Source organism: Thermodesulfobacterium sp. (genome assembly GCF_030445475.1).
GTDB lineage: Bacteria > Desulfobacterota > Thermodesulfobacteria > Thermodesulfobacteriales > Thermodesulfobacteriaceae > Thermodesulfobacterium > Thermodesulfobacterium commune.
The window spans coordinates 1-57,671 of record NZ_JASUTP010000004.1 but is presented as its reverse complement, the minus strand read 5'-3'; the positions used below and the strand labels follow the sequence as shown (position 1 = coordinate 57,671).

The window sequence follows — 57,671 nt, the reverse complement described above, 5'->3', positions numbered from 1 at the left end:
AAAAAATATGATGTGGTGATTGTTGGAGCTGGACCGGCAGGGATTTTTACGGCTTTAGAGCTTTCAAAAAACGAAAATCTAAAGATCCTTATCATAGAAAAAGGAAAAAGTATAGAAAAAAGAAAGTGCCCTACCCTTAAAGTAGGAAAATGTGCAAAGTGTATCCCTTGTAACATTATAAGCGGATGGGGAGGAGCCGGGGCTTTTAGTGATGGAAAACTTAATCTTTCGAGAGAAATAGGCGGATTTCTAAACGAATATTTAGACCCTAATGAACTTTCAGCCTTGATAGATTATGTAGACAAAATCTATCTTAGTTTTGGTGCACCTGAAACACTTTATGCTCCTGATGAGATAACCATCAAAAAAATTACTACTGAGGCTACCAAAAATGGGCTTCTTTTTATCCCTTCTAAAATAAGACATATAGGTACTGAAAAATGTAGAGAGGTGTTAACTCACCTACAAAACTACCTAAAAGATAAAGTAGAGCTTCTTTTTGAAACTGAGGTGGAAGAAATTCTTGTTTCTAAAAACCAGGTAAATGGGGTAAGATTAAAAGACGGAAAAGAGATTCTCGCTTCTTTTGTGGTTATAGCTCCTGGTAGGTCTGGTAATGAATGGGTGCAAAAGGAATGTAAAAGACTTAAACTATCTACAACTATCAATCCTGTAGATATTGGAGTAAGGGTAGAAGTTCCTGCTGCTATAATGGAAGACCTTACGTCCAAAGTTTATGAGCCTAAGTTTGTCTATTTCTCAAAAACTTTTGATGATAAAGTAAGAACTTTTTGTGTAAATCCTTATGGGGAAGTGGTTATGGAAAATATAGACGGTATATGGACGGTAAACGGACATAGTTATGCTAATCAAAAAACAGAAAACACCAACTTTGCTATCCTTTGCAGCACATATTTTACCGAACCTTTTAAAGAACCTGTCTTATATGGAAAAAACATCGCTAAATTGGCCAATTTTTTAGGGAATGGGGTCTTGGTCCAGCGATTAGGAGATATAAAAAGAGGTAGAAGGTCAAACGAAAAAAGGATAGCTAAAAACTTAGTACAACCTAGCTTAAAAAGCGCAACCCCTGGAGACTTAAGTTTTGTACTGCCTTATCGATATCTGGTAAATATTTTAGAAATGTTAGAAGCACTTGATCAAGTTATACCAGGTATAGCCTCTCCCTATACGCTGCTTTACGGAGTAGAAGTTAAGTTTTATAGCCTAAGGATAAATCTAAGCCCTGTTTTAGAAACAGAGATTAGAAATCTCTTTGCTGCAGGGGATGGAGCAGGAATCACCAGAGGGTTAATTCAAGCTTCAGTATCAGGAGTGATAGTAGCAAGAGAAATCTTAAAACGTTTTTCTTAAACAACTGCAAATCACTAAATTTATGTTATAATAAGACCAAACTGGTAGCAGGGGGCATATATGCAGGCGAAAATAGATACCTCCAGGTTAGAAAAAGTCCTTAAAAACATAGAAAAAGTATCAGATAAAAAGGCTTCAATGGCAGTACTTTCTATGGTTTTAATAGAACCAAACTTAGAAGAAAGCACCCTTTATTTTACGGCTACTGACCTTGAGATAGGGTATAAAGGTAAAGTTTTTGCTGAAATAGAAGGGGTTTCAGCTCCCTTCTGTGTTTCTGCTAAAAAATTATACGAAATAGTGAAAAATTTTCCGGAAGACACCCTTTACTTTATAAAAGATGAAAACAAACTGGTTATAAAAGATGAAGAAGAAAAAATTTTATACAATCTTAGCATCATGGATGGGGAAGACTTTCCAAGTTTACCAGAGTTTGGAGAAGAACACTCAGTAGAGATCCCTGGAAAAACCTTAGCAGAACTTATCGACACTACAGCTTTCTGTACTTCTAAAGAGGATACGCGGTTTGTTTTAGCTGGAATTTATTTAGAACCTCTAAAAGAGGAAGGTAAACTTAGGGCTGTATCCTCAGATGGGCACAGATTAGCCCTTTTAGACAGAGAGGTTAGTGGGATAGAAAACTTTCCAGAAGGTTTTATCATAGCCAAAAAGGCAGCTAAACAGATAGAAGAAATTGCCGAAGATGAGCTTTTGATAAGGTTAGGATTTACTAATAATTATGTAGTTATTTGGACCTCAACGGCACTCTTTTTTGCAAGAACCATAGAAGGGCCTTATCCTGATTACCGAATGGTAATACCCTCTGAGTATCAAAACATTTTAAGGATAGACAGAAAACTTTTTATAGATGCGTTAAAAAGGGTTTCTTTGGTGGTAAACGAACGTTTTAAACCTGTAACCTTAGAATTGTTACCTAAGGAGGTTATTCTTACTTCACAAGAAACCGAAATGGGTAAAGCTCAAATAAGGATCCCCGGAGAATATGAAGGAGAACCTATGGTGGTTAACTATAACGCTGACTACCTACTTGATGCCTTACAAATAATGAAGTCCGAAGAAGTAGAGATGAAAATAGGTGTAGGGAAAACCCCTGCTATTTTAACCGGTTATAGAGACGAAGGGTTTTTGTATTTACTAATGCCTATGGTTTTATAGTTTCAACTTAAAAAAAATTATCTAAAGGTGCTGTAGAGGCTATGGAGACAGAGAGAAACATTCAGTATAAAGCTCAAAGTATTAAAGTTTTATCAGGTTTAGAAGGTGTTAGAACAAGACCTGCGATGTATATAGGGTCTACCGATGTTTCAGGATTTCATCATCTGCTTTGGGAAGTCTTAGATAACGCCATAGACGAAGCCTTAGCAGGGTTTGCTACTGAAATCTGGATCAGGATCCATCAGGACGGTTCTGCCAGTGTAGAGGATAACGGAAGAGGCATTCCTGTAGACATTCATCCAGAAGAAAAAGTTTCAGGGTTGGAACTGGTTATGACGAGACTTCATGCAGGAGCAAAATTTGACCACGGAGTTTATAAAGTCTCTGGTGGACTTCATGGAGTAGGAGTTTCAGTAGTAAATGCCCTTTCAGAATGGTTGATAGCTGAGGTTTATCGAGATGGAAAAATCTACAGGCAAACTTATAAAAGAGGGATTCCAGACGGCCCTGTACAAGTAGTAGGAGAAACCAAAAAAAGGGGGACTTTAGTTAGGTTTAAGCCTGATAAAGAAATCTTCGGAGATTTAGAATTTGACTTAGATATAGTAAAAAGAAGGATAAAGGAATTAGCCTATTTAAACCCAGACATAAAACTTTATCTTGTAGATGAAAGAATAGGTTATACAGAAAAGTTTCACTATAAGGGAGGTATCGTAGAGTTAGTCAAGACATTAAACGCTAAAAAAAATCCTGTTCATTCTAAAGTAATATACATTGTAGGAGAAAAAGAAAATATAAAAGTAGAGGTAGCACTCCAATATAATTCAGGCTATACAGAAACCATTTACAGCTATGTAAACAACATCTTTACTAAGGAAGGGGGTACCCATGTTATAGGGTTTAGAACTGCTCTTACCAAAGCTATAAATCGCTATATTTCAGACGATAAAGTTCCCAAGCAGTTTAAGATAAAAATAGAGGGAGAGGATGTAAAAGAAGGGCTTTGTGCAGTAATCTCCCTTAAAGTGCCTGACCCACAGTTTGAAGGACAAACCAAAATGAAACTTGGAAACAGTGAAGTAAAACCTATCGTAGAATCAATAGTTTATGAAGGACTCTTAAAATTTTTCGAAGAAAATCCAGGAGAAACTAAAAAAATCATCCAAAAATTGGTAATAGCTGCCAAGGCGAGAGAGGCATCAAGAAAGGCTAAAGAACTTGTCAGGAAAAAAAGTGAAATAGAAGATTTTATCGTAGCTGGTAAACTGGCTGACTGTTCAGAAAAAGATCCAGAAAAAAGAGAACTTTTTATCGTAGAGGGAGATTCTGCAGGAGGGTCTGCCAAACAGGCAAGAGACAGAAGATTTCAAGCCATCCTTCCTTTAAAAGGAAAAATCCTTAATGTAGAAAAAGCTAACATAGAAAAAATGCTCTCTTCTGAAGAGATAAAAAGTCTAATAGCAGCTTTAGGAACTGGGATAGGTCCTGATAGTTTTAACCCAGATAAATGTAAATATCATAAAATAATCATTATGACGGATGCTGACGTAGATGGAGCACATATAAGAACCCTTTTATTAACCTTTTTTTACCGGCAAATGTTTGAATTGATAGAAAGAGGTTGGATTTTCATAGCTCAACCCCCCCTTTATAGGGTAGTTGATAGTAAAAAAGAGGTTTACTTAAAAAACGACGAAGAATTAGACAAATACATTGTGAATAGATTGGCAGAAAACATAAAAATCTCTTTTACTAAAGACCAACAAACCTTTTTATTAAAGGATTTTAAATCCTTTTTCCTTAATTGTGCTAAACTTGATAGATTGCTTCTTAATTTACTGAAAAAAAACTACCCCCCTCAGGTAGTACTAATTTTAATACAGGCAGGTTTTGATAATCTTACTTATTTTGAAGATCTAAACAAAATAAAACAAATAGCCGCTGACTGTCAAAAAGCAGGATTTAAAGTTTCTAAAATAAAATCCAGTAGTTATAATCCAAAATACTATGAATTTTTCGTGTTTTCTGAAAAAGAAGCGACAGTTTCTTGTTTGGTGGGACCAGAACTAATCTTAGAAAGAGACTACAGGGAAGCTTTAAAAATATTTGCCAACCTGAAACCCAATCTGGGACATACAATTCACATAGAGTATAAAGGAGAAAAAAAGTCTTGGGATAACTGGTTTTTCTCTCTTTCTGAAATCCTTTTTTATCTTAGAGAAGAGGGAAGAAAAGGTCTTTTTGTACAGAGATATAAGGGATTAGGAGAGATGAACTCAAAACAGTTGTGGGAAACAACGATGGACCCCCAAAAAAGGGTTTTAAAACAAGTAACCATCAAAGATGCTGAAAAGGCAGACGAACTTTTTTCTATCCTTATGGGAGAAAACGTAGAACCAAGAAGAGAATTTATCTATAAACACGCCCTAGAATACAGAGAATTAGACATATAACGAGGGACTAACATGGAAAAACCTCAACTAAAACTTGTTATATCTGAAAAAGATATCTTACACAAAATAAAAGAGTTAGCGAATAAAATTGATAATGATTTTAATGAAGAACCGGTAGTATTCATAGGTACGTTGAAAGGAGCTTTTATGTTTCTTTCAGACCTTGTTAAGCACATTAAAAATCCTAATGTAGAGGTTGATTTTGTTCGGGTTAAAAGTTATGGACTTTCTGATAAATCTTCTGGAAATGTTGAATTGGTAAAAGATTTAGAATTACCTGTAGAGGGCAAAAACGTAATTATCGTAGAAGACATTGTTGATACCGGACTTACCTTGAAATTTTTGTATGAAAGGATTAAAGAGTTAAACCCTAAAACCCTTAAAGTGTGTGCTCTCATCAACAAAAAAGAAAGAAGAGAAGTAGATGTGCCGGTAGATTACATCGGTTTTGAAGTAGAAAAAGGGTTTTTAGTAGGATATGGTTTAGACTTTGCTGAACGCTACAGACATCTCTCTGAGGTTTATGAGGTAGTAAAAGATGAATAAAAAGCAATTTATCTGGAATTATCTTAAAAACAGCCCCTGGTATTTATGGGTGATAAGGATATCAGGGGCTGTTTTTCTTGCTTATACCTTGATAAAACTACTAAAGTTAAAATAAACCACCTCAAAGATAATAACGCTTTAACAACTTCTTGGTTTTAACATTCCACCAACTCAAAGTCAACCAAAGACCTAACACAACCAATGAAATTAAAAGAGCCCCTGGATAACCAAAATAATCTGGCAGATAAATGTTTAGATTTTTTAGCCCTTCTTGTAAGAAAGAAAGAGGAATGGTTGAGTTTAAAACTTTATAACAGCTTAGTAAAACTCCTAAAGTAATGAAAGATTTAAGGTCCCCCTCTCCTGATTTTGCAAAGAGACTTGCTCCACAAGAGCCTGCTAACAACATACCTAATCCAAAGATTATCCCCCCGACAAGACCTAAGATTCCAAAATTTGGTAAAACATAGGTATAGGGTTCTAATACCTGGTAAAACTTGAGTCCCCATATACCTAAAACCGCTAATCCTAAGGTTAAAACCACACTTTGGGTATTTATGTTTTTTTCTGAAAAGAAGGGTTCTTTTAGCGTATTCACCATACACCAGTTGCTTTTCTGTAGAACCATTCCTATGGCTGCCCAAAAAACAAAGACCCATGACTTAAAGCACAACCAAACTAAACCCCCAAAGCTTAACAAAGCCAACAGAGGATTTAACTTGGGAAATTTTACTTGTATTGCTTTAACTTGCTGTTTTTTTTCTAACTCTTTTAGCTGATATTTTATACCCATCAACCCTCCTATCCATAAACCAACCAGTACCACCAAAGAACCTGCAGAAAGGTTAATAAAGGGCATTAAAAAAGCGGTAACGTTGTCTCCTGCTGCTAAAAATGCTCCTATACCCATTAAAACACCAGCAATCAGGCTTTTAGTCCATTCTTGATTAGCCGGTATTCTTAAGCCACACTCTTTAAAAAGATTGGCAGAAAAAAAAGCTCCTAACCAGAGAACAAATAAATTAAGAAAAGATTGGTTAGTAATACCCCAAGGAGAACCAAAATACTCTCCCAAAACCAACAAGAGACCTAATAAAATACCTCCTACTCTTACATCCATAAAAAACCTCCCTCTTTCTAAAATTTAGCCACAACCCGTTGATAAAACGCAAATTTTTCTTTAAGTGTTTCAGGTTGAACCTTTAGCCAGTCCTCAAAAAAACCTTGAAAAATTATCTTCTGGTGTTTAACCTCTGTTAAAAAATCAGCCAAAAATACAGCTAAAGGGTTTGTCTCTAAGATAATAAAAGTCATAGGTTTTGCAACCATTTTTTCTATCCACTGATGAAGTCTGTTTATATCTTCTAAATGTAACCCTTCGAAGGGAAACTCTAAAAAAACATATTCCACCTGTTTTTTTTCAGTTAAATTTTTTATTAAAGAAAGCCTACTTTTTTCTCCTCCAGAAAGGGTCTGAACTTCTTGAGAAAGTTTTAGATACCCTAGTCCGATGTCTATTAGATGCATCAACTTTTCTTTTACCTTAGGTAGGTTTGAAAAAACCTGAAAGGCCTCTTCTATGGTAAAATCTAAAAGTTCAAAAATTTTAAAACCTTTGTATTCTAAGTTTAATACCTCTAAACTTAATCTTTTACCCAAACATTCTTCACACAAAACTTCTATCACAGTTTCTTCTTCTTTGTAGATTTTTTTCCCTTTACCCTTACAACCTACACAAACTCCTTCTTTGGAAGTGAAACTAAAATGTTTTTTGCTAAGGCCTTTTACCCTTGCAGAAGGAAGTTGAGCCAAAACTTCTCTTAACGAGTCCCAAAGGTTTAAATACTGGATAACCCAATCCTCTTTTCTTTTAAAAATTGAGAGATCACTAAAAACTACCTGTTTACCCTGATTGACCAAAAATTCAAAAATCTGCTTAAACACTCTTGTTTTACCACTCCCAGGCCTTCCGTAAATGAGATTTATCCGGTTAGAAAGAATCTTAAATCGACCCCAAGGTAAGGAGAGCTCGAGCATTTCTGTTTCTCTTGTTTTTTCTTTCTTAACAATCCTCTTCTTTCCTGAAAAATAACCTGAGGTTAAGGTGAGATTTTTTTCAAAGTATAAAGGATTAAAATCTGCTTCTACCAAGTATCCTCCTTTCTCTCCCCCTCCAAACCCTAACTCTACGATGAAGTCTGCTTCAGAAATAAAATAGGGATCATGTTCTACGACTAACAAAGAGTTTCCTTTTTTGACAAGATTTTTTAAAAATTCTAACACTTTAACCCGCTGTTCTACTTCAAGCCCTAAAGTAGGTTCATCAAGAACAAAAAGACAGTGAGTAAAATCTGCGGTTAAAACCTGTAAAACTTCTATCAGTTTTTTCTCCCCTACAGAAAGCTTAAACACAGGCGTAGAAAGGTTAAGGTAAGCTATTTCTAAAAATTCAGCTTGTTCTAACTTATATAGCAAAGACTTTATGAAAGTTTCTAAACCTTTAATTTTAGAAAATCTTGATAAAAACTCCTTAAAACTTTTAAGGTCTAATCTTAAGATTTCTTCTATACTAAAATCCCCTATCCTGCTTTTTAAAACCTCTTCTCTTAACTTTAAGCCATTACAGGTTTCACAGGCTACTTTTTGTTTATAACCCCTACCTCCACAGGTCCTGCAATAAAACCAACCTATCGGTAGAATGCTGCCGCATTGGAAACAAACAGGCCTTAAACTAAACTGAGCTTGAAGACCTTCGGTAGTTTTTAATAAAAATCTTCCGTTACTAAGGGAAAAACTAATTCTTATGTTTTCAACCAACCTATCTCTGCTTTTCCCTTCTTTAACCATCCTGTCTAAGATTAAAAAGACTTCATTAAAACTTTGAGGCAGCAGTTCTTCTGAAAGGTCTATTTCTTTGTCGTCTATGAGATATTTTACGAAACCTTGAGACACTAAATATTCTATAGCTTTAGGAGTAACCTCTAAAAGTGGAACTAAAAAATAAAATTTGGTTTTTTCTTTTAAGGTTTCATACCAAGAAAGAACCTGTGAGATAGAATGTATCCTGTTAAAAGCCTTACAGGAAGCACAAAAAACCTCTCCTTCATGCAAAAATAAAACCTCTAAAACCTTAATCAATCCTAAAAACTCTCCCACGGTTTTATAGGGAAACCAATTTCTTACACCCTGAGCCAATGCAAAAACAGGAGGCATAGAAGAAGAAAAAGTAGCTTGATAAGAAGTAGTTACGTAAAATTCTTTATCATAATTCAAAATCTTTAAAAGTCGATTTTTTCCTTCTTGGGCGATAGTATCTATAGCAAGAGAACTCTTTCCAGAGCCTGAAGGTCCAGTTATGAGGACTAAAGCGTTTAATGGAATTTTAAGGTCAAACCCTTTGAGATTATGGGTTGAAACTTGTTGTAGCTCAAGGTACTCTCTTTTCACCTATGGTCTTAACCTCTTTAACCAAGATATAAGCTCTGAATAAGAAAGAGTATTTAAAACATGTCTTTTTTCACACCAACCTCTTCTTGCAGTAGCTGTCCCCAGGTGTATATAATCCATCTGATCTATAAAGTGTGCATCAGTACCTATGATAACAGGAACTCCCTTTTCTATGGCTGCTCTTACGTTGACATCATTTAGGTCTAACCTTTTATAATAAGCGTTTATTTCCAAAGCTTTTTGGTATTGAGCAGCTACTTCTATTACTTTGAGAAGGTTTATGGCATAAGGTTCTCTTTCTCCGATGACCCTACCTGTAGGATGGGCTATCGCATGAACTAAAGGATGTTTTAAAGCAGAGATAATCCTTTGGGTAATTATTTCTTCAGATTGCTGAAAACCTGTATGGATAGCAGCAATCACAAAGTCTATCTCTTTCAACACCTCATCAGGATAGTCTAAAGAACCATCTGAAAGTATGTCTACCTCTGCTCCAAAAATCAGTTTAACCTTTTTGGACCTTTTGTTTATTTCTTCTATTTCTCTTTTTTTCTTAAAAAGGTCTTCTACAGGTATACCTCCCGCCACTTTTAATCCTTGAGAATGATCGCAAACTATCACCCATTCAAGCCCCATTGCTTCAGCTTTTTGAACGATTTCTGGTAAGCTTGCCGTGCCGTCACTATATTTTGAATGTACATGTCCATCTCCTTTTATTTCCTGATACTCTACCAACTTAGGCAATCTTCCTTCAAGAGCTGCTTCTATTTCGCCACGATCTTCTCTAAGTTCAGGAGGTATAAAAGGAAGACCTAACACTTGATAAATCTCTTCTTCAGTCTTTCCAGCAATTTTAGTCTCACCTTTATAAACTCCATATTCATTTATTTTTAAACCTTTTTCTAAGGCAAGTTCTCTTATTCTAATATTATGGGCCTTCGAACCTGTAAAATAAGCTAAAGCCGCTCCCCAAGAGTCAGGAGCCACTACCCTTATGTCCATTTGAACACCTATTTTTAACCTAACGCTTGTTTTAGTTTCTCCAAAGGCTATTACCTCTTCCACTAAAGGTAGTTCAGTGACCTTTTTCATTACCTGCTCTGGCTTTTGAGACGTAATAAGCACATCGATGTCTTTGACAGTTTCTTTTCTTCTTCTTATACTTCCGGCTATAGCAATCTGTTCCACAGGACTTATATTTTTAAGAGTTTGGACTATTTCCTCTGCTATAGGTAAAATTTCTCCTAAAGGCCTTCTTCCTCTTTTTTCTTTAAAAAGTTTAATTCCTTTTAGAATATTTTCTTCGGTTTTTATTCCAAAACCAGGAAGTTTAGCCAATCGATGCTCTTTACAGGCTTTTTCCAACTCGTCTAAGCTTAAAATGTTTAACTTTTCATAAAGCACCTTTACTTTCTTTGGCCCAAGTCCTGGGATTTCTAAAAAAGTAAGAAGCACCGGTGGTATTTCTGACTTTAGTTCTTCATAAAGTTTTAAGGTTCCTGTTTGCAAAATCTCTTTGATTTTACCTGCTAAATCTGCACCAATTCCAGGAAGTTTTTCCAACTTATTTTCTTGAGCCAGCACTTCTACATCCTGAGATAAAGACTCTATAACTTGAGCTGCCCTTTGATAAGCCCTAATCCTGTAAGGATTATCCCCCTTTATCTCTAAAAGGGCTGCTACCTTAGATAAGATATCAGCTACTTCTTTGTTTTTCATAATCAGAAACTCCTAAATAGTCGTAATAATATAGTAATTTAGTTAAATAAACCCTGTTTCTTATTAAATTTTAACCATTCTTTGTTTTTTTTAAAGTTTTATCGTTTTTTAATATTTGACTTTTTCGGTTTTTTATGGTAATTTTAGAAAAATCTTAGAAGTTTTGACTATTTTTTTAAATCTTTTAAAATTTTTTAAGTTGTAGCGTTAAATTTAATTAAAAATTTTAAAAAAAGGGAGGAAATAAATGAAAAAAAACATAAAAAAGTTTTTAGTATTGATTTTGTTTTTTTGCTTAATCCTCTTTGGGAAACAAGGATTGGCTGAAGACATAAACAGTTTATCTGAAATAAGTGCCATAACTGCGGTTACTTTAGATGCAACCACAGGAAAAGTCCTTTTTGCCAAAAATCCTAACCTTAAAATACCTCCTGCAAGCACGGTAAAATTAGTTACAGCAATGGTGGTTTTAGATAAGTTATCCTTAAACAAAAAAGTAACCATTTCTAAAACCGCAGCTGAAACTCCGAGTGTGGCTCCTCTGTTAAAAGAAGGGGAAGTTTACACGGTAAAAGACCTTTTGTATTTAATGCTTATGAAATCTTCCAACCAAGCTGCGGTAGCTCTGGCAGAGGAAGTGGCAGGTTCTGAAGAAAACTTTACTTTTTACATGAACCGAAAAGCAAAAGAATTAGGATTAAAGAATTCTCATTTTACTTCTGCTTCCGGATTACCTGCTCCTGGACAGTATACTACTGCCTATGAACTATCCTTGATTCTTTATCATGCTCTTAAGTATCCTTTAATAAAGGAAATCATCCATACACCTACGAAAATCATAGCCTCGGAAAATGGAAGGGTGCTTGTACTTAAAAACACTAACAACCTTTTAGAAGACCCAGAAGTAAAAAATTATGTGTTAGGTGGAAAAACGGGTTTTACCAGAGCTTCTAAACACTGTTTGGTAACAGCTTCTCAGGTTAACAATCATTTAATCATAACCTCTGTGCTTGGAGCTCCTTCAAGAGAAAGCCTTTGGCGTGATTCTAAAGAACTAATTAAGTTTAGCAGATTAGTTTTAGAAAACAAAGCAGAACCTTTATACCTTACCACAGTAGTAACCTCACAAATTCCGATGCATCATGTATCTAAAAGTAAAATTTTCAAAGCAAAATCAGTAGCTAAAAGTTCTAAAAAATCTAATAAATTCGCCAAAAAAACTACCAAGAACAGGAAAAATAAAAAGTTGGCCCTAAAAAAACAAAAACCTTCGAAATTAAAAACAAAGATGGCTAAAACTAAGAAAAAAAATACCAAAATAACGGTTAAGTCTTCTAACACTCAAAAAAAACGTTCATAATTTAAATTACTGACTTAAGAGGTAAAAGATGCACATTACCATCATAGGGACAGGATATGTAGGGTTAGTTTCTGGTGCAGGGTTAGCAGACTTTGGAATGAAAGTATTTTGTGTAGATAAAGACGAAGAAAAAATAAACAAGCTAAAAAATGGGATCATACCTTTTTACGAGCCTGGCTTAGAAGAATTGGTAAAAAAGAACGTAAAGGCAAATCGACTGTTTTTTACTACAAACTTAGAAGAGGCAGTGAAAAATTCCTTGGTAGTCTTTATCTGTGTAGGAACACCTCCTAATCCTGATGGCTCTGCAGACCTTTCCCAAATAAAAGAAGTAGCTCTATCTTTAGCCGAGATCATCGATGAATATAAGGTTATCGTTACCAAAAGTACGGTACCGGTAGGAACCAACAGATGGATCAAAAACTTGATAGATTCAAACAAAAAGACCTCTGTAGCTGTGGATATAATTTCTAATCCTGAATTTTTAAGAGAAGGCTCTGCTGTAGAAGATTTTATGCATCCAGATAGGGTGGTTATCGGAGGGGAAAGTTCCTATGCCATTGCTATCATAAAAGACATTTATCGTCCTTTATATTTAGCAGAAACTCCTTTTATCATAACCAACCTTGAAACAGCTGAGCTTATCAAGTACGCAACCAACGCTTTCTTAGCTACTAAAATTTCTTTTATCAATGAAATCGCCAATTTTTGTGAAAAAGTAGGAGCTGATGTGACTACTGTAGCTAAAGGTATAGGAATAGACCCAAGAATAGGGTCTAAATTTCTAAATCCTGGGCCTGGGTTTGGAGGCTCCTGTCTACCTAAGGATGTAAAATCTCTTATCCATCAAGGAAGAAAAGTAAGTTCACCTTTTAGACTCCTTGAAGCAGTAATAGAAGTTAACGAAAAACAGAAACTAAGAGTAATAGAAAAATTAGAAAAATTTTTAGGAGACTTAAAGGATAAGACTATAGGAGTTTTAGGACTCTCTTTTAAACCTAATACAAGCGATGTCAGAGAAAGCCCTGCTTTATCTATCATTCCCGTACTTTTAGAAAAAGGAGCAAAAGTAAAGGTTTATGACCCTGTAGCTATGGAAGAGTTTAAAATAGCTGCCAAAGGACTTAACATAGAATATGCCTCTGATCCTTTAAACTGTGCTGCTGAAACACATGGATTGGTACTTCTTACTGAATGGAATGAATTCAGGTTTTTAAACCTTTCTCAACTTAAAAAGGTAATGAAGAATCCTTTGATCATAGACATGAGAAATATTTATGAACCTTCGGTGGTAAAATCCTTAGGGTTTAGCTACGAAGGAATAGGTAGGTTATAAAATTTCTTCTAAGAAGGGATTGTTATTCTTTTCCTCTCCTATCGTAGATACAGGTTTAGATCCATAATCATGTCCTGGAAAAATAGAGGTTTCCTCAGGTAGGGTTAAGATCTTTTTTTTGATAGAGTCCATCATCTGAAAAAAATTACCCCCTGGTAAATCTGCCCTCCCCACCCCTTCCACAAACAAAGTATCTCCTGTAAACAAAACCTGTTCTTTTTGATTATAAAAACATATCGACCCAGGAGAATGTCCAGGCGTATGTATGACCTTTATTTTCTCCTTTCCAAAAACAATTTCATCACTTTCTTTTAACCTAAGGTCTGCTTTTGGATTCTCTGGAAAACCCCAGGACCTAAAAAAAGAAAAATTGTTTTTATCTTGAAAAAACCTGTCGTCTTCCTCATGCAACCCAAATGGAACGTTTAAAGCTTCCTTCAAAAAGGAAACACCTACTACATGATCAGGATGTCCGTGGGTACCTAAAATAACTTTTACCTTAATACCCAAAGTCTTAATTAACTCTAAAATTCTTGGGTCTTCTGCCCCAGGGTCTATGATAACTCCTTCTTTGGTGTCTTCACAATAGACGATATAACAGCAAACCTCAAAACTTCCTACAATTAACCTTTCTATCTTCATATAATTTCCCCTACCATATTTTGGTTTTTCAATTGTTTAAGGATTAAATCCAGTATCTCTTTTGGAGACTTTTGCTCGGTATCTATACTTAAGTCTGCAAACTCACGATATAAAGGCTCTCGCAATTTTAAAACTTGAAGAACCTCTGAAGTTAAATCTTCAGAGGTAAGCTTAGGTCTTTCTTTTAGGGTTTTTTCATCTTTAAGCATTCTTTCTATAATGGTTTCAGGTGAGGCTTTAAGCCATACAACCAATGCTTTTGATTTTAAAGCTTTGATTTCTTGTTGATGTAAAATTCCTCCCCCACCTAAAGCAATCACTATTTTTTTTCTATCAACCAACCTCACCAAAACCTCTTTTTCAATCCTCCTAAAAGTCTCCCATCCTTCGGTTTCGACTATCTCTTTTATCGTTTTCCCGGAAATGTTTTGAACCTCTTGGTCTGTGTCTATAAAATCCCAATTTAAAGCTCTACTAAGGAGTCTACCTACGGTAGTTTTGCCTACCGCCCTAAAACCTATTAATAACACCTTATCCATAAAGAGCTTCCAGATATTCCCAAAAATCAGGAAAAGATTTAGTTACACATTCAGGATTTATTATTTTAATCTTTCCGGTCTTTAACCCTAAAAGGGCAAAGGACATAGCTATTCGGTGGTCATCATAAGTTTCTATCTCTGCGGGCTGAAAATCCTGGGTACCTTCTATCACAGCTCCGTCAGGAAGTTCTTGAGCATTAACTCCTATCTTCTGTAATTCAGTCACCATAGCTTTTATACGGTCTGTTTCTTTAAACCTAAGATGTGGAGCCCCTTTAAGGATCGTTTTGCCTTCAGCTACAGCCCCTAAAACACACATCGTAGGAAAAAGGTCTGGGGTATCCTTTAAGTCAAGTTCTACGGCCTTAGGTCTTCCTTTAAAAGCTACCCTTACACCTTTAGGATAAAGAGGTTCTACGCAAGCTCCCATCTTTTTGATAAACTCTATAAACTTAGTATCTCCTTGTTTAGAAAAATAATTATAGTTTTTGACTACTACCTCTCCTTCACCTAAAATCAAAGGTAAACCTAGAAAATATGAAGAACTTGAGGCATCAGCCTCAACTTCATACACCGATGGTTTATACCTACCAGGACTTACCTTAAAATATCTTTCTTCAGCATAAACCTCAACTCCAAACTCTTTCATAACCTCTAAGGTAATCTCTACGTAAGGACGTGAGAAAAATGGTCCTTCTATCAAAATCTCTACACCGTTAGGAAGATAAGGCCCTATTAACAATAACGAAGACACAAACTGACTACTTACATCCCCTGGTAAGACGATGCTTTCAGACCTGAGAACGTTTGATTTTACCCGTATAGGAAAATACCCTTCTTTTTCTAAACATTCGATTTTTGCGTTTAATTTTCTTAAAGCCTCTACCAAATGTTTTACCGGTCTTTCATGAAGCCTTGGCTTTCCGTAAATATCTATAAAACTTCCCTTCCCTAAACAGGCATAACTTAAGAAAAATCTTGAACCTGTACCATTATTCCCTAAATAAACCTTTACACCTGAAAGTAAAGGAGGAAAACTTCCCTTGATCTCCCAAAGTTTTTCTTCCTCAACTACTTTAACCTCTATGTTAGTAGCAACCAAAGCGTCTTTTAAAAGCAAGGTATCTTCACTTATCAAAGGATTTACCAGTTGAGACTTCCCCTCTGCTAAGGAAGCACAAATCAAAGCCCTTTGGGTTAAACTCTTAGAAGAAGGTAATTCTATCTCAATTTTTTTTAAACCTTTTAGAGGAAGTATCGGTTTAACACTTTTCATTAAGCTTGTCTCCTCTGTACTTCGGCATAAAGCTCTTTTTGAATGATAGATAAACTTTCTTGAGATAAACTTTTTTTAGTCCAAAGTCTAAGTTGCTCAATACCTTGATAAAATAACATTTGAAGGCCGTCTATGACCTTACAACCTTTTTCCTCAGCATAGGTCAAAAAAGTGGTTTTGAGGGGTGAATAAACTAAATCCATCGCAACCTTAAACCTTAAAAGTACCTCTGGTCCAACTACACTTTCTTTGGAATTTAATCCTACACTTGTGGTTTGGATGATAATCTCTCCTTCAGCCTTGTTTAACTCATCCCAAGGTTTGGGTACACCACCAAATTTTTGAGCAAGTTCAACCGCCTTTTGATAAGTCCTATTATAAATCACTATTTCTTTTGCACCAGCCTCTTTTACCGCATAAACTACCGCCTTAGCCGCTCCTCCTGCACCAATTACTACCACTTGTTTGCCTTTCAAACTTATCCCATTCTCCTCAAAAGCCTTTAATACCCCTATCCAATCTGTGTTAAAACCTAAAAGCCTCCCTTCTTCTACCACAACCGTATTTACAGCCCCTATTTCAGAAGAAGTTTTATCTATTTCGTCTAAGTATTTCATAATGCGTTCTTTATAAGGAACTGTTACAGATAATCCTTGAATTCCTAAGGCTTTGATTCCTATGACTGCTTGTTCAAAGTTTTCAGGAGAGACTTCAAAAGTGCCGTAAACTGACTTAAGTCCCAAAAGTTTAAACCCTAAGTTATGAATAACCGGAGATAGAGAATGTTTAACAGGATATCCTATTACTCCATATACATCATACATTAGGCTTATCCTCAAGAAGGTTTAGGTAAATGGTCTAAAAGGTTAGAGTATATAGTTTTAGCAGTTAAAAGGTCGATTTGTCCAGGTGCTACTGCCTCTTCCTTAGAAGGTGCTACATAAGTAAAAGGTGATCCAGCAAGTAAACATAACACCCGACTTAACCTCCCGGCCTCTCCCATACCAAAGGTTATAAGTTCTATTCCTAACTCCTTGGCAAATCTTATTACGTCTAAAAGTCTTAAACTGTCTTCAAAAACCTTAGCCATGGTCACAATCTTGGCCTTTTTAACTCCTTTCTCCCCCATCTCACGTAACATCCTCTTTAGATACCCCTTTTCAGGGGTTCGGTTAAAGTTATGATAGGAAACTAAAATTTTATCATATTTATCATAAAAAGAAGTAGTTAAATTAAATTTTTCATAATATCTCTTAAAATAACGCCATTCTACATCTACCAGATAAAAAGGTTGTTGTAAGGCCCATAGAATCCAATCTATATAAGACTGAGGGGAAAGCTGTGCTTTTCCCCCTTCTCGATAAGTTCTTAAAGTAAAGATAAACCTAAAGGGATAGGAAAAAACTTTTAGAATTTCATCTTTTGAAAGATTTTCTAAACTATCAATTCTTATTTCAAAAAGGTCTGTTATTTCTGAAAATTTTTCTATCTGTTCGCAAACTTGACTAATGTTTGGTTTAGCTAAAGAAACGCAAAACATATTTTATACACTAAACCTTGAAAGGTAATCAAGGATGGTTCTATCATAACGACTGGTTAAAGCAAACACCTTCTTAGCAAGCTCAAATCTGGTTTTAAGGGTGGTGTTACCATAAGTTCTTATTTCTTCAAGAACCTTTTCATAATCTTCTGGGTCTACCACTACCGTAACATATTTAAAATTTTTGGCAGAAGCCCTAAGTAAAGTAGGACCTCCTATGTCTATGTTTTCTATAGCCTCTTCTAAGTCTCCTCCTTTTTCTACCACTTTTTCAAAGGCATAAAGGTTTACCACTACCAAGTCTATAGGTTTTATCTGAAGTTTTTTGATAGTTTCTACATGCTCTGGGTTATCTCTTTTAAAAAGAATTCCTCCATGAATATGTGGGTGTAACGTTTTTACTCTCCCTTCTAATATTTCAGGAAAACCTGTAACTTCGCTAATCTCTACCACTTTAACCCCAGCTTCTCTCAAAACCTTGGCTGTACCACCGGTAGAGATGATTTCTATACCTAAGCTTTCAAGCTCTTTAGCTAACTCCACTACTCCCTTTTTATCTGTAACGCTTATCAGAGCTCTTTCTATCTTATTCATAAAGGTCTCCTTCGTAGATTTTTAAGCTATACCTATCTCTTCGTCAGTCAAATAACAAGCTGGGTCAGGGGCCCAAACATCTCCTGTAACGGCCTCTGCCCTCACCCTAAAGTTTCCACCACATACTTCCAAAAACTTGCAAGCAGCACATCTTCCCTTAACATATTTCTTTTTCTCTTTAAGTTTAGCCATCAACGGATCTGAAAGATCTGTCCAAATCTGACTAAAAGGTCTTTTTCTTACGTTACCAAAAGAATAGTGCCTCCAAAACTGGTCTGCATGAACTTCTCCGTCCCAGGAAATACATCCTATACCCACACCACTGTTGTTACCTCCGTTCATCTTAAGAAGTTCATAGACCTCCTCTGCCCTGGGATTTCCTTCTCTTTTCATCCTAAGATATAGATAAGGACCATCGGCATGATTATCTACGGTTAACACTTCTACTTTATGTCCCTTATCATGTAATTCTTTGGTGCGGTCTATGATGTAGTCTACCCAATATCGAGTTTCCTCATGGTCTAAATCCATATCAATCAAAGAGCTACCTCTTCCGGCATATACTAAATGATAAAAACATATTCTTGGAATAGAAAGTTCCTCAACCAAATCAAACACCTTGGGAATTTCCTGGGCATTAAGTTTATTAATTGTAAATCTTAAACCTACTTTTATTCCTTCTTTCTTACAGTTTTCTATAGCAGAAATAACTTTATCAAAACACCCTTTTACTCCTCTAAACCTATCATGTACTTCCTTCCACCCATCAAGGCTAATTCCTACATAAGAAAGCCCTATTTTTTTAAGTTCCTTGGCTAAAGATTCATCTATCAAAACTCCGTTGGTAGAAAGCACAGCCCTCATCCCTAACTCTACAGCCTTTCTTATCAAATCCAAAATATCTGACCTTACCAAAGGCTCTCCTCCAGAAAATAAAACCACAGGCACTCCAAATTGAGCTAAATCTTCCAGCAAAGCCATGCCTTCTTGAGTTGTAAGTTCTTCTGGATGGGGCTTGTTGTCTGCCTTAGCATAACAGTGAATACACCTAAGATTACAAGCCTTGGTTACGTTCCATACTACCACTGGTTTTTTATCTGCTGAAAATTGAAGAAGATGGGATGGAAGGTTTTTCGAGTTCCTTCCATACCTTAACGGGTCTGAAGCCTCTATCGTTCCACAGTAAAGTTTAGAAATTCCTATCATTACTTTTCTACCTCTACTTTTTTATGTACTTTAAAACTTTGTTTAAAAATTCCTCTTCTTTAAAAGGATAAACCAAAATATCATCACAACCACAATCTTTAGCCCTATGTTCTTCTTCTTTTAACGGAACTTTACAAACCCCCACTATAGGTATGGTTTGAGTTTCTGGGTTAGACTTCAAAAGTAAAGTCGTAGCAAATCCATCTAACAAAGGGATATCTTTTTCCAAAATAATTAACTTAGGTTTTTCTTTTTTAGCTAATTTAAGTAGGGTCTCTCCGTCTTCTATTAATTTATATCTAATTTTATGTTTTTCTAAAGCCTCTTTTAACTTCTTAAACAAATCTTCCGAAAGGGCTAAGTAAATCATATAACCATACCCTTTAATTTTTTAGGATTTGTTTATAAAATCTCTCTGGATTTTTAAAAGCAAGTGAGGTTATGGTAATCGCTTCTATATCCCAAAAATCTTTTAAATAAATTAGTTCATCTTTTAAACGAGACATAAGTTTTTCACAAATACTAAAAACACCCGTTTCTTTTTTTATAGCTCTTTCCATGATGAAGTCTATCGCATCATCTGAAAAGCAAATCTTTAAGTTATACCTATTTTCGAAAAATTTTTCATAATTTTTAACTTGTTGCCATACATAACAAAGTTTTTCCCACCCTTTGGTCAGTTCAATAGCCTCGTTTAAGTAAAAATCAAAAAGCAATTCAACCCTTTTAGGCGTTAACTCGAAAGAACTTTCGGATTTAAAAATACCCTTTGAATTCAGATAACGTTTAAACCTTTCTTCTTCCTCTAAAAGACACGCCCTAAAGATTTCTTTCCAACGGTCACTTTTAGGAGAGTTTAACATAGCTTGAAGGACCCCTTCAGGGTCTTTTACCATCTCTTCAGTTACCCCAAGATGTTTAAACCCTTTAGAAGGTAAGAGTCTTTCATATGGGGTTAAAACTCTCTCCAATACCATCACCAAGGCTCTAGCCCCGGTATTTTCTTTAGCACTAACTTTGGCAATTTCTCTTAAAGCCCCATTAGAAAAAGCTAAGGTTATTCCATAAACGTTAAAATCTTTTCTTTTGTTTAAAACCATAGGGTTGTTAGGATTCGCAAGAATTTCAAAAAGATCTTCCTCAGAAAGAGGATCAAATACAACAATAACAGGGAATCTCCCTACAAACTCTCTTTCAAAACCATAAACCACAAGGTCTTCTGGTGAGACAAATTTTAAATAGTTTAATTTTTGTTCTAATCTATCTTCTATTTCAGAAAGAAAACCCATATTTTGTTTTTTTAGCCTTTTTTTTATGATATCTTCTAAACCCTGGAAAGCACCACTCGCTACAAAAAGAACATGCTTAGTGTTTAGAATTATCTTTCTTTTACGAGTTTTATCAAAAATATCTTTACGATCAAACCCAGAACCTGCCTCAGGTGGGAATTTTATCTCTACCGTTGTTTCCTCTAAAGGTTTTAACAAAGCCCTTTGTACTCCTGTACGAGAAACGTCTGGTCCTATAGTTTCTCCGCTAGAGGCTATCTTGTCTATCTCGTCTAAAAAAATCATTCCATAATGGGCTTTCTCAAGATCTCCTTCTGCTTCCCAATAAAGTTCTCTAATTAAATCTTCTATATCACCTCCCACATAACCTGTCTCGCTAAACTTGGTTGCATCCCCTTTTACAAAAGGAACTCCTATTTTCTTGGCTATTAACTTTATCATATAGGTTTTACCAACTCCAGTAGGTCCTATGATAAGAAGGTTGTTTTTCACAAAATCAAAATCCTCATTTCTCTTTAAAACATAATGTTTAATTTTCTGAAAGTGGGTACATATCTTGGTAGCAATGATCGCCTTAGCCTCTCTTTGTCCTACTATATATTCGTCTAAAAAACTTTCCAACTCAAGAGGTTTAAGGTCAAATTGATATACTGAAGAAAACCGCTCAGAAGACAGTTTTTCTATCTTGACCTTTGAAGTTTTTATCATATCAACTTTTATAATATATGTCTTTTTTAAAAAATGTAAACCTTATCTATAGTTTTGGTTTTTATTTTTAAAAAGTTAAAACTTTATCTGCCTCTTTAACAAGCTCATAAAGATCTACCATAAAGGCTACTGGACAAGTGGAAGAAGGCTCAAGCCCATGAGCCTTTAAACATACACCTCAGACATAAAAATCTCCTTGAAAAGTATTTATTTGTTCCATTATGTTAAACTGCTCGTTAGAAAGCTTTTCAAATAAAACAGCTTTTCCTAACATAAAAACCGAAACTTCCTCTCCTTTTTGAGAAGCAACATTTGCTAACCTCATAGCATGGTATATAATTTCAGGATCGCTACTGGTGATAATAATAAGAATTTTCATAGACCTCCTCCGTCAAATTTTCATTGAAAAACTATATACCTAATCTTTTTTACTTATCTTGTTTTTAAATTTTAGACATAACTACCTATGTATATGTTACATTTACTTTATAAAAGGTCTTCTGGGTCTATATCGTAGGTTATTTTTAAACCTTTTACCCTAAACTTACCCAAAAAACTTCTTAAAACTTGGTTAATTTTTTTATAACTCTCTGACTTGATAAGAATATGCCACCGATAAAAACCTTTTAACTTTCTAAAAGGACAAGGAGAGGGGCCTATCACCCAAATCCCTTCTAATCCTTCGTCCTCTATAATTTTTTCTAAAAATTCTTTAGCTTTAATACTTTCTTGCTTTACTATTTCTTCTTTTATACCCTCTACTCTTATAACTGTTAGCCTTACAAAAGGAGGAAACAAAAAAGCCTTCCTTAAGGCTATTTCCTCTTTATAAAAACTTTCGTAATCCTGGGTTAAGGCATACTTTATAACATAGTGTTCCTCTAAAGAGGTTTGGAAAAAAACCTTACCTCTTTCGGTCTTTCTTCCAGCCCGACCTGCTGCCTGGGTAAGGAGATGGAATGTTCTTTCTGCAGCTTTATAAGAAGGAATAAACAAGCCCTCCTCTGCCCTTAAAACTCCTACTAAACTTACCCCTGGAAAGTTGTGCCCATGAACCCCCATTTGGGTACCTACGATAATTTTGGGAATAGGTTGGTAAATTTTTTCCATGATTTTTAAAAACTTTTTTTCTGTATTGATACTATCCCTATCTAATCGTATTATCTCTACTTCTGGAAAAATCTTTCTTAACTCTTCTTCCACCCTTTCTGTTCCTGCACGATAAAACTTTAAGTTAGTCCCTTTACAAACAGGACAGACTAAAGTTTTAGTGAATTCAAAACCACAATAATGACATAAAAGGCTATCTTCTTCTTTATGATAAGTTAAAGGAATACCACAATTAGGACATCCCCAAAGATGATGACAATCTTCGCACCTAACCAAAGGGGCATATCCTCTCCGGTTAAGGTATAAAAATACCGATTTTCCTTTGGCAATTTCCTCATCTATAGCCTTTTTTAAAGATGAAGTAATCAGCTTAAAACCTGGATTTTTTATAAGACGAACCTCTGGAAGTTGTGTATAAGGACGTTCTTTTAGAACCAAAAGGTCATATTTTCCTTCAACAGCCTTGTAAAAAGTTTTTATGCTTGGGGTAGCTGAACCTAAAATTACCGGTATGTTTTCTAAGCTCCCTCTTACCAAAGCAAGGTCTCTCGCATTATATTTACAGGGAAGAGTCTCCTCTTTATAAGAAGGATCATGCTCTTCATCCACTACTATCAATCCCAATCCTTCTATAGGAGCAAAAATAGCAGACCTTGCTCCTACCACGATTTTAACCTCACCCTTAACAATTCTTTGCCACTCTCTAAATCTTTCTCCTGCTGAAAGACCACTATGAAGAACCGCTATCTCTGTTTTGAAATGCTTAAGCAACAACATTTCCATATAAGTGGTTAACGCGATCTCAGGAACCAGAACTAAGACTTTTTTACCCTGATTTAAGACCTCCTTTATAGCCTCTAAATATATTAAAGACTTACCACTCCCTGTAACCCCAAAAAGCAAAATAGGATAAAAACCCCCTTTATCAAGTCTTTCCTTAATGTTTAAAAAAACTCTTCTCTGTAAAGGGGTCAAAACATACTTTTCTGGAACAGACATAAACATAGGAATCTTTCTCATTTTCAAATACTCTACCCGCTCCAAAAACCCTTTCTTGATTAACTTGTTTACCTCTTTAGAAGAAAAAAGATTTTTTAAAATTTTCTCAGGAACTTCTTTTAATCTATTGATATAACGTAATATTTCGTTTTTTTCTATAACTTCTTCTGACAGACTAGGCTTTAATTTAATAAAAACTTCAGTGGGAATTTTTACTTCTGGAAAATAGTACTGAATTTCTATCAATCCTTGTTTTTTCCATTTCTGCAATTCTTTAGAAGAAAGTTTGGTCTTTCTAAGAAAACTCTTAAACTCATATCCTTTTGTTTTTATCAAAGAAAAAACCTCAGGAAGATCTCCTTTTTTCAAAGCCTCTTTTCCTTGTGAGGTAAGAAAAATTCGTTTTTTAGGAAGACTAAAGATCCCAGAGGGAAGGGCAATTTTGTAAACCAAACCTAAAGCACATAGATAATAATTTGCAACCCATTCAAAAAAAGGAAACATCTTTGGAGGGACGATAGGTTCTTTGTCTATTACTTCTTCTACTTCTTTGTAGGTAAAAGGAGAATTTTTGATGAGGTTTTCCTCGGCTAACTCACAGTTTAGAACAATCCCTATTAACCTTGAGTTTCTAAAAGGGACAATACACCTTACCCCAGGAAGGATGAACCTGTCACTTAAGTAAGAAAAAGTTTGATGTAAAGGTAAAGGAAGGACTACCTCAACAAGATACATTTAAGGTTTAAAATTTTTTATCTCAAAAACCGAAGCGTTCTTGGCAAAAACTTCTTAAAACTGCCTCAAGCCTAGGGTCTTTACAGGCGTAATGAAGGATAGTTTGAAAAAAACCCTCTTTGTTTCCTGTATCAAACCTTTTTCCTTTAAATAAATAGGCGTATACCTCGTGTCCTTCATCTATCATAAGCTGAATGGCGTCGGTAAGCTGATATTCTCCATTGACCTTAGGTATTCTTTTAAGATAATCAAACACTATAGGATTTAAAATATAACGTCCTATGATAGCAAGATTAGAAGGAGCCTCTTCTGGTTTAGGTTTTTCTACCACTTTTTTTACCTTTATAAGGTCGGTCCCTACCCTTTCGCCATCAATAATCCCGTACTTAGAAACATTTTCCCAGGTTACCTCTTCAACTCCTATAAGGCTTATTTCAGAACTTTTTGAAAACAAATTTTGATAAACTTCTAACATCTGCTTAATACAGGGGGGATCTGCATCTACCAAGTCATCTCCCAACAAAACAGCAAAGGGTTCTTCACCTACCGCCTTTTCTGCCATCAAAATGGCATGTCCTAATCCCTCAGGCACCTTTTGTCTAACCTCTATAAGATATTTAATCTTTTCTTCTACCTCTTGTACCTTTGCTAAAAGCTCTGTTTTCCCTCTTTCTTTAAGAAAACTCCTTAAGTTTAAATCAATATCAAAGTAATCTATAATCTTGCCCTTACCTTGAGAAATGATAAAAATCAAGGTATTAACTCCAGACTGAATTGCTTCGTCTATCACGTATTCTATCGTAGGTCTTTCTATAACAGGTAAAAGTTCTTTAGGGACTACTTTAGTAATCGGAAGCATCCTTGTCCCAAGTCCTGCTACAGGTAGCACCGCTTTTTTTATCATCATACCCCTCCCTCAATACTTTTTTCAAAAAAATATTTTTGAGTTTTCTTAAAATGTTTATAAAGATCTTCCCAATAGGAAAGACCCTTAGTATAAATGGTTGAAAATTCTGATAAATGCTGAGGGTTTAAAACTAAATTAGCACTCCATAAAAAAGTAGTTTTTGGGTCTAAAGTTTGTACCTGAGGACTTACATATATCACCTCAAGCTCTCTTCTTAGTTCAACAGAGATTTTAAAATCTAAAAATTGTTTGATCTCATAAGCTTCTTCTAAAGAATTAACCCCTATCACTAATACCTTTAAAAGTCTGTTTTTAATCAAAAATATTAAGTCTTCCTTATCTTTAATTTCTCTTACAACATAATCTTTATTAACTTCAAACCACTCTGCTATAGGACTGAAAGAATCGGAAAGTTTCCAAAAAAAACCGACGACTAATTTTTGTAAAAATAAATCTGAAACATCAACCCTCATAAATACCCCTTATTTTACTCCTTTACCTCCAAGTTCTAAGTGAAATGTTTCCTCCTCAACCCTTCTTTTTTTCTTAATAAGATCTATCTGTCTTCCTACAATATCTTTTCTTAATGCATGATAAATGGCTAAATCTTCTTCTATAAGATTTTTTTCATAAAGTTCTATAAGGTGTTGATCAAAAGTTTGCATCCCAAAAGGCTTACCTTGGGTCATAACATCATAAAGAGTTTTACCTTCCGATTCTCCTGTGAGAATAATTTCCTTTGCCCTTAAGTTATTGTAAAGAATATCAAACACGGGAATCCTTCCTCCTCCTATCTTGGGAAGGAGTTTTTGTCCTATAACCCATTTTAATGAGGCTGCTAATCTTTGTCTTATAAAGTTTTCTTCATCGGGAGGGTAAAAACCAATCACCCTGTTTATCGTTTGAGAAGCTCCTATCGTATGCAAAGTAGAAAAAACTAAATGTCCTGTTTCAGCTGCCATAAGGGCAATATCCATTGTTTCTCTATCTCTTATTTCTCCTACTAAAATCACCTGAGGAGCTTCTCTTAGGGCAGCCCTAAGTCCCTCTGCATAGGAGCTAAAATCTGTACCTAATTCTCTCTGATTAATGGTAGCTTTAATTGGTTGATGGATATATTCTACAGGGTCTTCTAAGGTTAAAATATGGACCGGTTGAGTCTTATTTATTTCATGAAGGATAGCAGCTAAGGTAGTGGTTTTCCCCTGACCTGTAGCTCCAGTAACTAGCACAATCCCAAATTTTTCTTTAGCTATTTTATAAAAAACCTCAGGGAGACCTAGCTCATCTATACCTTTAACCCTACTCTCAAGTTTTCTCATAATAATATTATAGGTTTTTTGACGAGAAAAGATGTTTACCCTAAAACGAGTTTCGTCATCTAAAAAATAAGAAAGGTCTGCATATCCATCTTTAAAAAGTTTAAAAAAAAGTCTAGGATTTTCTTTTAAAAGGTTAAAAGCAATGGTCTCGGTTTGGTGAGGGGTTAATTTTTCTACATAAAAATCTTCTAAATATACATTTTTCATCTTTCCATAAACCATAACCTGAAAAGGATAACCTGAAAGGATGAAAATATCAGAAATACCTGGTTCTATATTAGCCAACTTAGAAAATAGCGCTTTTATATCAAAATCTGTTAGCATGGATTTACTAACCCGGCATTTCGGTGAAGTCTAAAATTTCTTTATTTTGGACAAAAGGAATAAACCTACTTTTATCAACTGCCTTAATAAAGGCTTCTTCAGGGCTTATCCACTTGTTGTTAAGATATTCCATAATACAATCATCAAGAGACATCATCCCATATTTTCTACCCATCTGAATCATCGAAGGTATTTGATGGATCTTATTTTCTCTTATCAGATTTCTGATAGCAGGAGTAGCTATCATGATTTCCATAGCCACAATTCTACCAGGTCTGTCTATCCTTTTAAACATCGTTTGAGAAATAACTGCTCTTAAAGCCTCTGATAAAGAAACCCTTATCTGGTCTCTTTCCTCCGGAGGAAAAGCATCCACAATTCTACTCACAGTTTGAGCTGCGCTGATGGTATGAAGGGTAGCAAATACTAAATGTCCGGTTAAAGCTGCTTCAAGAGCTAAAGAAATGGTTTCTAAATCTCTCATTTCACCTATCATGATAATATCAGGGTCTTCTCTCAGAGCAGCCCTAAGGGCATTAGCAAAACTTTTAGTATGGGTACCCACTTCTCTTTGGTTTATTAAGCAATTCTTAGGTTCATGCACAAACTCGATAGGGTCTTCTATGGTAATAATATGGTCATAACGCATTCTGTTGGCATAGTCTATAATAGCAGCTAAGGTTGTAGATTTACCTGACCCTGTAGGACCAGTAACCAAAACTAAGCCTCTTGGTAAAAGAGCTAACCGATTAAGGATAGGAGGAAGACCTAATTCTTCTACAGTTTTTATCTTGTTAGGAATAAGCCTAAAGGCTGCAGCAACCCCTCTTCTTTGACGATAATAGTTCACCCTAAAACGAGCTAAACCAGGAATTTCATAACCCCAGTCAACTTCTCCTTGTTCTTCAAACTTTTTGATAATTTCTTCAGGAGCTATTTCATAGAGCATTTCTCTAAGTTCTTCATCTTCTAAAACTTTATATTTAACCCTTTGAAGGTCGCCGTGGATCCTAAGAAGGGGAGGATTACCTGCAGAAAGGTGCAGGTCAGAAGCTTGGGTGTCAACCATCAATTTAAAAAAAGCGTCTAACTTCGCCATTGTCTAATAATTATGTTAAAATTTTATTTAAAAGTCAATAGACCTCTTTAGGTAAAACTTTCTACCTCACTTTCTACGTGAACCTCCATAGCTTTGGTGATACAAACTGCCACACAAAACTCACAAGCAGTGCATTTTTCAGGGTTAAACCTTATATAAAAGGTATCTTTTTCTACATAAAGAGCCCCTGTTGGACATGCAGCAGTACAGTTTCCACAATGAATACATTTTTCCTCATTTTTGATGATCTGTTGTTCTAAAGACTTGACTTCAACCCCTACCTCTCTAAGATAGTTTAATCCTTCTCTTAGTTTTTCAGGGGTGCCTTCTAACTCTAAGATCATGATACCTTCTTTACCAGGAGTGATTACCGCCCTAAGAATGTTAAAAACTAAATCATAATCCTTTACCAGCCTATATACTATAGGCTGGTCTACTATCTCTGGGTTAAACTTAAGATATAAACCCTTTTTGTAGACCACCTTTACCCTCCAAGGATTAGTTTTGGTTGTTTAAAAACTTCCCACAATATTCTAATCCCATTTTAGCAACCGTCAAATCAGGATTAAGCTCTAAGGCTTTTAAGAAAAAAACCTCTGCAGTAGGTAGCTGGTTTAACGCCTTTAAACAATAACCTACATTAGCATAGTCTATGGCTGAAGCAGGATTTAAATCTATAGCTTTACAGAAGGCCTCCATCGCTAAAAAATATTCTTCTAATTTATAATAAGCCCTTCCTAAGATGTTGTAAAGCTCAGGTACCTCTTCTAAAGAAAGACCTTGTAAAGCAGTTTCCACCGCTTTTTTATACTGTTCATCCTTTAAATAAGCATCGGCTAAATGTGTATAAAGGGCTATTTTGTCGTCGTCAAAATCGATCATTCCAAGTGCCTTTTGATAGGCTGAAATCGCTTTGCTAAACTCTTTTAGTTCTTTATACACATTACCCAGAAAAGCCCAAAGAAAATATCTGTCTGGTACCTCCTTTATCAAATCTTCTAAGATTGATTTCTGAGACTCAAGAGGAAAATAAAGACTTAAAGTTCTTACAAACTGATAAAGATAAGAAATCTTAGTTCTTTCTCTAAAAAGTATTCCTGGAATCACCGCATAAACCGCAGGAATTTCTAAATCTGGGCGAGTGATATCTATCAAATAGGTTTGATAACCTATCTCTTTTAGTTTATCGGTTAACACCTCAAGTTCTTGCGTATGATCTTCGGAATAAAGATTAGGAAGATCCTCCAAACTAACCTCTCCGTTGGTAGCTAATACCTGAGAAGCTTCTTCTAAGGTACGAAATTTGGGAAGTCCACTTTCTAAATATTTACCCTCGGTATCAAAATCTCCTGCCAGCTGAGCTACTTCTGTCAAGGCCCTTATTAAAGCCCTTTCTGGTGAGGTGCCTGTACCAGCAGCATAAACGATTTCACTTCTGTGAGGATAGGTAGAGGGATCCATCGCCATCACCGCTATTGTTGGAGCAGGCATTCCAAAGGTCATATCTCTTATCCACACTTTAATCCCCAATCTCTCATAACAAGAAAGAAGCCTTTCTCCTTCCCCTGAAATTGAACTTCTTTTTATTTCAGCCATTGGTATACCCTTTCTCACCGAAAGAGCGTTCACATGTCTTTCTATCAACTCACAGATAGCCTGAATGGCTGCCTCAGGATAGGTATTTCCTCCAGCAGATCCATTATATTCATAAAGTATCCAAAACCAATGAAAAGGTAGATATTTAACTTTTTTAGTAGTAACCTCTAATCCAGGAACAAACCACATAGGAGTCTTTTTTATATAACGATAGGCTATTTCTTTAACCTTATCTTGTTCGTCATCTTCTACAGACCTCAAAAATATTTCCCAAGAGAGGGCATCTTCTCCTAACTCTTCGAAAGTTGTTAATCTTCCTACCGTTTCTACCGATCTATAAAAAGAAAACAGGGAAAACCTTTCTACCAACTCCATAAGTGCACTCGCTTTAGCTAAAACCTCAGTAGAACCTTTACCCATCTGTTTAAAATTTCCGGTAATCCTTTGTCCATCTATATCATAAAGACTTATATAAACAGGAATTCCAAGTCTTCCCTTATCTATCCTCTGAACCCCTTTATAAACCTTAACCCCCAGGCTTTTAAGCCTGTTTTCTACCCTCGATACCGTCTCTTCAGGAAAAGCCGCTTTGTCGGCTATTACTTTTTTAGAAGGTTGAAAAAATTTTTTTAAAAGGCCTTCCATATTCCACTCCTTTTGTTTATAATTTAAAAAATTTAATTACTTTGGTAAACTTTATTTTACCATAAAACATGAAAATCGCCATTTGTCTAAGCGGAGGAATTGATAGTGCTGTTTCTGCCTATCTTTTAAAAAAACAAGGAGTTTCTTTAGTTGGAATTACGTTTAAGCTTTTTGAAAAACAAAAGGAAATAGAAAAAGCTAAGTTTATAGCCCAAACACTTGACATACCCCATCACATCATAGACCTTACCCAAAAATTTCAAGAACAAATCATCTCTTATTTTATAAACACTTATGCCCAAGGGAAAACTCCTAATCCATGCGCTCTATGTAACGCAAAAATAAAATTTGGGGAAGTCCTTGACTGGACGTTAAAAAATTTAGGAGCTGAAAAGTTAGCTACCGGACATTACGTAGATTTAGGGGAATACCAAGGTGAGCTCTTGTTAAAAAAACCAAAGGATACTAAAAAGGATCAATCTTACTTCCTGTCCTTGATTAACAAACAAGTCTTACCTTTTCTAAACTTTCCTCTAAGTGGTTATTTAAAAGAAGAAGTTAAAATTATGGCTAAAGAAATTTTTGGGATAGAAACTTCGCAAGAATCTCAGGACGTATGTTTCTTAAAGAGAACTTCAGTTAAAGAGTTTTTATCTATGTTTTTACAACCTAAAAAGGGGCCTGTGGTTTATAAAGAGAAAGTAGTTGGAACCCATGAAGGGATATTTTTCTATACCATAGGGCAGAGAAAGGGCTTAAGGCTTCCGTTAGGCAAACCTCTTTATATAACCTGTTTAGACCCACAAACTAATACCATTTTTTTAGGAGAAAAAAAAGACCTTGCAGTCAAAGGTCTTGTACTTGAGAGTCTAAACTTACACCTTCCGATAGAGAAATGGACCTCTCCTGAAGCTCAGATAAGATACCGTGCCCCTAGGGTGAAGGTTAAAGATATAATCACTGAAGGCAAGAAAACAAAAGTTCTTTTTGAAGAGGTTGTTTTTGGGGTAACCCCTGGTCAGGTTTGTGCCTTCTATGAAAAGGAGTTCTTATTAGGAGGTGGGATTATTGTAGACAAGTTATAATTTCAGTTTATAATCAACCTCTATGGAGTTTAAGCTCACCAAAGAACAACAGGAAGTTTTAGCTACCCTTCAAGATGCAATCGTAATAGCAGGTCCTGGAACAGGGAAAACCTATACCCTTGTGGCTAAGCTAAAACAACTTATCGAAAAAAACGAGGTTTCACCTAAAAAAATTTTAGTTCTCACTTATTCTGTAAAAACCTTAAAGGAATTAAGGCAAAGATTGATTCAGGTAGGTTTGGAAAAAATAAAGGTTGATACCTTCCACGGTTATGCCTATGATGTATGGTGTCAACATCATCAAAAACCTCCTAAACTTATTACAGAAAAAGAAAAAAAAGAAATTTTAAAAAAACTTTTTGGTAAAACCCCAAAACCTCTAACTAAGCCAGCAAACAAACTAACTTTTTTCGAATATCTTAAAAAAAACCAACTTCTAGACTTTGAACTTTTACTTTATGAAGTCTCATCTATTCATAACCTAAACTTTTCAGGTTATCATATAATTATAGACGAATTTCAAGACCTTTCAGAAGATATTTTAGAATTTTTAACCCTTTTTAAACATGCAACCTTTACGTTGTTTGGTGATCCTAATCAATCTATTTACGGTTTTCGTGGGGTAAATCTAAAAAAAATTAAAGACTTTTGGCATAACTTTAGACCTAACTTTAAAGTCCTGACCCTTTCTCAAAGTTTTAGATGTCCAGAAGAAATCCTCAAAATAGCTGAACATTTTAAATGTTCACCCTGGGAACAAATACCTTACACCAGTTTAAAAAAAGAAGGAAAGGTTCAGGGGCTTTTTTTTGAAAATCCTTTTCAAGAAAGGGAGATTTTAACTGATTTAGTAAAAGATCTTTTAGGAGGATTACAGTTAGAACAACAAACACATGAAGGAATCTCTCCTAAAGAAATCTTTGTCCTTGCAAGATTAAAAGAGGTCTTTCAACCCTTAAAAGAAGCCTTTCTCAAGGCTGGGATACCGATTCATTTAGTAGAAGATGAAGCTAAAGCTACTTATGAGACTCTACAGGAGTTTATTTACGAGGCTCAATCTTCGGCATTTTCTATAGCCGATCTGATAAAAAAGGCACCTTCTAAGGTGAAAACTTATTTAGAAAATCTTTGGGAACTTTCGAACCAAGATAAAGAAAAATTTTTAGGCTATCTTATCAGCGCTCAACCTTCTGACTTTATAAATACAGACCGTGAAGGGATTAACTTTCTCTCTATACATGCCTCAAAAGGGCTTGAAGCTGAAGTAGTTATTTTAGTGGGCGCAGAGCAAGGGCTTATTCCCCTTACAATTTTTAAGGACACAGACGAAGATGAAGAAAAAAGATTGGTTTACGTTGCCCTAACTAGGGCTAAGCGAGAATTTTATTTTTCTGGGGTAAAAGAAAGAAAAGTCTATAATTTTTGTCTAACCCAAGGGTTATCACCGTTCTTTAAAGGGATCCCTCTCAAAACCTTTAAGCCAAAACCGCCTAAACCTAAGCAACCAAGTCTTTTTAATCTCTGATGTCAAATTTTTCTTTTTGAGCAAGCTGCCTCATTTTATAAAGGGCTTTTTTCTCTATCTGTCTAATCCTTTCCCTTGAGACCTTAAACATATACCCTATCTCTTCTAAAGTATATCCCTCATATTCTCCAAGACCAAACCTCATGCGAATAATTTTTTCTTCTCTAGGAGAAAGGGTGGCTAAAAACCTTTTTATTTTCTCTGAAATATCCTTTTTTCTGGCTGTATCATAAGGAGATGGGCTTTTTTTATTTTCTATAAAATTCCCTAAGGTGCTGTCTTCATCTCCAATCGGAGTTTCTAACGAGACAGGTTCTTTTGAGGTTTCAAAAATTACCAAAATTTTTTCATAAGGTACTCCAGTTCTTTGAGAAAGCTCTTCAGGAGTGGGCTCCCTTCCTAACTCTTTAGAAAGCTCATAAAAAACCTTAAAAACATAGTTTCTCAGCTCTAAAAAATGTACTGGAAGCCTTATAGTTCTTGTCTTATCAAGAATAGCTCTAGTGATAGACTGCCTTATCCACCAAGAAGCATAAGTGCTAAACTTATTACCTTTTCTATAATCAAAACGATAGACTGCCCTCATCAAACCAAGGTTTCCTTCCTGAATAAGGTCAGCCAAAGACAACCCCTGTCTTACATACTTTTTAGCTATAGATACTACCAACCTAAGATTAGCTTTTACCATCTCATCTTTAGCCTTTTCTATACGAGCGATGTTCTTCTTTATTTCAGTACAAAACTCTTTTATACCTTTAGGCTCTACCTTGTGTTTCTTATTTTTTATATATCGTTCTTCTAATTCCTTAACAACCTTTTCCAGATAGTTAACGTAAGTCTTTTTAGGTTTAAGATTAGGGTCTCTTCGCTCCCATTCCTGAACCACCGCTTTTACCTCTAAAATCTCTTTACAGTCTATCTGAGTTTCTCTTATAATCTTTAATATATTATCAAACCCCTCTCTTATCTCTCTTGACAACTCCTCCTCTCTTTCTGGGGTTAAAAGGTCATACTTACCCATCTCTTTAAGATAAAGAGATAATAGCTCCTCTGAACCTGGCTCTGAGATAGTTTCTTCTTCAGTCAATTCTCCTTCGGCAAAAGTAGAAAGCTCTCTAATCTTATCATGGACTTTCTTTTCTATATACTCTTCTCTTTCGTAAGGATCCATGTCTTTTAACTCTATCCCATAACTCTCAAGAAGGTCAAAAATCTCTTCAATCTTATCAGGGTCGTTATACTCTTCAGGTAAAATCTTGTTTAACATTTCATAAGTAAGCTGCCCTGCTTTCCCTAACTCTAAAATCTTTTCGTTAAGGTCCTTTTGTGCCATTTACTTCAACCACCCCTTTTCTTTTTAAATTGTTTTGTTAAATTTAATTTTTAAAGTATAAACAAAAAATAATTATTAAACTTTTATCTTCAACCATGCATGATCCACTTTTATTAAAAACTTTAATCTACATGCTCAGCTATCATCCCGATGAGTTTGGTCTTATTCCTGATAATAATGAATTTTTCAAAATAAAAGAAATTTTTCAAGCTCTAAATTTTACTAAAAAATTTAAAAAACTAAACTTAAACATATTAAAGCAACTATTTTCTTATTATTATAGAGATTTTTTTGAATTTTCAGAACCTTTAAACTTAGTAAAGCCTAAAGAGAAAAAATTCACCCCTCCTTTTAAGATAAATTTAACCCAAGTTTATAATTTTAAAAAACTTTGGACATTTGTCAAGCCAAGGTTGTGGTATAAGTTGTGTTTAGATGAAAAATGGAGCCCCAGGGAAGGGCTTTTTCCTGTGTTTACTGAAAAAGAATTGGCAGAAAATTGGGCTAAAGCTAAGGGTGCACTGTTGATAGAGGTTTTACCTTATAAATTTTTTGAAGACCTTGAAATTTACCAGTTTGGAGAAAAGGTTTTGTTACTCTCTTACCTTCACTATACCTTCTTAAAAGGACCTCCTATTGATCAAAAGTTCATACGTAAATACTTACCTCAAGAAAAACCTGCTGAAAGGCCTGCCCCTATCCTCCCTTTTAATCAATCTGGTTTTACAGAAGACATTTACCAATCTGACCAAGACTTGCCTTTTAGAAAGCTTACTCGTGGAAAGAAGAAAGAAAAACCCTGGAAAAAATATCAGAAAAAAAAGGCAAGGTTAAGAGAAGAATTAGAATAGGGTTAATTCAAAATATCTTGTAAAATACTTACTAATTTTAGAATTTGATGAAAATAAGTTTTTTTTCGTATTTTTTTAGGGATAGGTTGCTTTTTTTGAGCAAAATAAAGGCCTTTATAAACATCTCTTAATAAATCCATAGACCGTTCAAACAACCTTCGATTAAACCTAAACGTAAAAAACAAAGAGAAAAACAAACGTAATAATTCCTTTCTTTCGAACACAGGCACCGGTTGAAAAGGTAAAGGAACGTACGGCTTACCTATTAACGGTAAAAAAACATAAGCAAAAAGGCAAATACGTTCTTCCACAGTCAAGCCCTGGTCTTGAGAAAGCTTGGTTAAAACAAGCCTAAGAAAATTTTCATCTAAGGATTTTTCTTCGACCATTTTTAGATAAAAAGGATATATCTGATAAAGTAACCCAGACTTTTGTAGAAGTCTAAACCAGTCCAGCACCCAAAAACCCATAAGGTCTTTTAAAATTTCATCCCTCAATCTTTCCCAAACTACCTTTTTAATAAGATGAGCGTTTCTGATAATTGCTTCCCAAGTTGAAGGTTCTATATAAAATTTTAACCTTGATGCATGTCTTATAGCTCTCAGCATACGAACAGGATCGTTTAAAAATCTTTGATCAGGGTCTCCTATCACTCTTATTATCCCTTTTTTGAGGTCCTCTAATCCTCCGACATAATCTATGATCTCTTTTGAAAAAACATCATAGAAAAGGGCATTTATGGTTAAGTCTCTTCTTAAAGCATCTTCTTCTGGGGTTCCGTAGTTTTCCTTCACTTTACCGTCATATTCTTCTTTACCTCTGAAAGTACTAACTTCGACGTACTGATCTTTGGTTATATAGACATGAACTATCGGAAACCTTCTTCCTATGATAAAAGCCCTTTTAGGGAAAAGAGAGACCACCTTTTGGGGAGTGGCGGTAGTTCCGATATCATAATCCTTAGGCTCTAATCCCAAAAGTAGATCCCTTACACACCCCCCTACCAGATAGGTAGTATATCCCTTTTGTTTTAAACGCTTGATGATCTTTAAGATTGGTCTTGGGATAGAAAGGTCTAACACTTTTTCTTTAGATATACTTGTATCGCTGAAATAGCTGCAGGGGTAGCTCCTGGAATTCTTAGGGCCTGACCCAAAGAAGTAGGCCTTATCTTACTAAACTTTTCACGAACCTCGTTGGTAAGGCCTGGGATTTCGTAATAGTTTAGGTCTTCTGGTAGTTTTATGTTTTCAAGGCGTTTAAATTTTTCTACCTCTTTGAGTTGTCTTTCTATATATCCACTATATTTTATTTCTGTTTCCACCTCTAAGAGAACTTCTTGGTCAAACCTTTTTAATTCTGGGAGGAATTCTACAAGGTCCTCTATCTCTATTTCTGGTCTTCTTAAAAGGTCGTAAGCCTTGGTAGTTTGTTTGATAGGAGTTATTCCTTTACTTTGAAGGTAACCGTTTATTAAATCAGGAGAGATCCTAATCTCTTGAAGAAGTGTTTGTAAAGTTTTTATTTTTTCCTTTTTATCGAGGTATCTCAACCACCTTTCTTCATCGATTAAACCTAACTTTTTTGCCTTTTCCGTAAGCCTAAGGTCAGCGTTATCTTCCCTTAGTAATAACCTATATTCTGCCCTTGAAGTAAACATTCGATAAGGTTCATCTACCCCTTTGGTTACTAAATCATCTATCAAGACTCCGATATAAGCTTCTGAGCGGTCCAGAATAAAAGGTTCTTCTTCCTTTACGTAAAGAGCTGCATTTATACCTGCTATAAGTCCTTGAGCTGCAGCTTCTTCATAACCTGTGGTTCCGTTAATTTGGCCAGCTAAAAACAATCCTGAGATGAGTTTGGTTTCTAAAGAGGGTTTAAGTTGAGTTGGAAACACAAAATCGTGTTCTATACCATAGCCTGGCCTTAATATCTCAGCCTTTTCCAAACCAGGAATACTTCTTACCATCTTCCATTGAACGTCTATAGGAAGGCTGGTGCTTATCCCGTTAGGATAAACCTCAACGGTATCAAGACCTTCAGGTTCGATAAAAACTTGATGTCTCTCTTTGTCTGGGAAACGGAAGACTTTATCTTCTATCGAAGGACAATACCTAACCCCTCTCCCTTTAATTTTTCCTGTAAAAAGGGGAGACCTATCTAAAGCACCTTTGATAATCTTATGGGTCTCCTCTGTGGTATAGGTTATAAAACATGGTACTTGAGGAAGAGGAGGTCGTTTTCCTACGTTTTTAAAAGAGAAAAGAGGTGGGGGGAAATCTCCCCATTGGATTTCCATTTTAGTATAATCTATAGTACGAGCATCAAGCCTGGGACAAGTTCCGGTTTTAAACCTGCCAAGCTCAAAACCCAGTTCTTTGAGATTTTCTGCCAGTTTGTTAGAAGGGGGGTCTCCAAGCCTTCCTGCTGGAAAACTTTCAAGCCCTATATGTATAAGTCCATGAAAAAAAGTTCCTGGGGCTATTACCACAGCTTTAGCCCCAAACTCTTCTCCTGCTTTAGTCCTAACCCCTATTACCCTTTTATCTTTTACCAAAATTTGAGTAACCAATCCCTGTTTGATAAAAAGGTTAGGTACCCTTTCTAACCTTTTTTTCATCCTCTCTTGATATCTAAACCTATCGGCCTGAGCTCTGGTAGCCCTTACCGCAGGTCCTTTCTTGGTGTTAAGTTTTCTAAACTGAATACCTGTCTCGTCTATAGCTAAAGCCATCTCCCCACCAAGAGCGTCTATCTCTTTTACCAAGTGACCTTTACCTATGCCCCCTATAGAAGGATTACAACTCATAGCCCCTATTCTTTCAAGATTGATGGTAAGAAGAAGAGTTTTACACCCCATTCTTGCAGAGGCTAAACAAGCCTCTATTCCTGCATGTCCTGCTCCTATGACTACCACATCAAAGCTATCAAGAAAAATCATCCTAACCTTCCTTAATATTCTTTAACGCCTACCCAAAATTTAAACTTTCAAGTTTATAATTATACCACATTAACTTTTCCCTTAAATCCCTACTCCTAATAATGGTTACTTTTTTCAATAAGCTTACTTTTTTAATAATAATCAAAAACAATAGTGCTTTTTGTAAGTTATGTTAAAATTAAACAGACAGTTTACTTAAAAGGAGGCTTTCATTATGGATTGGAAAGACACCCTTAATCTTCCTCAAACTGACTTTCCGATGAAGGCTAATCTTGTAGAAAGAGAACCTAAATTTTTAGAGTTTTGGGAAAAAGAAAAAATCTACGAAAAAATGCTTGAAAAAAGAAAAAATGCTCCTTTATACATCCTTCATGATGGGCCTCCTTATGCTAACGGGCACATACATTTAGGTACAGCCTTAAACAAAATCTTAAAAGATATTATCGTAAAAAGTAAAATGATGGCTGGATACAAAGTACCCTTTGTACCAGGATGGGATTGCCATGGGTTACCTATTGAATTGAAAACAGAACAAGAATTAGGGGTAAAAAGAGGAGAACTCCCCCCTCTCACAATAAGAGAGGCCTGTAGAAAATATGCAGAAAGGTACATAAACATACAGCGAGAGGAGTTTAAAAGGCTTGGGGTCTTTGCTTTTTGGGATAAGCCTTATCTTACGATGGATTACAGGTATGAAGCTACAATTGCCAGAGAATTTTTAAGGTTTTTAGAATCAGGCCAGGTTTATAGGAAAAAAAAGCCTGTTTTTTGGTGTCCAACCTGTGTAACTGCCTTGGCAGAGGCTGAGGTAGAGTATGGACCACATAAGTCTTATTCTATTTTTGTAAAATTTCCCTTTACCGAAGACCTTAAAGAATTTATCTCTAAAGAATATCAGGTGACCTTAGACAAACCGGCTTATGTATTAATCTGGACCACTACTCCGTGGACATTGCCTGCAAACTTAGCTTTAGCCTTAAACCCTGAATTTGAGTATTTACTGGTAGAGTGGGAAGGAGAATATTATTTAGTAGCTGAAGGCCGTGTTTCAGGTCTTTGTGCTGAACTTAACAAGGATTTACCCAAAATCGTTGCTAAGATAGACCCCAAAACTTTAGAAGGCAAAAAAGCTCTTCATCCCTTTTATAGCAGAGAAAGCCTTGTCATCTTGGCTGATTTTGTGAGTTTAGAAGCCGGAACAGGGATAGTGCATATCGCCCCTGGACATGGAGAAGAGGACTATCAGGTAGGGCTTAAATATGGATTAGAAGTTTATGTGCCTGTTGACCAGGAAGGTAAATTTTACAAGGATGTAGACTTAGTTGGTGGACTTTCTATCTATCAGGCTAACGAAAAAATTTTAGAAATTTTAAAACAAAAAGGGCATCTACTTTCCTCAGATAAGATAGAACACAGTTATCCTTTTTGCTGGAGGTGTAAAAAACCGGTTATTTTTAGGGCTGAAGACCAGTGGTTTATCTCTATGGAATTAAAGGGTTTAAGGGAGAAAGCTTTACAAGCGGTAGAAAAAGTCAAATTTATTCCTTCCTGGGGAAAAAACCGTCTTTACAGCATGTTAGAAAATAGACCCGATTGGTGTATATCCAGACAAAGGGTATGGGGTGTCCCGATTACCGTTTTTAAGTGTGAAAACTGTGGAGAGATTTTAAAAGATTTTAAGTATTATGAAAAAGTTATAGAAATCTTTGAAAAAGAGGGTTGTGACCCCTGGTTTGTAAAACCAGCAGAAGAGCTTTTACCAGAAGGGACAGTATGTCCTAATTGTGGTCATAACCGGTTTTCTAAGGAAAAGGATATTTTAGACGTCTGGTTTGATTCAGGGGTTTCTTTTGCAGCAGTGCTTGAAAAGAGAGAAGAACTTTCTTTCCCTGCAGACTTATATTTAGAAGGATCAGACCAACATAGAGGTTGGTTTCATAGTTCCCTTCTCTGCTCGGTAGGAACAAGGGGGGTTCCTCCTTACAAAGCATTACTTACTCACGGGTTTGTGGTAGACGGACAGGGAAGGAAAATGTCTAAAAGCTTGGGGAACGTCATTCATCCCCAAGATTTAATCAAACAACATGGAGCAGAAATTTTAAGGCTTTGGGTATCGGCTGAAGACTACCGGGATGACATAAAAATCTCTAAAGAAATCCTTTCAAGGTTGGTTGAAGCTTATCGTAAGGTTAGAAATACCTGCAGGTTTTTGATAGGTAATCTTTATGACTTTGACCCTAAAAAAGACTTGGTACCTTTTGAAAAACTTCCACCCTTCGAAAAATACATTCTCTATAGACTAAGCAGGCTGATAGAAAAGGTAAAAAAAGGCTATGAGGACTTTGAATTTCATGTAGTCTATCATGAAATTTATCGTTTTTGTGTAGTTGAACTTTCCTCCTTAATTATAGATATCAACCGGGATTATCTTTATTGTGAACCCCGAGAAAGTTTCAAACGTAGGGCTACTCAAACGGTTTTTTACTATGCGTTAGATTCTATAGTTAAACTTATAGCTCCCATCTTTTCTTTTACCGCAGAAGACATCTGGCAAAACCTTCCTTATCCTAAAGAAGAAATCTCGGTTTTTCTTACCGAATTTCCTGATTACAGGTTTGATCTTTCGCAAGATGAGGTTAAGAGATGGGAAACCATACTTAGCCTTAGACAAGAATTTCTAAAAGCCTTAGAGATAGCCAGAAAGGACCACAAAGTTATCAACACCTTTTTAGAAGCTGAAGTCTATGTAGAGGCTCCGGAAGATATAAAGGATCTTTTAAAAGATAGCTCTTTTTGGGAATATTTTTTGATGGTAGCTAAATTTGAATTGATAAAAACATTAGACCCAGTATCTGAACCTCAAACTTTTGTTTCTGAAGAGATATCAGGGCTTAAGATTTTAGTGAAGCCTACCGAATATAAAAAATGTGAAAGGTGCTGGCAAAGAAAACCTGAAGTTGGCACTCTCCCTAACCCTGAGCTTTGTGAAAGATGTTATCAAGTGGTGAGCGGTTAAATGAAAACCTTTTGGATATGGGCTAATATAGTTTTTTTATTAGACAGGTTAACCAAATTTTGGTTTATAAACTTAATCTATCCAGGAAATCAAGATGTTTGGCAAGTTTTACCTGGGATTAACCTGGTTAAGGTTTGGAATAAAGGAGTAGCTTTTGGCCTATTTGCTAAAGACAGCTTTTTAGGAACCTTAGGGTTGATTTTTCTAAACCTAATCCTCCTTGCACTGATATTTTTTTGGGCTAAACATAAAGCTTATAAACCTGAAACCAAGACGGAGATCATCGGATTAGGGTTGATCTTTGGGGGAGGGGTTAGCAACCTTTTAGACCGATTGGTGTTTGGGGCAGTTTTCGATTTTATAGACCTTTATGTAAAAAATTTTCATTGGCCTGCTTTTAACATAGCCGATATAGCCATAACCTTAGGACTTTTTATCTTAATTTACAAACAATTAAAACATGTTTCTTAAGGTCGTTGAAATCCCCAAATTAAAACATTTTTTGTTTAAAACCTCTTCTCAAGAGGTAGATTATCACGTAGAAGAGTTTTTAAAAAAGACATACAAAGAGATATCTTCTAACCTTTACCAAGTTCCCCCTAAAAACCTGGTTTATCTCAACGAGATCCTTTACAACCTGAAAGAGCGATTTAAAAAATTTTTAGGTTCTTCCCCTTTACCGTTTTATGTAATCCTCTCAAAAGAAAGGGACTTTTCAGAAAAGCCTCGATATGTAAGGGCAGGAAAAGTCTATTTTCAAGAAAACCTAAAAAGAGAGGTTTTACAGGAGTTTGAAGGAGTAAACCTTTTTTATAAGGTCCAGGACTGGTTAGACAACTGGAAGGAGCTAATGCTGCCTGCTACTGTTGACCCTAAAATTAGTTTTTTTTATAAAGACTTCTTTTTTACCGGACCAAATCCAACATGTTTTTTCTGTGAAAGCACCCATCATCCTTACCACAAATGTCCTGGTCTTTTAGAACCTCAACCAAGATCGGTGTTAGAACAAGCCTTAGACCTTCCTTTTTCAGAGATTGCTCAAATCATCTGGCAGGGCTTGATAGAGGAAAAACCAAATTATTTTCATATAAGGCACTTTTATCTTTTACCTGAATTCTTAAAGATAGTTTTTTACCGAGGAGAAGGGTTAACTTCCTGGTCTCAGTTAAAAATTTCGATAGAAACCCCTGTAAGAGGTGGAAACATCGGGATAGGTTTGGATGCTCTCATAAAAGGGGATTTAAACGTTGCTGAAAGTCGATTTCTTGAAGAAGAAAGTGATTTAAAGGCCTGTATAGGGTTGACTTTTGTAAACCTGTTAAAAAATAGATGGGATAGGGCTCTATACTTTCTTGAAACCGCTCTAAGTCAAAATACCTCTAATTTTATCAAAAGTTATCTAATTTTTTTAAAAGGATATATCTACGAATATCAAGGAAATGACCTAACAGCCAAAGACCTATATCAAAGGGCTTTTGAGTTAGATAAAACCTTTTTACCTGTTTTCTTCAGATTAAGGGTTTTAGATTATTTAAATGATGAACCTATTGAAAAGTTTATGGGTTATTTTGGGCATCCCCTTCTTATTTTCTGGGCTTTTACCAAACCTCTGTTTATTAGAGATCAGGAAGAGTTAGAAAATTTTATAGAAAAACGAATCCTTGAGAAAAGAGAAAATGCCTTACAGAGGCTTAAAGAAGCTGAAGACCTGTTTCATCGGTTAAAACACGTTATGAGCAAGGATGAAATCATAGAATACGAAGAATTACTTAAAACCTTAGCTTATGACATTTATCACAGAGGTATGGGAGCAATAGATAAAGCCTCAGACCGAGCACTTGACCTTACCCTTGAATTACAGGCTTTGGTTTATAACAAAGTAAAAGAAATAGACCATAAAATAACTGAGTTAAAAAAACAATACGAAGTTCTTGCGAACTTTTGGGTAAAGTATCCTTATAAAGAAGAGGATATGATTTTTGGAAAAGAATTAAAATCCCTAAAGGATTTAATCGAAAAAAACTTAGAAAAAACCAAAAAAAGGGATATCTCACAAATTTTACCATTGATGTTTTCAGAACTAAACTTAGCAGAAGAAAAGGTTCAACTATTAAAAGACCTTAAAGTTGACCTTAAGAAAAAATGGGTGTTTAGAAGAAGGCTGACAGACTTTTTAAGAAATTTTTTATTGTTAGAAACCCTTTTGGTAACCTTCTATGTGATCGGTTATCTTCTTGAAAGTTCTCTTTTAGAAAGCCTTCTTTCTATTCCCATGTTTTTAATAATCTCTGTAGTTCTATTATTGCTCTGTTTGATCCTTGCCTATACCAAAAATCCTGAATGATGAGATTTATTTGGGTTAAAGCAGATAAAATTCCCTATCAGGTTTTATCTTTTGAAAACCCTATAGAAGTCATTAAATTAGATGATCCCTCTGCTCTATCTCTTTTTTTCAAAAACCTTCAAAATTTTATAAAAAAAGGTTTTTATGCCTGTGGTTTCTTATGTTATGAAACAGGATACTTATTAGAAAAAAGACTTAACAAGTTTTTCAAAAAACCTAACTTGCCACTTGGTTATTTTGGAATCTACCCTCCTCCACAAAAATTTTTTATTAATCCCCTTGAATTAGCTAAAACAGAAAATTTTCTGTCGATCGAAAATCTTAGTTTTTCTATATCTAAAGAAACCTACCAGGAGGACATAAAAAAAATAAAAGACTATATAGCTTCTGGGGATGTTTATCAGGTTAACTATACTTTTAAGGTCAAGTTTTGTTTAAAAGGACATCCATCAGACTTATTTTTTCAGCTCCTCTTTTCTCAGCGCTGTAAGTACAGTTTTTATTTAGAAGAAGAAAATTTCTCGATAGCCTCTTTATCTCCAGAACTTTTTCTCAAAAAAGAGGGATATTTTTTATCAACCTCTCCGATGAAAGGAACGATTAAAAGAGCTCCGGTTTTCGTTTTAGACCAAAAGAGAAAAAGAGAACTTTTTTTGGATGAAAAAAATCGGGCAGAAAACGTAATGATAGTAGACCTTTTAAGAAATGATTTAGGAAGGGTTTGTGTACCAGGGGAGGTTTGGGTAACCCAGCTTTTTAACATAGAAACCTACCCTACCCTTCATCAGATGACCTCTTCTGTAAAGGGAAAACTTTTCACCGAAAATTTGTTTGAAATTTTCAAAGCGCTTTTCCCCTGCGGTTCAGTTACCGGAGCACCTAAGATAAGGGCGATGGAAATTATCGCTGAGGTTGAAAAAGAACCCAGAGGAGTTTACACAGGAGCGATAGGGTATATAGACCCAAACCATAATTTTCTATTTAACGTGGGGATAAGAACCTTGGTATTCACTAAAAAAGATTTAGAAAGTTATCTTGGAGAAGCAGGTATTGGAAGTGGAGTGGTTTGGGATAGCAAATCTGATGAAGAATATGAGGAGTGTTTGCTCAAAGCTAAATTCTTTTTAAATCCCTTGCCTTATTTTCAACTGATAGAAACCTTCTGGTTTAAGCCTAATACCCTTAATCCTCTCCTAAAACTCCACTATCAAAGGTTGATGTTTTCTGCCAAATATTTCAGGTTTAACCTGCCCAAGGTTTTACAGAATTTTTCCAGTTTCCAAAGCTTCATCGAAACTCAAATACCTGACCAAAAAAAATATAAAGTAAGGCTCCTTCTTTATCCTGAAGGGAAGGTAGAGATATCTCTTCTTCCTTATGAGGGTTGGAAAAAAGGACTAAAAATAGCCTTTATGAAGCGAGATTTTGATTTATCTAATCTTTTCTATCACAAAACTACCGTAAGATCTCCCTTAGAAAAAGCCCTGCAAAAAGTAAAACAGTTAGGATTCGATGAAGTAGTGTTTTTTGATGAAAACGGTAAAATTCTCGAAGGATCTTTTTCTAACTTTTTCGTCAAAAAAGAGGGGAAACTCTATACTCCACCTTTAAAATTAAAACTTCTTGATGGAGTTCTGAGAAAATTTTTGGTTAAAAAGAAAATAGCCTTAGAACAAGAAATCTCTCTTGAAACCCTAAAAAACTTTTCAGAAATTTATGTGGGCAATTCAGTCCGTGGACTTGGTAAAGTAGAAGATTGGTTTATACTAAAGTAAAATTATTCAAAAGCGCATAGTAAGGAGGGAGTTAAAATGTCTAAAAAAAGCGGAACTTGTAAAAGGAAAAAACAAGCTTCTCAAGAAGTACAAGAAGTACAAGAAGTAAAAAAGGTTTACAAAATAGCCGTCATTCCTGGAGATGGAACAGGCCCTGAGGTCATAAGAGAGGGTATAAAAGTTTTAGAAGCTGCAGGCAGGAGGTTTAACATAAAATTTAATTGGACCTTCTTTGACTGGGGAGGGGAAAGATATCTTAAAACCGGAGAAACTATACCGGAAGGTGGGATTGAAGAGCTTAAAAAACATGATGCTATTTACTTAGGAGCAATAGGTCATCCTGAGGTGAAACCTGGAATTCTTGAGAAAGAGATTTTATTAAGGATCAGGTTTGAGCTTGACCAGTATATCAACCTTAGACCGGTAAAACTTTATCCAGGAGTTTGGACTCCTATAAAAGACAAAGGTCCAGAGGACATAGATTTTGTAGTAATTAGAGAAAATACAGAGGGACTTTATGCAGGAGGAGGTGGCTTTTTAAGAAAAGGTACTCCCTATGAAGTGGCTATACAGGAATCTATAAACACCAGATATGGGGTAGAAAGGTGCATCAGGTTTGCCTTTGAATATTGTAGAAAAAGGAACAAAAAGAAAAAGGTTACTTTGGTGGGAAAAACCAATGTTTTAACCTATGCCTTTGACCTGTGGTATAGAGTATTCCAAGAGGTAGGACAGGAATATCCTGACATAGAAAAAGACTATGCCCATGTAGATGCCACCTGTATGTGGTTTGTAAAAAATCCTGAATGGTTTGACGTAATCGTTACAGATAACATGTTTGGTGATATCATTACCGACCTTGGAGCTATGATACAAGGTGGTATGGGTATTGCTGCTGGAGGAAACATCAACCCAAACGGAGTTTCTATGTTCGAGCCCATCGGTGGTTCTGCCCCTAAATATACAGGAAAAAACGTAATTAACCCCTTGGCTGCCATTTGTGCAGGTATGATGATGTTAGAACACCTTGGAGAAGAAGAAGCGGCCAAAGCCATAGAAAATGCAGTTATTAAGGTGTGTAGGGACCATTTAAAAAGTATGGCTGCTGGACAGATGGGTTATTCTACTACTGAGGTTGGAGATTTAGTGGCTAAGTATACCGAAGAAGGAGTAGAACTTTAACATGAAAAATGCTAAAGATAAACCTGAAAGAAATCCCGGAATCTCCAGGGGTCTATCTTTTTAAAGGTGAAAAAGGAGAGGTCCTTTACGTAGGAAAAGCTAAAAACCTAAAAAACAGGTTATTTTACTACGTAAAAGGGCCTCTTCTTTCTCCTAAAATTCAACGGTTAGTAGAAACTGCCGAAAATTTAGAATATTTCCTTACTCAAACAGAAAAAGAAGCTCTTTTACTTGAAGCTAATTTTATCAAAAAATACCGCCCTAAATATAACGTCCTTTTAAAGGATGATAAAAATTATCCTCTTTTAAGGTTGGGTTTACAAGAAGAATATCCCTCTTTACAGATTGTTCGGAGGAGAAAAAAGGGAGATAAAGCCCTGTATTTTGGACCCTTTACCTCTACTCGTGGGCTAAGAGAGGTATTAAAGCTTCTTTCTAATATCTTTCCCCTAAGAAAATGCAGTCTCTCAGAAATGAAAAGGAGAAAAACTCCCTGTGTGTACTATCAAATCAAAAAATGTTTGGCTCCTTGTGTTAAACCTATTTCTAGGGAAGAATATCAAAAATTAGTAAACGGAGTGATAGAATTCTTTCAAGGGGGAGGGAAAAAGCTAGCTATAAAGATACGGGAAGAAATAGAAAGACTTGCCGAAAACTTAGAATTTGAAAGAGCAGCCTTTTTAAGAGATAGATTAAAAGACCTTGAAAACATTTTGGAAAAGCAAGCTGTTGTCTTGCAAGAACCTGTAGACTTAGACTTTTGGTTAAACCAAAAAACAGAAAACAAAGAATACTTTATCGTCCTTTTTATCAGACATGGTTATCTATATGGGTTTCAGACCTTTGATGTTAAAACCCCTCTTGAAGGTTCAGCCTTAAAAGAAGTTTTACTCCAGTTTTATCTTGACGGAAAGATTATCCCTCCAGAAATTTATCTCCCACAAGAAATAGAGGAAATAGAAAGCTTAGAAGAAATCTTAACAGAAAATGCAGGATATAAGATAAAACTGTTAATACATCCTGATTCAGAAGAATTTGTTGTCTTAAAGCAAATTGCCTTTAAAAATTTGCAGGAATATATCCTTTCAGAAAAAAGAAGAGAGAAACCATGGTATGCAGGCCTTTCAGAAGAGATTAAAAAAGTTCTAAAGCTTTCTAAGGAACCTCAACGAATAGAAGCTATAGACCTTTCGCAGTTTTATGGAGAAGCTAAAGTTGGGGCAACCGTATGTTTTTTTGAAGGAGAGCCAGATAAAAGTTTTTATCGAAGGTATAATATCAAAGAAGCCGGTAGAGATGACTATTCAATGCTTTATGAAGTTTTATACAGAAGATTAAAACGAGGGTTAGAAGAAGGGACTCTACCAGACCTATTTTTGATAGATGGAGGAAAAGGCCACTTAGAAACTGCTTTAAGGGTGCTCGAAGACCTTAACATAACAGACTTAGAAGTAAGAGCTGTAGCTAAAAACAAAAAGAGACAACCAGAAAAAGTTTATATCCCGGGGAGGAAAAATCCTGTGTTTTTACCTAAGTATAAAGAGGTTTTTCATTTTATCGGAAGGGTAATGGAAGAAGCCCACAGGTTTGCCCAAACCTTTGCTGAAAAGAAAAAACGAGAACAAGATTTATCAGGCTATTTAGATAAAATCAAAGGGATAGGACCTAAACGTAAAGAAATTCTCCTTTCGAATTTTAAAAGTTTAGAAGACTTAAGACAAGCTCATTTAGAAAAAATCGCCAAACTTCCTGGGTTTAACCTAAAAATAGCTAAAACCTTAAAAGAAAGCTTAACACAACAATCAGATTGATAAAAACTTAGGGGGCATCGAACCCCCTATGTATATTTATCGTATATTTTGTATTTGTATCTCCTTGAAATTTTATGTTTTTTTAGAGAGGTCAGCTGCTATAACCTCTGCAATTTTTTTACCACTCATAAGCATACCGCCAAAAATCGGTCCCATCCTTGGTAAACCAAAAATTTCACAAACAGCAATCCCTGTAACATATAGACCCTCTGCCACCTTACCTGTATGTTCTACCACCAATCTTTCAGAGACTTCGCTCCAGTTTGACCTTTCTCCTTTGATAAAAATGTTTAAATCTGGATTTTTCTCAGCAGCGATCTGGACTATTTCTGCCCCATGACCAGAGGCGTCAACCAAAGCTTTTGAAGAAGTAAAAAGTGGGTCTACATGCAATCCTGCCATCTCTATAGCCGTCCATTTCCATAAAACCCCACAAACCTTAGGTGGATTATCTCTAACGATTACATCTTCTACATAAACCCCAAGAAAAAATTTGGCGCCTGCATCTAAAGCTCCTGTAGCCAGTTTAGCTATAAGTTCTGGAGGATCAACTACATATAATCCTTTATCTGCCTTTTGATACTTTATTTTAAAATCTTCTACTATAGGTAATACTTCTTCCTGAACCACAATCTTAGGTATCATGTTACCTCCACCACCAATCCCACCACCAAAAGACAACCTTTTTTCATAAACCGCTACCTTGTAGCCCTTTTCAGCTAAATATTTAGCACAAGTAAGACCTGAAGGCCCTGCTCCTACTATTAGTGTGTCTACCTCACTGTACTCGTAAAGGTCCTCCATTCCATACTTTACAATAGCTCTCTGAATCTCAAGCTCCATAAATCTCCTCCTATTTTAAAAATTTAAATAATAACTAAAATAGTTTAAAAATAAATATTTTTAAGGTTAAGAGAAATATTTCACATAACCAATGACCTAAAACAGTTGTTTATCATATCCCCATTTTTTAAGCTTAAGGGTTAGGGTTTTTCTGTCTATCCCTAATTTTTTAGCGGCTAAACTTTTGTTCCAGTTAAGCTGCTTAAGAACTTTAATTATATACTGCTTTTCTATCTCTTCTACAGGAACGATCTCTTCCCCATTTGAAGTAACCAATTCTTTTGTTAATTCTTCTGTCCTTTTTTCTTTAACCAGAGGCTCAAATTCTGCTAAAAGCAAATCTTTTTCTGTGATTTCCTCTTTGGTAGAAAAAATAACCAATCTTTCTATTAAGTTTTTAAGTTCCCTTATGTTTCCTGGCCAGTGATAATCCATAAAAAGCGATAAAACTTTAGGAGAGAAAATTTTCATAGGCTTTTTATATTTTTCACAAAAGTATTTTAAGAAATAGTTAGCCAAAAGTAATATATCTCCTTTTCGTTCCCTTAAAGGAGGCAAGTGAAGGTTTACCACGTTTAAACGATAGTAAAGGTCTTCTCTAAAAGTTCCCTTTTTAACCTCTTCTTTTAGGTCTTTGTTGGTTGCGGCTATGATTCTTACGTTGGCTTTTATCACCTTTAAACTACCTACAGGAGAAAATTCCTTTTCCTCTACCACTTTTAGAAGTTTGGCTTGAAGGTCTAAAGGAATATTGGCTATTTCGTCAAGAAAAAGCACTCCACCTTGAGCAAACTCTATTTTTCCTATCTTAGCTTGCTGAGCTCCGGTAAAAGCGCCTTTAGCATGTCCAAAAAGCTCACTTTCAAAAAGAGTTGGCACTACCGCCCCGCAGTCTACGCATACAAAAGGGCCCTTATAAACTAAATCCATTTCGTGAATTTTTTTGGCTAAAAGCCCTTTACCTGTACCTGACTCACCAGTAATAAGAACGGTGCAGTCGGTAGAAGCGATGATTTTAGCCTTTTCAAGAATTTGTTTTATCTTTGGGTCTTCTCCTACAAAGTTTATCTTTTCTTCTTTTTCTTTCAGGCTTAGTTTAAGATAAAGGTTTTCTAAGAGAAGCTTTTTTTTCTCTATAGCTTTTTCAACCGCTACCTTAGCCTGATAGACTGAAAAGGGCTTTTCTAAAAAATCAAAAGCCCCCATCTTGATAGCAGAAACAGCTGTCTCTATGTTACCATAGGCAGAAATAACGATAATCTGGCTTTCATAGTTTATCTCTAAAAACTCTTTTAAAAGGTCCAAACCATTTCCATCGGGAAGTTTTAGGTCCAAAAAAACTACATCGTATTCTTTCTTAGAAAAATGTTCCAGAGCTTCTTTCTTATTTTCAGCGTTATCTACCTGATAACCTTCTTTTTGAAAAAAGATAGACAATCCTTCTCTTATATCTATTTCATCGTCTACCACTAAAATCCTTCCTTTATATCGCATCTTCTCTCAAGGTCTCCCTGGTTGGTAAGGGAAAAAGGATCTCAAAACAAGCCCCTCCTTCTTTCAGGTTATAAACATTGATCCTACCTCCATGATTTTTAATGATACCATAACAAATAGAAAGGCCTAGACCTGTAGCCTCACCTTTTTCTTTAGTAGTAAAAAAGGGATCAAAAATAAAAGGCATAATTTCTGGAGGTATACCTGGACCGGTGTCTTTTACCTTTATGATAACCGTATCATATTTGACAGAGGTTTCTACAATAATTTCTCCCTTTCCTTTCATCGCCTGGGCTGCGTTGATAAAAAGATTAAAAAACACCTGTTCTATCTGCTTTTGACTAACATATACCTTAGGTAGGTTTTTTTGTAGTTTAAACGTAAAAGTTACGTTTTTAAACATAGGATACTCAGAAAGTAGTTCATACACTTTTTTAACACTAAGGTTTAAGTCTACCCATTCTCTCTTTTCTTCCTCTGGCCTACCAAAAGCTAAAAGTCCGTTGATAATGTTTCTACATCGTTCGGTCAGATTAATAATCCTATCGATCCATGTTTGATAAGTAGGAACCTCTCCTATTTCCTCTTTTAACATACTGGCATACAAAAGAATACCACTTAAAGGATTCTTAAGCTCATGAGAAATCTCTCCTGCCATCTTTCCTAAACTGGCAAGCCTTTCAGTATTAATCCAGTATGGGAACCTAAACCAGTCTTTTTCCTGAATAAATACGTGTATCGTATAGTTAGGATTGATAGGTAGGTTGAACAGGTAATAAAAGTTATTTTCAAAAGTAAAAAAAGTCAACCCAAACGTGTCAAAAACCGGACCAAAAAGTTCTTCTAAAAAGATTATTTCGTCATCTTTAAGAAGATAGATAAATTCTTTTAGAAATCTTGAATTGTAATAAACTACTTTGTGCTTAAACTCAAAATCTACTCTCTCACATTCAGACACAACGGTAGGATGTCTAATTTTTTCGATACTATCTTTGGTAAAAAATATAGAAACTTCTGCTAGAGTCATCAAGAGAGTTGGGCTAAAAAACCTTTTATTTCTCTTTCCATGTAAGCACTAGACATAAATATTACCAGCTTTTTTCCCGGATAGTTTAGCCATTCAAACCGTGGATAGGAGAAAAATTCCTCAGTAAGCTTAAAAGCCTTTTTACCTTTAAGTTTAATCTCTTCTACCATCCTATCAAGGTCTATTCTATCCTCTGAAGGAACGTTTTCTATACCTGCAGGTGTTTTAAGGTAAACCACATCTGCTATACTTAAACTTTCTACATAATCCTGTTGAAAAATTTTGCGCTTACTTGAGTTGGTCCTGGGTTCAAAAAATATTACAGTAAGCTCAGGCTTTATCGCTTTTTTAAGCTCACCTACAGTTAATCTTACGGCTGTAGGATGATGAGCAAAATCATCTACTACCACAAGGTCTTTATCCCTATAGATTATCTCTTGTCTTCTTTTTATCCCTGGGAAGGTTTTTAATCCCTCTTCTATGTCCTCGTTAAAAAGGTCTAACCCTTTTAGCAAGGCTATCACCCCTAAGGTGTTTAACACGTTATATTCTCCTACCAAGCTTACTTGAAAAGCCTCTTTTTTATAAGCCTGACTAAACTCAAAAATAGACATAAACCCTTGATTATCTAAAAAACTATCAACTTTAAGCAACCTAAAATCATTTGCCTCTCCTTTCCCATAACTGACGGCTTTAGCTTTAAGGTTTGCTTTGCTAACAACCTCATTAAGGTTTATATCATCCCCGTTATACACCAACAAACCATCTTCAGGTAAAAGCTCTATCATATCTATAAAAACCTTTTTTAAAGCCTCCAGATTAGAATATACGTCTGCATGGTCATATTCTAAGCTTGTCAAAATAACTGCATAGGGCTTATAATGAAAAAACTTAGGCACTCTATCAAAAGAGGCAGAGGGATATTCATCTCCTTCTATCACCATCCATTCCCCTTCACCATAACCGAAATTTTTCTCTTCATCCCTCAACACCCCTCCTACCAAAAAAGAAGGAGAATAGCCACCTCTTTTCATTAAATAACTTAGAAGCGCGGTGGTGGTTGATTTCCCATGGGTTCCTGCACACACCAATACTTTTTTCCCATTAAACCAATTCTTTTCGAGAAATTGAGGGAAAGAGTACAACGGAAGGTTTAACTTCTGGGCTTTCAAAAGCTCTGGATGGTTAGCCTTTACCGAATTTCCTACGATCACACAGTCAGGTTTTATTTTAACTATGTTTTCTGGATCAAAAGGTAGAACCTTTATTCCTAAATTTTTTAAAATGTCTGAAGCAGGAGGATAAATTTCTCCTTTTTCTGAACCAAAAACTTCATACCCAGACTGTTTTAAAAGTCCAGCTACTCCACACATCCCTATACCACCAATTCCTATAAAATACACCTTCATAATTAAACTCCCTCGTTTTCAAAAATAATTTCTATTTCAGGTTCCCCTAAAACCTCTTTTGCTGACCCTTGATTTATAGCTATTTCCAACAATCCTTCACTCCCAAACAAAGCTACCAACTCCCCTTTCTTGGCCCCACCATAGGTCTTGACCAAAGGAACTTCCCGATGGTTAACCAAAATTTTAAAAGGCTTGTTCTTTGCCTTAAGTAGCTCTTGACTAAAGTTAGTAATCAAGTTGCCAAACTGATCCACATACCAAATAGCTAATTTTAATCCCTTTTCGGTTTTTTGAGGAGGTTTAAACTCAAGCTTAACTAAAGTATCCATAGAGATTTTTTGGCTAAAACTCTCTAACGGTTCCTCTGCTAACAAAAAAGATACAACCGGAGCAAAGAGATCTCTTCCATGAAAAGTCTTGCTATAAGGAGGACGTAAAACTTTAGAAACCTCTATCTCATAGGGAATACACTTTTCTGTCTGATAGATTAATGAAAAAATCCCGTTATCAGGCCCTACAAAAAAATATTTATCGGTTTTAACCACTAAAGCCTTTCTTTCTGTACCTACCCCTGGGTCAACCACACAGAGGAAAACAGTGCCTTCAGGAAAATAACGATAAGAAAAAAACAACATAAGGGATGCTTGTTTTACATCTTGAGGTGGTATTTCATGACAAAGGTCTATAAACTGAAGACTTGTTATGTTCACTCCTTTTCTATTAAGTTCTTGTAATATTTTTCCCTTAACTACCCCTACATAATGGTCTTTGATACCAAAATCCGTAAGTAGCACTACAGTTTTATACATTCTACGGCTTCTCCCTCAGCCAACCTTTTTCTTGCTTTAGGTGCATATTTTAATAGAAGTTCTCTAATAAACTCTACAGGAGGATTTCCTTCAACCACACAGGCAACAGGAGAACTTTGACTAAGCATATAAAGAGGAAACTCTTTTTCGACTATCTCCTGGATTGTCTGATTTTCCTCTTGGTTTCTACCAAGGATAACCCAAAGGTTTTCCTCTAAAAAATGTCTTCCCAAGCAAAGAAGTTGAGCGGTTTTATAGGTGAGAAGTCTTTTTTCTTTCAAAACTTTCAACACCCTTGAGCCTATCTGAGGGTCTGTCAATAAACACCCTCCAGCAGGTGTTGGTATCTCCTTTATCCCCCATTTTTTAGCCAGCTCAAGCTGTGGTTTTCTTTGTCTACCTTGAAGGTCTAAAAGTTTTTCCCTGTCTACTAAACCTTCCCTTTCAGGGATAGTAGGTTCCAAAAGTTTGGCAGATAAAGGTCTAAGCAGTATTCCCTTTACCTCTGCATCTCTTTCTATAGTCTCTAAGGCCTGTCGATTCTGGCTCATAGGCCTTTGTCCTACTACCTCTCCAGTGGCTATAAAATCAGCCCCAAGTTCAGAAAGTAAGGTTTTAGCAAGTCTAACCATCAAAATTTTACAGTCTAAACAAGGGTTAGCAAAATCTCCATACCCATATCTTGGTTTTTTTAAAATCTGAAGATATTCTTCCGTAATGTCTAAAACCAATCCTTTTTCAAACCCCAGCTCTAAACTCTTTTGATAAAAAATCTCAGGATTTTTTTTGTATTTCCAACCAAAAAAAGGGGTAATAAATTTAACAGGTATAACCTTTATCCCTTGAGTCTTCAAAACAAAGCCAGCAAGAAGGCTGTCAAGCCCGTCTGAAAATAACAAAAGAGCCTTTCCCATCTAAGAACTTTCCCTTAAAAACTGCTGAGCTAACTCAAGGTTTTCAGGTTGCCCTAACATTCTTGCGATCTCTTTAAGCCTTTCTTCTTTCTCAAGAGGTCTAACCACCGCTTTGGTTTCTCCAAGATCTGAGTACTTTTCTACCAAAAAGTGATGATCTGCCATGGCTGCTATTTGAGGAAGATGGGTAATACAAAGTACCTGCGTATTTTCCGAAAGTTTTTTAAGTTTTTCACCTACTTTTTTCGCGGTAATCCCACCTATACCCACGTCTACCTCGTCAAAAATTACTGTTTTAGGTGTCTGTTTGGTCTGGATGATTGATTGAATAGCCAGAAAAATACGAGAAAGTTCTCCTCCTGAAGCTACCTTTTCAAGAGGTTTTGGAGGGATCCCTGGATTAGATGAAAAAAGAAATCTCACCTCATCAAGCCCATAAGAACCAAGGTTACTTCCTTCAGGTGCTTTAGAGTTAACCTCTATCAAAAATTCAACCTTTTCCATCCCAAGTTCTTTTAGCTCTTCTTTTAATAATTTAGTTAGGGCTAAAGATCCCTCTTTTCTTTTCAACGACAAATCTTTAGCTAAGCTTAAGACTTCTTCTAAAACTATTTCTTGCTTTTTCTTTAAATCCTCATAATCCTCTCTCCCAAACTCAAGAAGGTTTAACTCACTTTTGAGTTCCTCTAATAACTTTTGCAAGCCTCTGGTGTCTCGCTGATATTTCTTTTTTAATTTTTCGTATTGAGAAAGCCTTGTTTCTATTTGGTCTAAAAGGGAACTATCTTCAGGAAGCCCTCTGGAATAGGTGTATATTTCTCTTAAAATCTCTTTAATTTCATAATAAAACCCTGAGGTTTTTTCAGCATAAATCTTAAAAACTCTATCCAAACTACTTATTTTTTCTAAAGAAGATAAAGCCTGATAAAGGTTTGAGGTAGTCTCTTCTAAACTTTTTGATGTCAAGTCTAACTGTTCTTTTAAAAACGTAAGGTTTTTAAGTTTTTCTCTTTCCTCTCTAAGTTGTTCTTCTTCCTCAGGATCGGGTTTTAGGTCTTCAAGCTCTTTTATCTGGAAAAGTAAAAAATCTTTTTTAACGGAGAGATCCTCAAGTTTTTTTTCTAAAGCCAAAACTTGAGAAGAAATTTCTTTATAACGAGCTAAGGCCTCTCTATAAGCCTTCAAAAGACTAAATGAATCAGCAAACTCATCTAAAAGCTCTAACTGTTTTTCGGGATCAATAAGGGTGTAAAATTCGTGCTGACTGGTAAGAAGGATTAAATCTTTGATTAGGTAGCTAAGGTCTGTTAAAGAAGCTGGTTCTCCGTTAATAAAAACTCTCTGTTTTTTTGGAGAAAAAACCCTGAGGATATGCACCTCATCTGTTTCTTGATATCCTAAGTCTTTTAATCTTTGATATAGAAAATCGCCTCCCCAGATAAGGGCTTCTACCTCTCCTTCTTTAGCCCCTGGTTTCAGATAGTCTTGACTAAACCGATCTCCTAAAAGGAGCCTTATTGCCTTTATCACTAAAGATTTTCCTGCCCCTGTTTCTCCAGTAAAAACAGTAAACCCTTTATCAAAGTTAAGCGAGATTTCGTCTATCAACACCAAATTTCTAATACTAAGTTCTTTTAACATGGCTTAAGTACGATAAAATTTTAAAACATTTTCTGGCAAAAAACAAGGTGAGAACCTCTTGATAAACCAGATTTTTAGAGTAATATTTACAAAAGTATACGGGTTTTCCGCCCGGGTGGCGGAATTGGTAGACGCTGTGGACTTAAAATCCACTGGGGTTTCCGCCCCGTGCCGGTTCGAGTCCGGCCCCGGGCATTTTTCTTTAGTTTCAAGGGAATTATTTTTTCACATTTTTATTTAACCACGCGGGCTCATCACAACCATTACAAATTAGACTCTAAACCCCTCCCTACTTTTCAAAATTATATTTTTAAACTATTTATCTTGTAAAAATTTTGTTTTAGATTATAGTTTTTAATATATCTTAGGTCTTTGACAAGAGAATAGGCTACAGGGCAGGGGCAATCTTGAGCTTTAAGGGGCCAGCATAACTTTTTCAAGGGTGTGTGTAAGTATATTTGGTAAACAAATAAACATTTTTTGCCCTTCCCTACAAATAAGATTTTATGCGACATAGAGAAGGGTGTTTTTAGAGGTATTTTATTGAGTCTCATTTGCAATTGAAATTGCCAAAAAGTATCCTTGTAAGTTATTGATTTTATGTAAAAAATTTTTGTTATCCCAGGCTGTCAAGCATAGATTTCATCAGGGTTTCAAAGGGTCATTTTTAAAAATTTAGTTTTATACTAAACTTAAAAAAGTTAGATTTTATCAGGGTTTCAAGGGGTAAGTGTAGAAACCTGCCCTACTTCAAAAGGGATTGCGACATTTGGGTGGACATAGGTTAGGGCATGGGTTTGGGTATGGTAGAAACCTGCCCTACTTCAAAAGGGATTGCGACTTCAATACAAATCTCTCCACGCTCTTGTGCTTCTTTCATGTAGAAACCTGCCCTACTTCAAAAGGGATTGCGACAAGCTAACCAGCTCACTTTCTCTGGTTCGAATCCGAAAACTTGTAGAAACCTGCCCTACTTCAAAAGGGATTGCGACCGTAGTTGAAATAGATATGTCCATTCTCTATCCCTTTAGTAGGTAGAAACCTGCCCTACTTCAAAAGGGATTGCGACGAATTCACCCAACTTAAACATTTTCTACCTCCTTATGTAGAAACCTGCCCTACTTCAAAAGGGATTGCGACAGGAATATTTCGTGGAAATTTAGAGGCGTGGGGCGTGGCGTAGAAACCTGCCCTACTTCAAAAGGGATTGCGACACTTTAGTTTTCCGTTTCCATAATGCATTATCCCCAGTAAGTAGAAACCTGCCCTACTTCAAAAGGGATTGCGACAACTTTTACCTTTTCCATCATTTTCACACCCCCTTATAAGTAGAAACCTGCCCTACTTCAAAAGGGATTGCGACCCTTTTAGTACTCTCTTTTCCATCTCCAACCCCCTTATGTAGAAACCTGCCCTACTTCAAAAGGGATTGCGACACCATCCCTAATTATCACTTCAACTTTTGTCTTTTTCACCATTGTAGAAACCTGCCCTACTTCAAAAGGGATTGCGACCCCAGTCGTAGAAAATTCTTGGGACATCTAAATCCGTATAGTGTAGAAACCTGCCCTACTTCAAAAGGGATTGCGACTCATTCATAGCCACCCCCTCCTATTTTGTTTTTTTCGTAGAAACCTGCCCTACTTCAAAAGGGATTGCGACACATAACACCAACCAAATCAACTACCGCTTTCATATAATTCGTAGAAACCTGCCCTACTTCAAA

At 35.7% G+C, this 57,671-nt stretch carries 46 protein-coding genes, 1 tRNA gene and 1 CRISPR repeat array (1 of these 48 running past the window's edge); of the genes, 17 read left to right on the top strand and 30 right to left on the bottom strand.

All coding sequences use genetic code 11. The features are described from left to right. The 5 genes in view from PWP26_RS02795 to PWP26_RS02775 are tightly spaced (at most 60 nt apart) and all read left to right on the top strand, a layout consistent with a single transcriptional unit that may run on beyond the window. Positions 1–1,374, top strand: the 3' portion of a protein-coding gene (locus PWP26_RS02795; RefSeq protein WP_273010709.1) for an NAD(P)/FAD-dependent oxidoreductase. Its footprint begins 9 nt before the window's first position; only the last 1,374 of its 1,383 coding nucleotides appear in the window; the start codon falls outside the window, past its left edge; its stop codon occupies positions 1,372–1,374. Between the two features lie 60 nt (positions 1,375–1,434). After that, positions 1,435–2,550, top strand: coding sequence for a DNA polymerase III subunit beta (dnaN, locus tag PWP26_RS02790; protein WP_038060000.1), 1,116 nt, complete (start codon positions 1,435–1,437; stop codon positions 2,548–2,550). A 41-nt stretch (positions 2,551–2,591) separates the two neighbouring features. Continuing rightward, positions 2,592–5,003: a DNA topoisomerase (ATP-hydrolyzing) subunit B gene (gene gyrB, locus PWP26_RS02785; protein WP_287568440.1), complete on the top strand. Its 2,412-nt coding sequence runs from the start codon at positions 2,592–2,594 to the stop codon at positions 5,001–5,003. Between the two features lie 12 nt (positions 5,004–5,015). Then, a complete protein-coding gene (hpt, locus tag PWP26_RS02780) occupies positions 5,016–5,549 on the top strand; it encodes a hypoxanthine phosphoribosyltransferase (RefSeq protein ID WP_273010707.1) in 534 nt (177 codons plus the stop codon). Further along, positions 5,542–5,664, top strand: a complete 123-nt coding sequence (locus tag PWP26_RS02775) for a hypothetical protein (protein WP_022854983.1) — start codon at positions 5,542–5,544, stop codon at positions 5,662–5,664. Before hpt ends, PWP26_RS02775 begins: the two co-directional genes overlap by 8 nt. 6 nt (positions 5,665–5,670) lie before the next feature. Here the strand turns inward: PWP26_RS02775 and PWP26_RS02770 are convergent, their stop codons facing one another. From PWP26_RS02770 to polX, 3 genes are read right to left on the bottom strand one after another with little or no spacing between them, the layout of a single operon-like run. Then, entirely contained in the window at positions 5,671–6,669 is a 999-nt protein-coding gene (locus PWP26_RS02770; RefSeq protein ID WP_301398922.1) for a YeeE/YedE thiosulfate transporter family protein, read from the bottom strand. Positions 6,670–6,686: 17 nt separating this feature from the next. Further along, positions 6,687–8,996, bottom strand: coding sequence for a hypothetical protein (locus PWP26_RS02765; RefSeq protein ID WP_301398921.1), 2,310 nt, complete (start codon positions 8,994–8,996; stop codon positions 6,687–6,689). Next, entirely contained in the window at positions 8,997–10,715 is a 1,719-nt protein-coding gene (gene polX, locus PWP26_RS02760) for a DNA polymerase/3'-5' exonuclease PolX (RefSeq protein ID WP_038060006.1), read from the bottom strand. Between the two features lie 247 nt (positions 10,716–10,962). On the opposite strand from polX, the gene PWP26_RS02755 reads away from it, so the two are divergent. Both PWP26_RS02755 and PWP26_RS02750 read left to right on the top strand, forming a co-directional pair. Further along, positions 10,963–12,075: a D-alanyl-D-alanine carboxypeptidase family protein gene (locus PWP26_RS02755; protein ID WP_287568437.1), complete on the top strand. Its 1,113-nt coding sequence runs from the start codon at positions 10,963–10,965 to the stop codon at positions 12,073–12,075. A 28-nt stretch (positions 12,076–12,103) separates the two neighbouring features. Beyond that, positions 12,104–13,411, top strand: coding sequence for a UDP-glucose/GDP-mannose dehydrogenase family protein (locus PWP26_RS02750; RefSeq protein WP_273010704.1), 1,308 nt, complete (start codon positions 12,104–12,106; stop codon positions 13,409–13,411). On the opposite strand, the gene PWP26_RS02745 is transcribed toward PWP26_RS02750, so the two are convergent. From PWP26_RS02745 to PWP26_RS02665, 17 genes are all read right to left on the bottom strand, one after another. Continuing rightward, a complete protein-coding gene (locus tag PWP26_RS02745; protein WP_038060008.1) occupies positions 13,406–14,053 on the bottom strand; it encodes an MBL fold metallo-hydrolase in 648 nt (215 codons plus the stop codon). The two genes, PWP26_RS02750 and PWP26_RS02745, sit on opposite strands and share 6 nt — an antisense overlap. Further along, on the bottom strand, positions 14,050–14,592 hold the full coding sequence (locus PWP26_RS02740) for a shikimate kinase (RefSeq protein ID WP_000362064.1): 543 nt from the start codon (positions 14,590–14,592) through the stop codon (positions 14,050–14,052). The genes PWP26_RS02745 and PWP26_RS02740 overlap by 4 nt, the downstream gene beginning before the upstream one ends. Further along, positions 14,585–15,868 carry a 3-phosphoshikimate 1-carboxyvinyltransferase gene (aroA, locus tag PWP26_RS02735; RefSeq protein ID WP_301398920.1) on the bottom strand — a complete coding sequence of 428 codons (1,284 nt, stop codon included), beginning with the start codon at positions 15,866–15,868 and terminating at the stop codon, positions 14,585–14,587. The genes PWP26_RS02740 and aroA overlap by 8 nt, the downstream gene beginning before the upstream one ends. Then, positions 15,868–16,692, bottom strand: coding sequence for a shikimate dehydrogenase (locus PWP26_RS02730; RefSeq protein WP_287568434.1), 825 nt, complete (start codon positions 16,690–16,692; stop codon positions 15,868–15,870). Before PWP26_RS02730 ends, aroA begins: the two co-directional genes overlap by 1 nt. Positions 16,693–16,703: 11 nt before the next feature. Beyond that, positions 16,704–17,408 (bottom strand): type I 3-dehydroquinate dehydratase, encoded by a 705-nt coding sequence (aroD, locus tag PWP26_RS02725; protein WP_051754433.1) that lies wholly within the window; start codon positions 17,406–17,408, stop codon positions 16,704–16,706. Positions 17,409–17,411: 3 nt separating this feature from the next. Next, positions 17,412–18,002, bottom strand: a complete 591-nt coding sequence (locus PWP26_RS02720; protein WP_301398919.1) for an IMP cyclohydrolase — start codon at positions 18,000–18,002, stop codon at positions 17,412–17,414. 21 nt (positions 18,003–18,023) lie between these two features. Then, a complete protein-coding gene (ahbC, locus tag PWP26_RS02715) occupies positions 18,024–19,208 on the bottom strand; it encodes a 12,18-didecarboxysiroheme deacetylase (RefSeq protein ID WP_273019213.1) in 1,185 nt (394 codons plus the stop codon). A gap of 13 nt (positions 19,209–19,221) precedes the next feature. Then, entirely contained in the window at positions 19,222–19,578 is a 357-nt protein-coding gene (locus tag PWP26_RS02710) for a PleD family two-component system response regulator (RefSeq protein WP_051754432.1), read from the bottom strand. A 13-nt stretch (positions 19,579–19,591) separates the two neighbouring features. Further along, positions 19,592–21,205: an AAA family ATPase gene (locus PWP26_RS02705; protein ID WP_301398918.1), complete on the bottom strand. Its 1,614-nt coding sequence runs from the start codon at positions 21,203–21,205 to the stop codon at positions 19,592–19,594. A gap of 67 nt (positions 21,206–21,272) precedes the next feature. Then, on the bottom strand, positions 21,273–21,584 hold the full coding sequence (locus PWP26_RS02700; RefSeq protein ID WP_301398917.1) for a DsrE family protein: 312 nt from the start codon (positions 21,582–21,584) through the stop codon (positions 21,273–21,275). Between the two features lie 107 nt (positions 21,585–21,691). Next, positions 21,692–24,049, bottom strand: coding sequence for a primosomal protein N' (gene priA, locus PWP26_RS02695; protein ID WP_301398916.1), 2,358 nt, complete (start codon positions 24,047–24,049; stop codon positions 21,692–21,694). Between the two features lie 22 nt (positions 24,050–24,071). Beyond that, the gene (locus PWP26_RS02690; RefSeq protein WP_287568422.1) at positions 24,072–24,953 is read right to left on the bottom strand and encodes a UTP--glucose-1-phosphate uridylyltransferase; all 882 of its coding nucleotides are present in this window, start codon (positions 24,951–24,953) and stop codon (positions 24,072–24,074) included. Beyond that, positions 24,953–25,429 carry a hypothetical protein gene (locus PWP26_RS02685; protein WP_287568421.1) on the bottom strand — a complete coding sequence of 159 codons (477 nt, stop codon included), beginning with the start codon at positions 25,427–25,429 and terminating at the stop codon, positions 24,953–24,955. Before PWP26_RS02685 ends, PWP26_RS02690 begins: the two co-directional genes overlap by 1 nt. Positions 25,430–25,438: 9 nt before the next feature. Further along, on the bottom strand, positions 25,439–26,602 hold the full coding sequence (locus tag PWP26_RS02680) for a type IV pilus twitching motility protein PilT (RefSeq protein WP_038060021.1): 1,164 nt from the start codon (positions 26,600–26,602) through the stop codon (positions 25,439–25,441). A 7-nt stretch (positions 26,603–26,609) separates the two neighbouring features. Then, positions 26,610–27,701, bottom strand: a complete 1,092-nt coding sequence (locus tag PWP26_RS02675; protein WP_038060022.1) for a type IV pilus twitching motility protein PilT — start codon at positions 27,699–27,701, stop codon at positions 26,610–26,612. Positions 27,702–27,748: 47 nt separating this feature from the next. Beyond that, positions 27,749–28,183 (bottom strand): NIL domain-containing protein, encoded by a 435-nt coding sequence (locus PWP26_RS02670; RefSeq protein ID WP_000262566.1) that lies wholly within the window; start codon positions 28,181–28,183, stop codon positions 27,749–27,751. A gap of 16 nt (positions 28,184–28,199) precedes the next feature. Next, complete coding sequence (locus tag PWP26_RS02665; RefSeq protein ID WP_287568418.1) at positions 28,200–29,942, bottom strand: YcaO-like family protein; 1,743 nt, start codon at positions 29,940–29,942, stop codon at positions 28,200–28,202. Between the two features lie 68 nt (positions 29,943–30,010). Here PWP26_RS02665 and mnmA point away from each other — a divergent pair, with 68 nt between their 5' ends. Continuing rightward, a complete protein-coding gene (gene mnmA / locus PWP26_RS02660; protein WP_038060023.1) occupies positions 30,011–31,027 on the top strand; it encodes a tRNA 2-thiouridine(34) synthase MnmA in 1,017 nt (338 codons plus the stop codon). Positions 31,028–31,049: 22 nt separating this feature from the next. Then, positions 31,050–32,552 carry a UvrD-helicase domain-containing protein gene (locus tag PWP26_RS02655; protein WP_301398914.1) on the top strand — a complete coding sequence of 501 codons (1,503 nt, stop codon included), beginning with the start codon at positions 31,050–31,052 and terminating at the stop codon, positions 32,550–32,552. Here PWP26_RS02655 and PWP26_RS02650 read toward each other — a convergent pair. Next, complete coding sequence (locus tag PWP26_RS02650) at positions 32,542–33,885, bottom strand: sigma-70 family RNA polymerase sigma factor (protein ID WP_038060025.1); 1,344 nt, start codon at positions 33,883–33,885, stop codon at positions 32,542–32,544. The two genes, PWP26_RS02655 and PWP26_RS02650, sit on opposite strands and share 11 nt — an antisense overlap. A gap of 95 nt (positions 33,886–33,980) precedes the next feature. Here PWP26_RS02650 and PWP26_RS02645 point away from each other — a divergent pair, with 95 nt between their 5' ends. Continuing rightward, the gene (locus PWP26_RS02645; RefSeq protein WP_287568414.1) at positions 33,981–34,736 is read left to right on the top strand and encodes a hypothetical protein; all 756 of its coding nucleotides are present in this window, start codon (positions 33,981–33,983) and stop codon (positions 34,734–34,736) included. A 2-nt stretch (positions 34,737–34,738) separates the two neighbouring features. On the opposite strand, the gene PWP26_RS02640 is transcribed toward PWP26_RS02645, so the two are convergent. Together PWP26_RS02640 and mnmG are read right to left on the bottom strand one after the other, a co-directional pair. After that, the gene (locus tag PWP26_RS02640; protein ID WP_301398912.1) at positions 34,739–35,818 is read right to left on the bottom strand and encodes a CCA tRNA nucleotidyltransferase; all 1,080 of its coding nucleotides are present in this window, start codon (positions 35,816–35,818) and stop codon (positions 34,739–34,741) included. Continuing rightward, entirely contained in the window at positions 35,812–37,680 is a 1,869-nt protein-coding gene (gene mnmG, locus PWP26_RS02635; protein WP_287568410.1) for a tRNA uridine-5-carboxymethylaminomethyl(34) synthesis enzyme MnmG, read from the bottom strand. The genes PWP26_RS02640 and mnmG overlap by 7 nt, the downstream gene beginning before the upstream one ends. 214 nt (positions 37,681–37,894) lie before the next feature. On the opposite strand from mnmG, the gene ileS reads away from it, so the two are divergent. From ileS to uvrC, 6 genes are read left to right on the top strand one after another with little or no spacing between them, the layout of a single operon-like run. Next, entirely contained in the window at positions 37,895–40,696 is a 2,802-nt protein-coding gene (gene ileS / locus PWP26_RS02630) for an isoleucine--tRNA ligase (RefSeq protein WP_273010687.1), read from the top strand. After that, on the top strand, positions 40,697–41,167 hold the full coding sequence (lspA, locus tag PWP26_RS02625) for a signal peptidase II (RefSeq protein WP_273010686.1): 471 nt from the start codon (positions 40,697–40,699) through the stop codon (positions 41,165–41,167). Continuing rightward, the gene (locus PWP26_RS02620; RefSeq protein WP_301398911.1) at positions 41,157–43,040 is read left to right on the top strand and encodes a lipopolysaccharide assembly protein LapB; all 1,884 of its coding nucleotides are present in this window, start codon (positions 41,157–41,159) and stop codon (positions 43,038–43,040) included. The genes lspA and PWP26_RS02620 overlap by 11 nt, the downstream gene beginning before the upstream one ends. Further along, positions 43,040–44,815 carry an aminodeoxychorismate synthase component I gene (pabB, locus tag PWP26_RS02615; protein ID WP_273010685.1) on the top strand — a complete coding sequence of 592 codons (1,776 nt, stop codon included), beginning with the start codon at positions 43,040–43,042 and terminating at the stop codon, positions 44,813–44,815. The genes PWP26_RS02620 and pabB overlap by 1 nt, the downstream gene beginning before the upstream one ends. 36 nt (positions 44,816–44,851) lie before the next feature. Then, positions 44,852–45,997 (top strand): 3-isopropylmalate dehydrogenase, encoded by a 1,146-nt coding sequence (locus PWP26_RS02610; RefSeq protein ID WP_144241955.1) that lies wholly within the window; start codon positions 44,852–44,854, stop codon positions 45,995–45,997. A gap of 8 nt (positions 45,998–46,005) precedes the next feature. Beyond that, positions 46,006–47,808 carry an excinuclease ABC subunit UvrC gene (gene uvrC, locus PWP26_RS02605; protein WP_301398910.1) on the top strand — a complete coding sequence of 601 codons (1,803 nt, stop codon included), beginning with the start codon at positions 46,006–46,008 and terminating at the stop codon, positions 47,806–47,808. A gap of 72 nt (positions 47,809–47,880) precedes the next feature. Here uvrC and PWP26_RS02600 read toward each other — a convergent pair whose 3' ends face one another. The 7 genes from PWP26_RS02600 to recN form a co-directional block, all read right to left on the bottom strand. After that, positions 47,881–48,651, bottom strand: coding sequence for a sulfide-dependent adenosine diphosphate thiazole synthase (locus PWP26_RS02600; protein WP_038060031.1), 771 nt, complete (start codon positions 48,649–48,651; stop codon positions 47,881–47,883). 96 nt (positions 48,652–48,747) lie between these two features. Beyond that, positions 48,748–50,145: a sigma-54 dependent transcriptional regulator gene (locus PWP26_RS02595; protein ID WP_022855019.1), complete on the bottom strand. Its 1,398-nt coding sequence runs from the start codon at positions 50,143–50,145 to the stop codon at positions 48,748–48,750. Then, on the bottom strand, positions 50,135–51,172 hold the full coding sequence (locus PWP26_RS02590) for a sensor histidine kinase (protein ID WP_301398909.1): 1,038 nt from the start codon (positions 51,170–51,172) through the stop codon (positions 50,135–50,137). Before PWP26_RS02590 ends, PWP26_RS02595 begins: the two co-directional genes overlap by 11 nt. Further along, positions 51,172–52,581 carry a UDP-N-acetylmuramate--L-alanine ligase gene (locus PWP26_RS02585; protein ID WP_301398908.1) on the bottom strand — a complete coding sequence of 470 codons (1,410 nt, stop codon included), beginning with the start codon at positions 52,579–52,581 and terminating at the stop codon, positions 51,172–51,174. The genes PWP26_RS02590 and PWP26_RS02585 overlap by 1 nt, the downstream gene beginning before the upstream one ends. Before the next feature lie 2 nt (positions 52,582–52,583). Then, positions 52,584–53,390, bottom strand: a complete 807-nt coding sequence (locus PWP26_RS02580; protein ID WP_301398907.1) for an S-adenosyl-l-methionine hydroxide adenosyltransferase family protein — start codon at positions 53,388–53,390, stop codon at positions 52,584–52,586. Continuing rightward, positions 53,375–54,304, bottom strand: a complete 930-nt coding sequence (locus PWP26_RS02575) for a hypothetical protein (protein ID WP_301398906.1) — start codon at positions 54,302–54,304, stop codon at positions 53,375–53,377. The genes PWP26_RS02580 and PWP26_RS02575 overlap by 16 nt, the downstream gene beginning before the upstream one ends. Then, a complete protein-coding gene (recN, locus tag PWP26_RS02570) occupies positions 54,305–55,945 on the bottom strand; it encodes a DNA repair protein RecN (protein WP_301398905.1) in 1,641 nt (546 codons plus the stop codon). 109 nt (positions 55,946–56,054) lie between these two features. Here recN and PWP26_RS02565 point away from each other — a divergent pair. After that, a tRNA-Leu gene (locus tag PWP26_RS02565) sits at positions 56,055–56,140 on the top strand. A 537-nt stretch (positions 56,141–56,677) separates the two neighbouring features. Further along, a CRISPR array of direct repeats spans positions 56,678–57,607; the repeat unit is 35 nt; unit sequence GTAGAAACCTGCCCTACTTCAAAAGGGATTGCGAC. Between the last annotated feature and the right edge of the window lie 64 nt (positions 57,608–57,671).

What these genes read in the sequence shown, in the direction of transcription:
- PWP26_RS02620 (WP_301398911.1), top strand. Translation starts at nt 41,157, where the DNA reads ATGTTTCTTAAGGTCGTTGAAATCCCCAAATTAAAACATTTTTTGTTT.
- PWP26_RS02770 (WP_301398922.1), bottom strand. Translation starts at nt 6,669, where the DNA reads ATGGATGTAAGAGTAGGAGGTATTTTATTAGGTCTCTTGTTGGTTTTG.
- priA (WP_301398916.1), bottom strand. Translation starts at nt 24,049, where the DNA reads ATGTATCTTGTTGAGGTAGTCCTTCCTTTACCTTTACATCAAACTTTT.
- PWP26_RS02665 (WP_287568418.1), bottom strand. Translation starts at nt 29,942, where the DNA reads ATGGAAGGCCTTTTAAAAAAATTTTTTCAACCTTCTAAAAAAGTAATA.
- mnmA (WP_038060023.1), top strand. Translation starts at nt 30,011, where the DNA reads ATGAAAATCGCCATTTGTCTAAGCGGAGGAATTGATAGTGCTGTTTCT.
- PWP26_RS02600 (WP_038060031.1), bottom strand. Translation starts at nt 48,651, where the DNA reads ATGGAGCTTGAGATTCAGAGAGCTATTGTAAAGTATGGAATGGAGGAC.
- PWP26_RS02595 (WP_022855019.1), bottom strand. Translation starts at nt 50,145, where the DNA reads ATGCGATATAAAGGAAGGATTTTAGTGGTAGACGATGAAATAGATATA.
- PWP26_RS02650 (WP_038060025.1), bottom strand. Translation starts at nt 33,885, where the DNA reads ATGGCACAAAAGGACCTTAACGAAAAGATTTTAGAGTTAGGGAAAGCA.
- PWP26_RS02575 (WP_301398906.1), bottom strand. Translation starts at nt 54,304, where the DNA reads ATGGGAAAGGCTCTTTTGTTATTTTCAGACGGGCTTGACAGCCTTCTT.
- PWP26_RS02685 (WP_287568421.1), bottom strand. Translation starts at nt 25,429, where the DNA reads ATGAGGGTTGATGTTTCAGATTTATTTTTACAAAAATTAGTCGTCGGT.
- lspA (WP_273010686.1), top strand. Translation starts at nt 40,697, where the DNA reads ATGAAAACCTTTTGGATATGGGCTAATATAGTTTTTTTATTAGACAGG.
- PWP26_RS02720 (WP_301398919.1), bottom strand. Translation starts at nt 18,002, where the DNA reads ATGAATAAGATAGAAAGAGCTCTGATAAGCGTTACAGATAAAAAGGGA.
- PWP26_RS02750 (WP_273010704.1), top strand. Translation starts at nt 12,104, where the DNA reads ATGCACATTACCATCATAGGGACAGGATATGTAGGGTTAGTTTCTGGT.
- PWP26_RS02680 (WP_038060021.1), bottom strand. Translation starts at nt 26,602, where the DNA reads ATGCTAACAGATTTTGATATAAAAGCGCTATTTTCTAAGTTGGCTAAT.
- ileS (WP_273010687.1), top strand. Translation starts at nt 37,895, where the DNA reads ATGGATTGGAAAGACACCCTTAATCTTCCTCAAACTGACTTTCCGATG.
- uvrC (WP_301398910.1), top strand. Translation starts at nt 46,006, where the DNA reads ATGCTAAAGATAAACCTGAAAGAAATCCCGGAATCTCCAGGGGTCTAT.
- recN (WP_301398905.1), bottom strand. Translation starts at nt 55,945, where the DNA reads ATGTTAAAAGAACTTAGTATTAGAAATTTGGTGTTGATAGACGAAATC.
- PWP26_RS02675 (WP_038060022.1), bottom strand. Translation starts at nt 27,701, where the DNA reads ATGGCGAAGTTAGACGCTTTTTTTAAATTGATGGTTGACACCCAAGCT.
- PWP26_RS02645 (WP_287568414.1), top strand. Translation starts at nt 33,981, where the DNA reads ATGCATGATCCACTTTTATTAAAAACTTTAATCTACATGCTCAGCTAT.
- PWP26_RS02580 (WP_301398907.1), bottom strand. Translation starts at nt 53,390, where the DNA reads ATGTATAAAACTGTAGTGCTACTTACGGATTTTGGTATCAAAGACCAT.
- PWP26_RS02755 (WP_287568437.1), top strand. Translation starts at nt 10,963, where the DNA reads ATGAAAAAAAACATAAAAAAGTTTTTAGTATTGATTTTGTTTTTTTGC.
- PWP26_RS02730 (WP_287568434.1), bottom strand. Translation starts at nt 16,692, where the DNA reads ATGTATGATGTATATGGAGTAATAGGATATCCTGTTAAACATTCTCTA.
- pabB (WP_273010685.1), top strand. Translation starts at nt 43,040, where the DNA reads ATGAGATTTATTTGGGTTAAAGCAGATAAAATTCCCTATCAGGTTTTA.
- ahbC (WP_273019213.1), bottom strand. Translation starts at nt 19,208, where the DNA reads ATGATAGGAATTTCTAAACTTTACTGTGGAACGATAGAGGCTTCAGAC.
- PWP26_RS02775 (WP_022854983.1), top strand. Translation starts at nt 5,542, where the DNA reads ATGAATAAAAAGCAATTTATCTGGAATTATCTTAAAAACAGCCCCTGG.
- PWP26_RS02745 (WP_038060008.1), bottom strand. Translation starts at nt 14,053, where the DNA reads ATGAAGATAGAAAGGTTAATTGTAGGAAGTTTTGAGGTTTGCTGTTAT.
- PWP26_RS02710 (WP_051754432.1), bottom strand. Translation starts at nt 19,578, where the DNA reads ATGATTTACTTAGCCCTTTCGGAAGATTTGTTTAAGAAGTTAAAAGAG.
- PWP26_RS02690 (WP_287568422.1), bottom strand. Translation starts at nt 24,953, where the DNA reads ATGATAAAAAAAGCGGTGCTACCTGTAGCAGGACTTGGGACAAGGATG.
- PWP26_RS02585 (WP_301398908.1), bottom strand. Translation starts at nt 52,581, where the DNA reads ATGAAGGTGTATTTTATAGGAATTGGTGGTATAGGGATGTGTGGAGTA.
- aroA (WP_301398920.1), bottom strand. Translation starts at nt 15,868, where the DNA reads ATGAAAAGTGTTAAACCGATACTTCCTCTAAAAGGTTTAAAAAAAATT.
- polX (WP_038060006.1), bottom strand. Translation starts at nt 10,715, where the DNA reads ATGAAAAACAAAGAAGTAGCTGATATCTTATCTAAGGTAGCAGCCCTT.
- aroD (WP_051754433.1), bottom strand. Translation starts at nt 17,408, where the DNA reads ATGTTTTGCGTTTCTTTAGCTAAACCAAACATTAGTCAAGTTTGCGAA.
- gyrB (WP_287568440.1), top strand. Translation starts at nt 2,592, where the DNA reads ATGGAGACAGAGAGAAACATTCAGTATAAAGCTCAAAGTATTAAAGTT.
- PWP26_RS02740 (WP_000362064.1), bottom strand. Translation starts at nt 14,592, where the DNA reads ATGGATAAGGTGTTATTAATAGGTTTTAGGGCGGTAGGCAAAACTACC.
- PWP26_RS02705 (WP_301398918.1), bottom strand. Translation starts at nt 21,205, where the DNA reads ATGATAAAAACTTCAAAGGTCAAGATAGAAAAACTGTCTTCTGAGCGG.
- dnaN (WP_038060000.1), top strand. Translation starts at nt 1,435, where the DNA reads ATGCAGGCGAAAATAGATACCTCCAGGTTAGAAAAAGTCCTTAAAAAC.
- PWP26_RS02590 (WP_301398909.1), bottom strand. Translation starts at nt 51,172, where the DNA reads ATGACTCTAGCAGAAGTTTCTATATTTTTTACCAAAGATAGTATCGAA.
- PWP26_RS02655 (WP_301398914.1), top strand. Translation starts at nt 31,050, where the DNA reads ATGGAGTTTAAGCTCACCAAAGAACAACAGGAAGTTTTAGCTACCCTT.
- mnmG (WP_287568410.1), bottom strand. Translation starts at nt 37,680, where the DNA reads ATGATTTTTCTTGATAGCTTTGATGTGGTAGTCATAGGAGCAGGACAT.
- PWP26_RS02610 (WP_144241955.1), top strand. Translation starts at nt 44,852, where the DNA reads ATGTCTAAAAAAAGCGGAACTTGTAAAAGGAAAAAACAAGCTTCTCAA.
- hpt (WP_273010707.1), top strand. Translation starts at nt 5,016, where the DNA reads ATGGAAAAACCTCAACTAAAACTTGTTATATCTGAAAAAGATATCTTA.